The following is a 55,047-nucleotide window of genomic DNA, read 5'->3' on the forward strand; positions in this document are numbered from 1 at the left end:
GCGCGCTTCCGAGATCGCGCGAGACCGAAAGCCCGCACGCGTCGTGAGCCTGCTCGATCCGGGCTCGCGGTTTCCGATCCTCGATGGCTATGGCTTCGACCGCCACCTGCGCCTCGAGATCCACGACATCGAAGCCGAGAGCGAAGGCATGGACGCGCTTTGCGACAAGCGCATGAGCGCGATCCTGGATTTCGTTGGCGGCTGGGAGCGGAGCGATCCGATCCTGATCCATTGCTACGCCGGCATCTCACGCTCGACGGCGACGGCCTACATCACCGCGTGCGCACACAATCCAGATCAGGATGAAGAAGAGATTGCGCTGGCGCTCCGCGCCGCATCTTCAACTGCTAGTCCCAACCGCCGCTTCATCGCGCTTGCGGACGCTGCGCTGGGACGTGGTGGCCGAATGACGCGCGCGATCGAAAGCATCGGGCGCGGGCCGCCGTGGTACGAAGTTGGGGAAGCCAATCCGTTCATGCTCAACGTGCGGAGAACAACGTGACGCGCATCGCGTTACAAACCTCCCCCCTTGCGGGGGAGGTGGCCGCGAAGCGGTCGGAGGGGGGGCGCTCAGTCGCGCCGCTGCCTGCAAGCATTTGCACGACTGAACGCCCCCCACCCCCTGCCCCCGCCCCGCAAGGGGGCGGGGGTTCGCTATGACCAGCGCCGCGCGCATCGTCATCGGGCTTTCGGCCGCCATCGTGGCGGTGACGGAGGACGGTCCGTTCGTCGTTGTGACGCGCGAAGCCGATGGCGACACGCCGGGCTTGCCGTTCGGCCAGTTCGATCCGGCGGGCGACCGCACGCTAGAACTTTCGCTGCGCGGTTGGGTGAAGGAGCAAACCAGCTTCGACATTGGCTATGCCGAACAGCTCTACACGTTCGGTGATCGCGGGCGCGAAACGCCGCTCGCCGACATTGGCGGCAGTCCGGATCGCGTCATCTCGATCTCCTATTTGGCGCTGACGCCATCACGCGCGGTGCTTGAGCGCGTCGGGGCGCGGTGGCGCTCTTGGTACGAGTTTTTTCCCTGGGAAGATTGGCGCGACGGCCGACCGCGCATCATCGACGACGTCATCGCGCCAAAACTCAGAGCCTGGGCGCAGGCGGGTCGCGACGCTGACACCATCGCGCAACGCCGCTCCCGAGTACGGCTTGCGTTTGCGCTCGACGGCGCCGTGTGGAACGAAGAACGCGCGCTCGATCGCTATGAATTGCTCTACGAAGCCAACCTCGCGCCCGAAGCCGCGCGCGATCGCGCACGGTTCGACGGAAAGCCTGCGCCTTCCATCACTGCAGCGCCGGGGTTGGGCGAGCCGATGGCGTCCGACCACCGCCGCATCCTCTCCACGGCGATCGGGCGTTTGCGCGCCAAGATCAAATACCGCCCCGTCGTGTTCGAGCTGGCGCCGGAGCGCTTCACGCTGCTGCACCTGCAGCGGCTGGTGGAATCCATTGCCGGCCTCGAACTGCATAAGCAGAACTTCCGCCGCTTGCTCGATCGCACCGGCCTGGTCGAAGGCACGCGCGAGTTCGACACCAGCGCCGGTGGGCGGCCCGCCGAACTCTTTCGCGCCCGCCGCGAAACTCTGAACGAACGCCCCGTCGGCGGCGTCCACGTACCGGCGCCGCGCGGCGAATAATCACGCGCTTGTGCCTTCGCGCGCGCGACGCCTTGCGCCAATCTCCGCGCTTCACTCGGGGGATTCACATGCGCTTCGCCGCACTCATCGTCATCGCCGCGCTCGCGGCTTGCACGCAGCAGGCGCCCGCACCTGCTGTCACACCATCCGGCGAAATGTCGGAAGCGCTCGCCGCAGCGGCGGCCGCCTACGAGGAAGCCCAGATCGACGGCGACGCCGCGACGTTGGAGCGTCTCATCGCCGACGACTATCAGCTCGTCGGCAGCGACGGCTCGCGCGACACCAAAGCAGGCCTAATCGCCTTTTGGACCGCCGATGGCTTTGACCCTTCACCGATCACCGTCGTCGAGCCAATCGAGCACGTTTGGACCGACGGCGCAGCGCTCGGCGGCACCGTCACGCTCTCGGGCGTCATGGGTGGCGAAAGCTTCAGCACCACGATCCGCTACATCGACATCTGGGCGCTGCGCGACGGCGAATGGCGCGTCATCTACGGCCAAACTACGCGCGTGCCCGACGTTCAGTAGTCTGCGTCTTCTGGCGAAATCTCAGGCAAGGCCGCATCTTCCGGCGCCGGCGCCGACACATAAGTCGGCGGGCGGCCGTAGTGCAGTGGGTCGACCAGCATGCCGCCGATGTATACTTCGTAGTGCAGGTGCACGCCGGTGGCGTTGCCGGTCATCCCCATGCGGCCCATTGGCGTGCCGCTGGCGATGTGATCGCCTGGGCGCAGATTGGTGTCGATCTCGCTCATGTGGGCGTAGAGCGTGCGTACGCCGCGACCGTGATCAATGATCACCGTGTTGCCGAAACCGCCGCGATAATCGGCGTACTCGACGCGGCCGTCGCCAGCTGCGTAGATGAAGCCGCCTTCGGGATTGGCGAGATCGAGCCCGTTATGCGCGCGCCCGCCCTCAAGTGAACCACGCCAGCCGAAGCCGGATGAGAGACAGCCTACTTCAACCGGCACGCGCAAGAGCGCGCCAGCTGGCGTATCGATGTACGGCGTGTAGAGCATCGTTTCGCCGCGATAGCCGATTTCGCCGATGTTCTGGCCGCGGTTGCGGCACGCGAAGAGTTCGCTGTGCACGGCGGCATGCGGCGTGGTGTCGTAAATGTTGGGGCCAGGCGGTGGCGCGGTCGCTGCGCCATATTGCACGGGCGCGCGATAGCCGTATTCGGCCTCAGGCGTGATGCAGCCGGCAAGCGCCGTTGCAGCGAGCAAAACAGATAGATTGCGAACCACCGCCCAAACCTCGTTCGCAGCCCCCACGCCAGTTAGCGTCGCGGGTGATGAATCGTAGCTGAACGACTACGAGATCGGAATGCCGCGTGGCAGTAGCGTCCACCAACGCGCTGGTGCGTTCATGCCTTCAGCGGCGCGGCCTGCTTCCGGTCCCGAACCCCAGAAAACATCGCCGCGCAACGGCCCGCGCCGGATCGCGCCGCCGGTATCCTGCGCCACCAGCAAACGCTGAAACACTTGGCCCTGGTATTCGCCGGCGACAAACACGACGGCGCCGTAGGGGTGATACGCGGGATCGACCGCGATCGAACCCATGGGCGTCAGCGGCACGCCTGCGGCGCCGCGTGGGCCTGCCGCGTAGTCGGTGATCTGCTCTTCTTGGAAGAAGACGTAGGATGGATCGGCGCTGAGCGCTTCTTGTGTCGCGGCGGCGCCGTTTTGATCGCTCCAGGCGCGGAAGTTCTGCCACGTTGCGCCGCCTTGCAGACGGCCGCTGTCGCGCAACGCGCCGAGCGCGGAGCGCCAGCGATAGCCGTTCTGCGATGCGAACGCCGCGCGCGCTTGCGTCCCGTCCGGAAACGACAAGCGCCCCGAACCTTGGATCTGCAGATTGTAGACATCGACCGGGTGCGCATACGCGAAGGCTTGGCCTTGGTATGGCGTCAACTCCCCACGCTTCGGATAAGGACGCACTTGCGTGCCATTGATCTGACCTGTGAGCGCACGCGGCGCGCCGCGTAGCGCTTCGTTGTCGTAGGCTTCAGCAAACGCGGCGATGTCGACTGTGACCATGTCACTCGGCTTCGTCAGCAGCGGCGCGGAGTACACCGGATCGGGAAAGCGGCGCGCTTCGATGATTGGCTCGTAGTAGGCGGTGATGCGCGCCTCGCCTTCGCCGCGCACTTGGTACGGTTGGAAGTTCGCTTCGAAGAAGGCGCGCTCACCGCCGGGCGTTACGCTTTGCGCCGCTGTGCACGCCGGCGCCCAATCGGCGACCGTGCCGCCGTAGCGCCCGCCGCCTGGTAACGCTGCGGTTGGATCGCGTTGGCGGCGGCCATCGCAGGCGCGACGGAATGCGGTGAGCGCTGGTGAGAGATCGGCGCTTGCCCATCCGGGCACGTCGCCAAAGCGCGCGGGCTGCAGCGCGAACTCGACTGCGGGCTGGCTCGGTTCGGTGACGCCGGTCGGCGGGCGCGTCGTTGTTTCGGACGTGCTGGCGCAGCCGGCGATGGCCAGTCCCGTACACACGAGCAGCAAAGCACGGCGCATGCGGCGTCTCCCCTTGTCTGGTCGCCGTTCTTACCGCGCCCCTTGCCGCCCCGCAGCTTGGAACAGCGGCGGCCGTTCGGTCGGGTTTTGCTTGCGTGACGATTCTGTTGGGGGTAACTTTCAGGGGTTATGCTCACTTGAAGCATAAGGGTGGGGTCGGGCTCTTTCCCGGCCATTTTCTACGCCCTATATATGCTCCGAACGAGTATAAGCCGCCTTCCCGGCGCAAGGAGGCCGCCCATGGCCCGGATTATCGACGCCCTTCTCACCGCCTCGGAAAGTGGCTGCGACCCCCGCGCCGTGCACGGGACTTGGGGCGCGCTCGACGCCGCCGCACGCCGGGGCTTGGCGTACACACCCGAAGTTCGGGCTAAGACCGACCACCTCTACGAGAAGGTGAAGCACGTCATTCCCGCCGTGGAGTGGCCGGCGTACGCGCCGCTGATCGCGGCGATCAATGAGATGAAGGCCGCCAAGGGCGCCGTCATCCTCGCGCACAATTACATGACCTCGGAGATCTTCCACTGCGTCGGCGACTTCCGCGGTGACTCGCTCCAGCTCGCACGCGAAGCGGCTGAGACCGACGCGAAGGTGATCGTGCAAGCTGGCGTCCACTTCATGGCCGAGACGTCGAAGATTTTGGCGCCGGAGAAGACGGTGCTGATCCCGGACATGCGCGCGGGTTGCTCGCTCGCGGCGTCAATCACGGGCGCGGATGTGCGCTTGATCAAGGAGCGCTTTCCTGGCGTGCCGGTGGTTACGTACGTGAACACGTCGGCTGACGTGAAGGCCGAGAGCGATGTGTGCTGCACGTCGTCGAACGCCGCCGCCGTTGTGGAATGGGCGGCGCGCGAGTGGAATACCGATCGCGTCATCCTGCTGCCGGATGAGTTCTTGGCTAAGAACGTCGCGACGCAGACCGGCATCAAGATCATCTCGTGGCACGGCCGCTGCGAAGTGCACGAGCGCTTCACGGCCGAAGACATCACCGAACTGCGCGCCGCACATCCGGGCGTTGTCGTACTGGCGCACCCGGAATGCCCGCCGGACGTGATGGCGGCCGCTGACTTTGCGGGCTCGACGGCGGCGTTGCAGCACTACGTCGAAGAGAAGCGCCCGGGCAAAGTGGTGTTGCTGACCGAGTGCTCGATGAGCGACAACGTTGCGGCGACGGCGCCGGACGTCGACTTCATCCGTCCGTGCAATCTCTGCCCGCACATGAAGCGGATCACGCTCGAAGGCATCTACGACGCGCTCGCCAACATGCAGCATGAGGTGGTGATCCCCGAGGACATCCGCGTCCGCGCCAAGCAGGCGATCCAGCGCATGTTGGACCTGCCCAAGGAGAAACCGCGCGCCTTTGCGACGGGCCGCGCGCCTGTTGCGGTGGAATTGGTCTAACCGGCCGCGTTCGCCAAATTGCCGCCCCACTCGCCGCCCACCACCGCCCGCGAAAGTCGCGGACAGAGGACGGATGATGCGTGCATTTATGACGGGTGCGGTGATAGCGGCGGCGATGCTCGCGGCGCCGGCGAACGCACAGGACACGACGGACCTCTCCGGCACGTGGGCGTTTCAGACCAATTCCTATGGCAACGAGCAGTTCGGCGTCATCATGAGCGGCGCCGCGACGTTCACGGCGACCGCGCCCAATCGCTACGACGTGCGACTCATCGCCAACGAGCTGATCGTGCAACGCGAGACCAGCGCGTCGCAGTTGCTGACGGCACGGCAGAACTGCACGGGCGAGAACACGGATGGTCAGCTGACGCTGACGTGTCAGTTGAGCGAAGCAGTCGAGGGCTACGAGCCGGACAATTTCTTGCTGCAGGCCGGAACGAGCGCGGACGAATTAGTTGGCGCGCTGACGTCGGGCTCGAGTCCGCAAGTGACGTTTACGCGGCTGCGGTAGCACAATGGCCCACCCTCTCCCTTGCGGAGAGGGTCGCTGCGCCGTGGCGGGGTGAGGGGTGCTCAACCGCCTCGCCGCCAGATCAATTGCACGCCCCTCATCCCCTAGCCCCTTCTCCGCAAGGGAGAAGGGGAACGTGAGCGAGCGCGCCCTCATTGTTGGCGCTGGCCTCGCCGGGCTGTTCCTCGCGCTTAAGCTCGCGCCACGGCGCGTCACGGTGCTGAGCCAGGCGCCGCTGGGCCAAGCTTCCTCCTCCGCATGGGCGCAGGGGGGGCTCGCGGCGGCGCTGGCGCCTGGTGACAATCCGGCGTTGCATGCGGACGACACGGTGAATGCGGGTGCGGGGCTCGTCGATCCGGCGATCGCTGCGCTGATCGCTAACGAAGGCCCTGCCCGCGTGGTCGATCTGGTGGCACTCGGCGTGCCGTTCGATCGCACGCCGGACGGCGCGCTGGCGCAGAGTCTGGAAGCGGCGCACTCGCGTCCGCGCGTGGTGCGTGTGTCGGGCGACCTTGCCGGCAAAGCGATCATGGATGCGCTGATCGCCGCTACGCGCGCGGCGCCACATATCGAGGTGATTGAAAACGCGCGTGCACGTGCGCTGCTGCAAGACGGCAACGGCCGCGTACGCGGTGTGTTGTGCGATGATGGCGCGACGTTCGTTGCTGATGAGACCATCCTCGCCACCGGCGGCGTGGGCGGGCTTTACGCGGTCACCACCAATCCGATCGAAGCGATGGGCCAGGGCTTTGCCATGGCCGCGCGCTCGGGTGCGTTGATTGCTGATGCGGAGTTCGTGCAATTCCACCCGACCGCGATCGACATCGGCCGCGATCCGGCGCCGCTGGCGACCGAGGCGCTGCGCGGCGAAGGCGCGCATATCGTCAACGGCAAGGGCGAAGCGTTCGTCCCCGATCTCGCCGCGCGCGATGTCGTCGCCCGCGCTATCCACATCGAGCGCCAAGCCGGCCGCGGCGCGTTTCTCGATGCACGCGAAGCGGTCGGCTCGAAATTTCCGACGCACTTCCCGACTGTGTTCGCGGCGTGCATGAGCGCGGGCATCGATCCGCGCTTGCAGCCGATCCCGATCGCGCCGGCGGCGCATTATCACATGGGCGGCATCGCCACTGACGTCTGGGGCAGAAGTTCCCTCGCCGGGCTTTCGGCCGTCGGCGAGTGTGCGTCCACCGGCGCGCACGGTGCTAACAGGCTGGCGTCTAACTCATTATTAGAAGCTGTAGTCTTCGCGCACCGAATCGCAGCCAGATTGCGCGATGACGCACCTCAATCTTACCTCGCGCCGCAACCCGCCGCCGCGCCCCCAACCCTACCTGACTCGCCTCGCGCAGAACTTCGCCAGCTTATGGACGCCAACGCGAGCGTCGTCCGCGAACACGCCGGTCTCGCGCATGCGCTCGACCGCGTTGCTGCGCTCTGCGATGCTCATGGACGCGCCAACGCCCTCGTCGCCGCGCACCTCATACTCACCGCCGCGCTCGCCCGCACTGAAAGCCGCGGCGCTCACTTCAGGAGCGACTACCCCAATGGCCTTCCGCCGCAACGCACCTTCATCGCAGGAACGGCTCTCGCTCCCGCCGCTGCCTGATGTCGTGCTCGAACCGATCGTGAAGCTGGCGCTCGCCGAGGATCTCGGCGCGGCGGGTGACGTGACGACGGACGCCATCATCGATCCGAACGCCGACGGCCGCTGGGCCGTGCGTGCGCGCGAGGATGGCGTGGTCGCCGGCCTGGATGTGGCAACTTATGCCGGCTGGATGATCGACCCGGACATTGAGTACGCCGTCGCCGCGCAAGATGGCGCGTTGGTGAAAGCTGGCGACGTGATCCTGGAGATCGAAGGCGCCGCGCGTTCGGTGCTGATGGCTGAACGCACAATGCTGAACTTCATCGGCCGCCTCTCCGGCATCGCGACGCTGACGCACATGTACGTCGAGGCCGTCAACGGCATGGGTGTGATTATCGCGTCGACGCGGAAGACGACGCCAGGCCTGCGTGCGCTGGAGAAGCGCGCGGTGCGGTTGGGCGGCGGTGGGGCGCATCGTTATGGCTTGAACGACGCGATGCTGATTAAGGACAACCACATTGCGGCCGCTGGCGGCGTGGCGCAGGCAATGGAGAAGGCCCTGAAGCACGCGGCGCATCTCACCGCGATTGAGATTGAGGTGGATACGCTGGATCAGCTGAAGCAAGCGCTGCCGTTTGCGCCAAGTGCGATCCTGCTGGACAATTTTTCGCTGACGGATTTGCGCGCCGCGGTGAAGCTGGCGAAGGGGCAGACGCTGCTGGAGGCGTCCGGTGGGATTACGATCGAGAACGTGTTCGCCGTGGCGGAGACCGGCGTGGACGTGATCAGCGTTGGTGCGCTGACACATTCGGCGCCGAGCTTGGATATTGGGTTGGACGTGCTCTAGCTCCCCGCTTCCCGGCCGAAGGCCCCGCGCAAGCGGGGCGAAGAGCCGGGATCCATCGTTGCGGCACGCGCGATCAGCGGCGCGCCTGAACGATCCTTGGATCCCGGATCACACCCCGGCTTTCGCCGGGGATGCGTCCGGGAAGCGTTAAGCGCACGGCTCCTTCCGCGTCACGCGCTCCGTGCTCGCCGGATACTTCACCAGGTTCGCCGAGGGCCGGATCGGCCGCGGCTGAAAGTTTCCGCCGCAGTTTGGGCAGACGCCCTTCAGCACGCCTTCCGCGCACGATGGGCAGAACGTGCACTCGAAGGTGCAAATGTGCGCGTCGGCGTCCGGCGGTAGATCCTTGTCGCAGCATTCGCAGTTGGGCCTTAGCGCCAGCATCAAGCAGCTCCTTTCAGACCTTCGATCGCTTTGCGGCGTTGCTCGGCGAAGCCCGCGAACACTTGCTTCACGGCGGCGACAGTCTTCTCTTCGGCCACCTCAGGCCTACCGCAATTAAACGGCGGCGCGGGCGCGTATTCGATCGCTAGTTGGATCATCTTGGCGACGTCGTCACCCGCAAGATCGGCAACGATGGTGAGCGCGATATCGATCCCGGCCGTCACACCGCCGCCGGTGATGACATTGCCATCGCGCACCACGCGCGCGTCATCGGGGATCGCGCCGAAGTTTGTCAGCAGTTCACGGTAGGCCCAGTGGCTGCCGGCGCGCTTGCCTTTGATGAGTCCCGCCGCGCCGAGAATGAGGGAGCCGGTGCAGACCGACGTGATGTACTGCGCGCTTTCGCCGAGGCGCTTCACTTGCGCCATGAAATCGGGATCGAGCATGGCGTCGGTTTGGCCGGGTCCGCCGGGGATCATGATCAGGTCGGCCCGGTCGATGTCGCTGAGCTTGGCGAGGTTGGTGAAGGTGAGGCCGAGCTCCGTCGGCAGCGTGCCGCCATCCTTCGACGCGATGATCGTCTCGGCGCCGGGCACGCGCGCGAGCACTTCATACGGGCCGGTGAAGTCGAGCTGCGTAATGCGCGGATAGAGGATGAAGACGATGCGGAAAGGCTTGGGCATGGGGCGCACTCCGGTTTGACAGCGCCAGCTTAGTGGGTGCAGGCTTTGGCGGAAATGTCAAAGACCCCTCGTTTTCCGCCAAGGCCGCGCACGGTGTTGTTCGTGCTGTTTCCGGGCTTCCAAATCCTGGACGTCGCCGGGCCGCTGTCGGCGTTCGAAATTGCCGCGCAGTTTGCGCCGAAGGCGTATCGGCTGAAGCTCGCGGCGGCGAAGGCCGGCATGACGCCGTCCTCCTCCGGCGTCGCAATGCAGACAGAGCCACTGAAGGGGCAAAGCAACATCGATACGCTCGTCATCTCCGGCGGCGGCGGCACGCGCGACGCGCTAAGCGATGCGACGCTCATCGCTTCGCTCAAGCGTATGGCGCCGCGTGTGCGCCGCGTCACCAGCGTCTGTTCCGGCGCTTTCATCCTGGCGCAAGCTGGCTTGCTCGACGGCAAAAGCGCGACAACGCATTGGCGGCGCGCGCCGCAGCTGGCGAGCATGTTTCCCAATGTCAGCGTCGATCCCGATTGTATCTACGTTCGCGACGGCGACGTCTGGACCTCCGCTGGCGTCAGCGCCGGGATCGATCTGGCGCTTGCTTTGATCGCGGACGATCTCGGCGCGGATGTCGCGTCGAACGTTGCACGCGAGATGGTAGTGTACGCCAAGCGCCCTGGCGGCCAAGCGCAGCACTCCGCCCTGCTCGATCTCGATGCGCCACGCTTTGCCAAATTGAACGCTTGGATGCGCGATCATTTGAGCGACGATCTCTCCGTCGAACGCCTGGCGCGCAAAGCAGCGATGAGCGAGCGCAACTTCGCCCGCGCCTATGCGGCTGAAACCGGCGTCACGCCAGCGAAGGCGGTCGAACGCATGCGCGCGGAAGCGGCGCGCACGGCGTTGGCGCGCGGCGGCGGCATTCAGGACATCTCGCGCAAAACTGGGTTCGGCGATCCCGAACGTATGCGCCGCGCGTTCGTGCGCCTCTACGGCGCCCCGCCCGCCGCCATGCGCCGGACGCTGCGCCAAGCTTGACGAAAGCGCTGTTACGGCCGACGAAACGCCATGGCTGAACAGCAGAAAACGATCTTCATCACCGGCGCCGGTTCCGGCATCGGACGCGCAACCGCGAAGCTGTTCTCCGAGCGCGGCTGGTTCGTTGGTCTGTCCGACGTGAACCAACAGTGTCTGGAAGAAACAGCCGCGATGCTGCCGGACGGCCAGCGCATCTCAATGACGTTCGACGTGCGCGATCGCGCGGGATGGGCGCGCGCTGTCGAGACCTTCGGCCAAGCCACCAATCGGCGCATGCATGTGCTGTTCAATAATGCCGGCGTTGGCAAAGGCGGATGGCTTGAGGAGATGTCGCCGGAAGACATCGATCTCGTGCTCGATGTGAATCTGAAAGGCGTGATCAATGGCGCCACTGCTGCGCTGCCGTTGCTGCGCGAAACGCCGGGCGCGCGCATCGTCAACACCGCTTCGGTTGCGGGCGTGTTTGGCGCACCGAAGCTTGCTGTTTATTGCGCGACGAAATTCGGCGTGCGCGGACTCACTGAGGCGCTCGATATTGAATACTCGCGCTACGGCGTGCGCGTGGTGAGTTTGATGCCGTGGTTCGTCGACACCGCGATCCTCGATGGCCACCAATCGGGCCAAGAAGGAACGAACCGGCGCATGCGCGATCAGCTGATTGAGAACAAGACGCCGATCTATCCCGTCAGCATGGCGGCCGAGCGCGCGTGGGACGCAGCGCACGGAAACGAGATCCACTACATGGTCGGCAAGGAAGCGGAGCGCGCGCGGTTTGCGGCGCGGTTCTTCCCGAACGCGATGCGCAAGCAGATCAAAGCAATGATGGGCGACGATTAGGTCGCGACTTCGCCTTCAGCGACCGGCGGTTCAGTCGACACCGGCGTATCCGTCGCAGTGGCGGCTTCGGTCGCTTCCGGATCCGCAACGACTTCTTCCACCGTTTCCAGCGCGGCCGCGTCGGCTTGCGGGATCAGCTCTTCAGTGTGGCGAGCGTGACCGCCTGAGCCACGACGACGCGCCAGCGCTTCTTGGTAGTAGGCGCGCTCAGAGCGGTTCGGGAAGCGATAGAACAGGTGGACGCCGATCTGCGTGGTTTCGACCAGGCCGGAGTTCCAGACCGGGTTCACGCCAGTCGTGTGATAGTGGGTGGCGCCCTGTGTCATCGGCCGGGCGTAGCCCAGCATGACGGCGGTCGCGACGCGCTGAGCGCGGTCCCAGGCGCGGCCACGTGGGCGCTGACCTAGCGAGCCGTCACAGGTGAAGGTGAATTGGCAGCCGGTCGACCGGTGCGAGCCCTGATAGACGACGCCGCAGATCGAGGCCGGGTAGTGGCCTGAGCGGGCGCGGTTCATGATCACTTCGGCGACGGCGGTCTGGCCCTGTTGGGTCTCGCCGCGGGCTTCGTAGTAGATCGCCTGCGCTAGACAGTTTTGCTGGCGGGCATCGATCTGCGTCTCGGCTGGTGCGACTTGGTCCACCGAAGCGCTCGGGCCGCGCAGCACCGCCTGCAGCATCATGGCGCGGGCGTCGGGGTTCTCGAACATCGGCGCCGTGCCGCGGGCGCGTAAACCATCAGAGGTGCGGAACGCGGTCAGCTGAACGTCGGCGGTCGGCTCGGCGATCTGCTGTGCGAGCTCCGCGCGGAAAGCCGTCGACGTGGCGGCCCATTCGGCGCCGTCACGCTGCTCGGCGGCGCGGTGCGAAATCACGGGCATCGCAACCGCAGCGGCTGCAAGACACATGATCGTCGCTGCGCCCTGGCGCACGGCCAGTGGGTTCCGTTCGATCTCAACCATTACTTGGGTCCGAATCTCGCCCGCAAGATAAGTCAGTCGACGCCAGAACAACGTTAAATGCATTAAGCCCCGCTTAAGAGCGTGCAGATTTGGGACAGATGAGCCCCAATTATCTTGCAGCAACCGCAGTCGTTTCGATCCACGAACAACCTGACGTGGACCTTGGGCGGGATACAGGCCCGACGCCTGGGGGGCGATTGACTTTTTGTTCATAGTCTCGATTTCGCCGTGTCCTGGCTGAATTCCATTGCCAGGCGCGGCGCCTCGGCCACAGGCGGAAAGCCCAATCGGGGCAAACCTTTGCGAGGAACGGGCCAGTTCACCTAACAGGCGAGAAAGGGTGCGGCGGGGGGCCGCGCCGGTCGCAGCCTGTTGCCGTAACGGCGCCTCGGCCTGCGGAGAGGCCTGGCAGACGGCGCGGAGCCGGACTTGGCGGTCGATGAGGTGGTTAAGGCGGGCGCGGCGCGCAGCGCTCCGGGCAGCCGCTTGGGACGGCTCTAAGTCTTCAGCGAACGCCACGGCGCATCCCTTGGTCGACCAGCTGGCGCTCCGTTCCCCTACCAGCCGCATGCCTCGCGGGCGTCTGACGCACCCTTCGAGCGAACGGACGAGGCGGTAAGAGCCGACGCTAGGCTTTAGTTCCGGCGGGAACCCGAATTGTGTAATCGGGGAACCGGGCGGTTAGCCGCGCTTGGCGAGCGCCGCTTGGGCTGCGGCGAGACGCGCGATCGGGACGCGGAAGGGCGAGCACGAGACGTAGTCGAGCCCGACGCTTTCGCAGAACGTGACCGAGGCCGGGTCGCCGCCGTGCTCGCCGCAGATGCCGAGCTTGAGATCGCCGCGCGTTTTGCGGCCGCGCTCGCTGGCGATTTTGATCATCTCGCCCACGCCTTCGACGTCGATGGTCACGAACGGGTCGCGCTCCAGCATGCCCTTGTCGACGTACGCGCCGAGGAATTTGCCGGCGTCGTCGCGCGAGAGGCCCATCGTGGTTTGGGTGAGATCGTTGGTGCCGAACGAGAAGAAGTCGGCGCTGCCTGCGATGTCGCCGGCCATCAATGCCGCGCGCGGCAGTTCGATCATGGTGCCGACGAGGTACTCGATTCTGCGCCCACGCTTAGCGAACACTTCGGCGGCGATCGCGTCGACGCGCGCGCGCAGGGTTTCGAGTTCTTTCCGCGTGATCACGAACGGGATCATGATTTCCGGGATCGGCGCGTCACCCGTTTCAGCGACATCGCACGCCGCTTCGAACACGGCGCGCGCCTGCATGTCGTAGATTTCCGGATATACGATCGCGAGCCGGCAGCCGCGGAATCCGAGCATCGGATTGCTCTCAGCCAATTCCTTGGCGCGCGCGAGCAACGCTTTCGCGTCGAGACCAGTCGCCTTGGCCACGTCTTCGCAATCTTCTTCGGTGTGCGGCAAGAACTCATGCAAAGGCGGATCGAGGAAACGGATCGTCACCGGCCGCGCGCCCATAGCTTGGAAGATTTCGAGGAAGTCCTTGCGCTGGTGCGGGAAGAGCTTGTCGAGCGCTGCGACGCGCGCGGCCGGCTTCTCGGCCAAGATCATCTCGCGCACGGCGGCGATGCGCTCGGCGTCGAAGAACATATGCTCGGTGCGGCAGAGGCCGATGCCCTCGGCGCCGAACTTTACGGCGGTGGCGGCGTCCGCCGGCGTTTCGGCGTTGGCGCGCACCTTCATGCGGCGCGCTTTGTCGGCCCATTCCATCAGCGTGCCGAAATCGCCTGTGAGTTCGGGCTGCACCATGTCGGCGGCGCCAAACAACACTTCGCCGGAAGAGCCGTCGACGGTGATGGTCTCGCCTTTCTTGATGACGCGGCCCGCGGCGCGAAATTCGCCGAGCTTCATGTCGATGCGAATATCGCCCGCGCCGGAGACGCACGGCCGGCCCATGCCGCGCGCGACAACGGCAGCGTGGCTGGTCATGCCGCCGCGCGCGGTGACGATGGCTTGCGAGGCGTGCATGCCGTGAATGTCTTCGGGGCTGGTCTCTTCGCGGACCAAGATGACTTTCTGCCGGTCGGCCGCGAGGCGTTCGGCTTCATCTGAATCGAACACAACGATGCCGACGGCGGCGCCTGGTGAAGCCGGCAAGCCTTTGCAGATAATGTCGCGCTTGTAGCCGGCGCCGATGGTCGGGTGCAGCAGCTGATCGAGCGCTGCGGCATCGACGCGCAGCACGGCTTCGTCCTGCGTGATGAGCTTTTCGGCCGCCATGTCGACGGCGATCTTCAGCGCGGCTTTCGCAGTGCGTTTGCCGTTGCGCGTTTGCAGCATGTAGAGCTTGCCGCGTTCGACGGTGAACTCGAGGTCCTGCATGTCGCGATAGTGCGACTCCAGCTTCTGGTAGACGGCGACGAGTTCCGCGAACACGTGCGGCATCGCTTCTTCGAGCGACTCCCCGCCCTCTTTCATCTCGAGGCGTGACGCTTTGGTCAGCGCCTTTGGCGTGCGGATGCCGGCGACGACGTCCTCGCCTTGTGCGTTGATGAGGAATTCGCCGTAGAACTTCTTCGCGCCCGTGCTCGGATCGCGCGTGAAGGCGACGCCGGTGGCGGACGTATCGCCCATATTGCCGAACACCATGGCCTGCACGCTGACGGCGGTGCCCCAGCTTTCAGGGATGTTGTTGTGCTTACGGTAGAAGATCGCGCGATCGTTCATCCAGCTTGCGAACACGGCGCCGACGGCGCCCCAAAGCTGTTCTTTCGGATCGCTCGGGAACGGCTTGCCGAGTTCGCGCTGCACGGCGCGTTTGTATTCGGAGACGACCTGCTTCCAGTCATCCGCCGTGAGTTCGACGTCGGACTTGTAGTCGTTGGTGTCCTTATGCGTGCCGAGGATTTCCTCGAACACGCCGTGCTCCAGTTCGAGCACGACGTCCGAGTACATTTGGATGAAGCGGCGATAGCTATCGTAGGCAAAGCGCGCATCGCCTGAGAGCTTGGCCAGGCCTTCGACGGTGTCGTCGTTCAGCCCGAGGTTCAGCACCGTATCCATCATGCCAGGCATCGACGCGCGCGAACCGGAGCGCACGGAGACCAGTAGCGGATTGGAGGCGTCGCCGAATTTCTTGCCGGCCTTCTTCTCAAGCGCCGCGAGCGCAGCATCGACTTGTCCGCTCAGGTCAGCGGGATAGTTGCGGTTGTTCTCGTAGAACTCGGTGCAGACTTCGGTGGTGATGGTGAAGCCTGGCGGCACCGGCAGATCGAGCTTCGCCATCTCGGCCAAGTTCGCGCCCTTACCGCCGAGCAGCGTCTTCATCGACGCATCGCCCGCGCTCTCGCCGCCGCCGAACCCGTAAACCCATTGCTTGGTCGCCATTCCGCATCCTCTTTGCTCCCCCGTGCACGGGGGAGCTGTCAGCACGCGAAGCGTGATGACTGAGGGGGCGGTGCGCCCGGCTGACGGACTTTCCCCCTCCGCTCGCTTCGCTCGCACCTCCCCCGCAAGCGGGTGAGGATTAGCCCTCGATCTTCGAGAAATCCGCCACGGCGGACAGCGCTTCGCGTAACCGAGAGAGCAGCAAAAGTCTATTGCGGCGCAACATGGCGTCGTCGGCGTTGACGAGGACCTTGTCGAAGAAGGCATCGACCGGCGCGCGAAGCTGGCTGAGCGCCTTCATCGCCGCGGCGAACTCTTCTTTCTCAACCGCCACGCGCGCGGCGGGGAGCGCCTTTTCCAGCGCATCATAAAGCGCCTGCTCTGCCGGTTCTTTGAGCAACTTGGCGTCGAGACCGGCGGCGAGATCGGCGTCGCTGAGGCCTTTGCCCTTCTTCTCTTCCGCCGCGAGAATGTTCGCCGCGCGCTTGTAGCCCGCGAGCAAGTTCGCGCCGTCTTCGGTTTTCAGGAACGCGTCGAGCGCTTCGACGCGCGCGACGATGCGGACGAGATCGTCGTCGACTTCTTTCGTCACGGGATTTGGCGCGAACACCGCGTCGACGAGATCGTGGCGCTTGCCTTGCTCGCGCAGCTGAACTTTGAGGCGATCGGCTAGGAAGGCGACCAACGATCCGAACAGCTCGCTGGCGCGCTCACGATTCTCCTCCACAAACTTCTTCGCGGCTTCGAGCGACAAATCCCGTGCAGCTCTTTCTCGCAACGCGTCGGCGGCCTCGGCGTCCCCTCCCTGCTGCAACTCTTCGGCGAGCTTCCTGCGCTCGCGAGCGGCATGAAACTCTGCGAGCGGCATAACTTTGGCAAACGCAGTTGAGAGAACCTCACCAAACTTGGGCCGCACTCCATTCTCCAGCAGAATGCGAACGACGCCAAGCGCAGCACGTCGAAGGGCGTACGGATCGCTCGATCCCGTAGGCCTTTCATCGATTGCCCAAAAGCCTGACAACGTATCCAGTTTGTCCGCCAATGCGAGCGTCACAGCGACTTTGTCGCGCGGCACGCGGTCATTCGGCCCAAGCGGGCGGTAGTGATCCTCGATCGCGGCGGCGACGCTGTCGTGCGTGCCTTTCGTCAGCACAGAGAGCTGACGCCCCACCTGCCCTTGCAGTTCGGGGAATTCGCCGACGGTCTCCGTCACCAGATCCATTTTGCAGAGATAGGCCGCGTCCTGCACCAGCTTCGGATCGGCGCCGGTGACGGCACAGAGTTCCTGCGCCAACGTTTTCACGCGCTCGACCTTGTCCCACACGCTGCCGAGCTTTTGGTGGAAGACGATCTTCTTCAGCTTGTCGCGGCGCTCATCGGTGAAGAGCGGCGTTGCGGTGTCGACCTTCCAGAAGAATTGCGCATCGCTCAAGCGCGCCGAGAGCACGCGCGCGTTGCCGGCGGCGATGGCCTTGCCGCCGTCCTTGGCTTCGACGTTCGCCACCGTGATGAAGTGCGGCGCTAGACGCCCCGTCTTCGGATCGCGCACGGCGAAATATTTCTGGTGCGTGCGCATCGAGAGCCGGATCACTTCGCCGGGCAGATTGAGGAACGACGGGTCCATGTCGCCGAGCAGCGTCACCGGCCACTCGACCAGCCCCGCCACTTCTTCCAGCAGGCCGATGTCGTCGACCAGTTCGAGTTTTCTGTCGGCGCAGAGCTTCTTCGCCTGCTCCAGGATGATGCGCTTGCGCTCTTCGCGCTCGATCAGCACTTTCGCGCCGCGCAGCTTCGACACGTGGCTCGCCGCGTCGCGCACTTCGATCGGCTCCGGCGCATGGAAGCGGTGGCCCCACGTCACCAGCTCGCTGCCCACGCCTTCGACCGCGATCTTCACGGGCTTACCATCGAACACGCAGAGAATGTTGTGCAGCGGGCGCACCCACTGCAGATCGCTAGATTGCGAGCGCATCGATTTCGGCCATGGAAACGCGCGGATGATCTCCGGGATGATCTCCTGCGCGATGGCGCTGGTCTCGCGCCCAGCGCGTTCGATGCGCGCGACGTAGAAATCGCCTTTCTTGTCGGCGACGATTTGCGCCTGATCGATCGAGCTGAGGCCGGCGCTCTTCAGGAAGCCCTGCACCGCCTCGTCCGGCGCGCCGACGCGCGGGCCTTTCTTTTCTTCGCTCATGTCCGCTGCCTTAGCCGGCAGATCGTCGATCACCGCGCCGATGCGGCGCGGCGACGAGAACGTGTTGATCACCTTCGGCTCGAGGCCGTGGGCTTTGAGCTTTTCGCCCAGCGCGCGCGCCAGATCCTCCTCGGCGCGCTTTTGCATGCGCGCCGGAATTTCTTCGCTGAAGAGTTCGATGAGGAGCTGGGGCATGCGCTACTCGTCCCCCGCCCCCTCGCGGGGCGGGGTTAGGGGTGGGGGGCGATCCGACGCGCCGCTGTTCAATGCCTCGCGCACCTGGTTCACGACCCAGGCGGGGCGGTCCCAGACGTCGTTGTTCTGGAAGCGCAGAACTCTGAAGCCGTTGGCGATCGCGTGAATCGTTTTCGCTTTGTCGTTTTCCTGCACGTCGGCTTGCTCGTGGATCGAGCCGTCAATCTCGATGAGCAAGCGGGCGGAATACCAGCCGAAGTCGAAGACATAGTCATCGACGGCGACCTCCTTGCGGAAGTGCGCGCCTTCGATGCTGCGAAGGAGATCGCGCAGCTCCTTTTCGGAGGGCGTCAGTTCCTTGCGCAAGCGTTGCGCGCGAAGATTCGTGCGCGTCCGATCCTTTTGGCGTGTTACTGCGTCTGGGTCTGGGTCTGGCGACCAGCCATGGCCGAGTTTGCTGTGCTTGGCTTCAGGCAGCTGAGCGTTTGAACGCCCCCCACCCCCTGCCCCCGCCCCGCGAGGGGGCGGGGGTGCGCTTGTTTCGTCTTGCGGCGTCATGTTTGTGACTCCGCCCATTGTTGCGCGCATCCCTTCGCCAGATCGCGCACGCGGGCGATGAAGCTTTGTCGCTCTGTGGGCGACACGACGCCGCGCGCGTCGAGCAAGTTGAACAGGTGGCTGGCCTTCAGTGTGTAGTCGAACGCCGGGAGCACGGCGCCGGCTTCGAGCAGGCGCTTTGCCGTGGATTCGGCGTCGTTGAACCAGCGCAGATTCTGCTCGGGCTCGCTGAGCTCGAAATTGAAGCGCGATTGTTGCTTTTCGTTTTCGAGGAAGACGTCGCGATACTTCACGGGGTACGGCGAGTCTGGATCGTTGAACGGGAGATCGAACACGTTGTCGACGCTGAAGACGTACATCGCCAGGCGCTCAAGCCCGTAGGTGAGTTCGCCGCTGACTGGGCGCACGTCTAGGCCGCCGACTTGTTGGAAGTAGGTGTACTGGCTCACTTCCATACCATCGCACCAGACTTCCCAACCCAAGCCCCAGGCGCCGACGGTCGGGTTTTCCCAATCGTCTTCGACGAAGCGGATGTCGTGCAGCAGCGGATCGATGCCGATGCGCTCGAGCGAGTTGAGATAGAGCTGCTGCAGGTCCGGCGGGTTCGGCTTCAAGATCACTTGGAACTGGTAATAGTGCTGCAGCCGGTTCGGGTTCTCGCCGTAGCGGCCATCCTTCGGACGTCGCGACGGTTGAACGTACGCTGCGCGCCACGGTTTGGGGCCGAGCGCCCGGAGCGTGGTGGCGGGGTGCAGCGTGCCGGCGCCGACTTGCTCGTCGTACGGCTGCAGGATCGCGCAACCCTGCTCGGCCCAGTAGTTCTGGAGCGTCAGGATCACGTCCTGGAAGCAGCGGGGCGCTTTGTTGGCCATGGGCGGACGCGTAACGGCGCCCGCCCCTTTTCTCAATGGCCTAGCGGAGGAATTCCTCGACTGCCGCCGCGAATGCGGTCGGATTGTCCAGCGGCACGAAGTGGAAGCTCTGGTCGATCTTCACCAGGCGATGGTTCGGCAATGGTGCGTAGAGCGCGGTGTAGAACCCAGTGATCGCCGCTTCCGGCGCGATCGCGGGATCGTTTGCATAGACGATGGTGATTGGCGTTTGGATCGACGCGAGATCGCCGCGAAGGTCGGTGGTCATCACGTCGTACATGCCGCGCGCAACGGCGGAGCGGTCTGAGTTCAGTGACCACTGAAACACCGTGAAGCGCAGCGTTTCGGTGCGCACGAGACGGTTCATCATCCCCATTTGGCCGGCGAAGAACTCTTCGGCGCTCTGAGCCATCAAGCGATCGCGCAAAGCGGCGGCTTGCGGCGTGATGCTGGCGACCGTCGCGTTGGGATCGATCAGCAGCGAGAAGAACGGCAGCGCATCGACGACCATGATGCGGCCGACGTTGCTCGGATGATTCTTCGCCAGCATCAGCGCCGAAACGCCGCCAAGCGAATGGCCGATGACGGCGGGGCGCGTCATGTGGTTGTGTTCGATGTAGGTGTTTAGCTCTTCCACGAACGGCGCAACGATGGGGCCATCGCCCGCAGCCGCGCCGACCGGTTCGCCGCCGAAGCCCGCGAGTTGGATCGCGTGGACGCGATGCGTCGCTGAGAGTTGCGCGACGGTCGCGTCCCAAACGTCGCGTGATGAGGCGAGGCCTGGGATTAGGATCACGTCCGGTCCCTGCCCTGTGATTTCGACGCTGAAGCGCGTCGGCGTGAACAGCGTCGCTTCCGGCGTTGGTTCGCGTTGGCTTGTGGCTTGCGGATCGCTTGCGCTGGCGCAGCCGATGAGCGCGGCGATTGCCGCCATGGCGAAGGCTTTGCGTGTCATGCTCAGCATGGTCATTTCCCTTGGATATTGCGCGTCTCTTTGCGCGCTTGGTGTGACAGGCGTTTATTCGGCGGCTTGAGCGGTTTCGTCGGCGCTGAAGATCTGCTCGATCGGCAGACCGAACAGCTGGGCGATTTTGAACGCAAGCGGGAGCGATGGATCGTACTTGCCGGTCTCGATCGCGTTCACGCTCTGGCGTGAGACGTCGAGCTTCTCGGCGAGATCGGCCTGACTCCAGTTGCGCTCGGCGCGCAGCACTTTGAGACGGTTTCTCATTTGTAGCGCAGCCGTATGATGCACGCGGCCAGACCCCACGTACCAATAAGCGCCGGGAACACCCAGATCAGCGGCAGATGCGGGAAGTCGGCCCATTCTTCGAGGAAGCCATATGCGAACGAGCCAAAGCCGACGATTGCGGCGGCGATCAGGATCGCGTCGGTTTGAATGCGGCGCTGGAATTCGTCGATGCCGCGCAGGAATGTCGCGTAGGCGCGCAGCATGAGGAGCGCGGGTAGCAGCGGCGCGAGCGATGCGGCGATGACGGCCCATTGCGGCAGATCGAGATTCCGGACCGCGTAGGCGCCGGCGAACACGAAGACGGAATAGATGCCCGCCGCGGTCAGCATCTCGCGCGTGTAGCGCCGGCCGACGGCCTTGGCGCTGCTGGATTCGTTCGCGCTCATTGCGCTGTCTCCTCGATGGCGACGATCGGTGTGTGCGGTTCATGCTGGTTCGAACTGACGCCTGTTGCGGCGACAATCGCCACGATCACGGCGATCTGGGTTGAGGGTTTCCATCGGCAGAGCATTCCGTCCTCCATCAAGCGAGCTTGTCTCGTTGACAAGGATACTTGACCATTCTGAACTGAATGTCAAGCGACTTTGACAAAATGTCGGCTGTCCTTGCCGTTTGCCCTCGGCTTGGAATCCGCACCATGCTGGGCGATGGCGATTTGTGGGATCGATGAGGCTGGGCGCGGGCCGCTGGCGGGACCGGTGGTGGCCGCGGCGGTGATCTTGCCGAAGAAGGGCCGGCCCAAGGGGCTGGACGATTCCAAGCAATTGAGCGCCGAGGCGCGCGAAGAGTTGGCGGAGAAGATCCGCGCTTGCGCAATTGTTGGCGTGGGCGTCGCTAGCGTCGAGGAGATCGATCGCTTCAACATTCTGCGCGCTTCGCACATGGCGATGGTACGGGCGTTTGAGGCGCTGAGCGAGACGCCGGTGGCGGCTTTGGTCGATGGCAACATGGCGCCGGACCTACCCTGCGCGATTGAATGGGTGATCGACGGCGATGTGATTGTGCCAGTGATTTCGGCGGCGTCGATCATCGCAAAAGTCGAGCGCGACCGGATGATGAGTGCGCTGTGCATTGAGTATCCGGGCTACGCCTTCTCCAAGCACAAGGGCTATGCGACGCCAGAGCATCAGCGCGCGTTGGCGGAGCTTGGGCCCTGCGCCATTCACCGGCGCAGTTTTAAGCCGGTGCAGGACGCGTTGCAGCGCCAGAGCGAACTGAAGTTCGCGTCTTAGGCCTTTACAGGCTTCGGCGCGCGATAGAACACGCGGCCCAGCATCATAATCGGGAACATGATGAAGGCGGCGAACCGCGCTGGCCACACTTGGTCGGTCGCGCAGAAGTAGACACCCGCGAGAAACGCGATCACCGGCGCGAGTGATTGCGTTAAACGGAAGAGCCATTCGCCCATGCTGATCCCACCGATCAGGCGACCACCGTCGCGCGCAGCGACCAAGAACGTCAGCGTCATCGAGGAAGCGGTGGCGGCGCTGACCCACCAGTAGAATTGCAGCGCATCCATATCGGCGAAGTTCTCGCCGAAGACCGCGCTCGCGAACGGCAGCAGCGTTATCGAAGCAAGCAATAGGAGATTGCAGATCGCCGTCGGCCAATCGAAATGGGTGAGCTTGCGCATCACGCGCATGTGGATCAGCCACCAGAGTCCGATTAACGCGAAGCTGAGGCCGAAGGCGAAGAATTGAGCGCCCATCGCCGCAAGCGCCGGCCACAAACCGCTTTCGTGAATCTCGGGCGCGTGCAGCTCGATGGCAAGCAGCGTGAGTACGATAGCGAACACCGCATCGGAGAAGAACAGCATGCGATCCACCATGCGGGCGTCGGGCCCTTGCGCTGCGCTTTCGTGATGTGACATCGCTGCCTCCCCTGCGGCGAAACGTATCGCGCGCTGTTGCATTCGTGAAGCAATTGCAATGGCCAGGCCGGCACAATATCTTCCAGCGATGAGTTCCGGGGACGCGGCCGCTCGGCCCAACGATATTTCCGCTAGCAGTGTCTGGCTGATCTGTGCGGCGCTTTACGCCGTGCTGATGGTGATTGTCTTTCTCTATCCCGCCGCGATCTGGGGACCGGAGACGACCCAAGGGCGCGCCAGCGAACTGGGCGTGCTGGAGTCGGTGCAGAACGCGGTGCTGCTGATTGCGCTTGTGCTGATGATTCGCCTCGCGATCCGGGCGCCGGAGCGCAATTTGCGGCTGTGGGCGATCTTCATTGCGTTCGGCACGTTCTTTCTGCTCGGCGAAGAGATCAGTTGGGGTCAGCATTATTTTGGCTGGGTCACGACGGGCGTGTTCGAGCAGATCAACGATCAGGGCGAGACCAATCTGCACAACACGGAGGGCGGTTGGCTCGATCAGAAGCCGCGCGCGATTTTGCTGTTCGGTATGATCCTCGGCACGATTGTGCATCCGCTGGTGAAGCATTTCCGCAAGGGGCGTGGCCTGTTCGACAATCCGTGGTGGCTGGCGCCGACTTTGGCGTCGCTGGCGCCGGTGGTGTTCTCGCAGCTTGGCTCCATGCCGGAGCGGATCGATGATCTGAACGATGCGCTGCACCTTTGGTCGTTCTCGGCGCAGGACTTCACCAACAATTTCAGGTCGAGCGAGATGGAGGAGGTCTTCCTCTATGTCTTCTTCATCACCTACACGGCCTCGATCCTGAAGCGGCTCCCGGCGAAGGCGCGCTGAATAATCTTTATGGTTAACGGTCGCGGACTCTTGATTCGCGGTTGGCGTCAAGCGAGGATTCCCCCGCTCGGGGGATAGATGGCGCGCCACTTCAAAGACCGGATCATCGAAGGCGACTGCATCGAGGAGATGCGGAAGCTGGCTGACGGCAGCGTCGATCTGGTGTTCGCCGATCCGCCCTATTTCATGCAGCTCGGCGGCGCGCTGACGCGGCCGGATCAATCCAACGTCGATGGCGTCGACGACGAGTGGGACAAGTTCGCGGACTTCGCCGCGTATGACGCATTCACGCGCGCTTGGCTCACGGAAGCGCGGCGGGTGCTGAAACCGAACGGCGCGATCTGGGTGATCGGTTCGTATCACAACGTGTTCCGGCTCGGCGCGGCGATGCAGGACATGGGCTTTTGGATTTTGAACGACATCGTGTGGCGCAAGACCAACCCGATGCCGAACTTCAAAGGCACGCGCTTCACCAATGCGCACGAGACTCTGATCTGGGCGGCGCGGTCGAAGGAGGCGAAGTACACGTTCCACTACGATGCGCTGAAGATGCTCAATGACGAGCTGCAGATGCGTTCGGATTGGACGCTGCCGATCTGCACCGGCGGCGAGCGGCTGAAGGATCGCGAAGGCCGCAAACTGCATTCGACGCAAAAGCCGGAGGCGTTGCTGCATCGCGTCGTGCTGGCGACGACCAAGCCGGGCGAAGTGATCCTCGATCCGTTCTTCGGCACCGGCACCACGGGTGCGGCAGCGAAGCGCCTGGGGCGCCATTACATCGGCATCGAACGCAGCGCGGACTATGTGGCCGGCGCGCAGGCGCGGTTGAAGAAGATTAAACCAGTTTCGATCGAAGATTTGGCGGTGACCAAATCCAAGAAGGAAGAGCCGCGCGTGCCGTTTGGGCAGGTGATCGAAGCGGGCATGATTGCACCTGGGGCCTGGCTCGTCGGGCAAAACGGCAAGCGGGCGCGCGTCCGCGCCGACGGCAGCCTGGCATTCGGCGAAGCGACCGGATCGATCCACCGGATTGGGGCGCTGGTGTGCGATGCGCCCGCCTGCAACGGCTGGACCTTCTGGAGCCTCGAGACCAAGCGCGGGCCCCAGCCGATCGATCTCTTCCGCCGCGAAGTTCGGCGGCAGATGGCGATGGCGCCTGCTGCCTGACAGCGCGTGGCGCCCTTCGACAGGCTCAAGGTGACGCCATTGTTGGTTCAGCGCCCACCCCAGTAGCGTCAGCCCCTGAGCTTGTCGAAGGCGAGAACGGGCAAGAGTTGCAGCATGACGGCCGTCACGCCGGCGGCGCGCATCTGATTGACCCCTCCCTGGCGCAAGGCGTAACTCGCGCGCCATGGCCGAACCCAAGGATCTGCTCCAGAACGTCGAGACTGCGCTGGCTAAGGCCGAGCTGATGGCGGCGCTGTCGGACGCCACGCGGGCGCGGCTGGCCAAGCAAGGCGTTCCCTGCACGGTGGAGACCGGCAAGCTCTTGTTCGCCAAGGGCGACAAGGGTGACGCGCTCTACGTGCTGCTCGAAGGCGAAGTCGAAGTGCGAACCTCGACCGAGGGCGGCAAGGACGTGCGCATTGCTTCGCTGAAGCCGCCGGCGCTGATCGGCGAGATGGCGGTGCTTGATGGCGGTGTGCGCTCGGCAGACATCGCGGCGATCCGCAAATCGCGCTTCCTGCGCATCCATCGCGACCAGGCGATCGCAGCACTCGAGAGTGAGCCGAAGGCGCTGCTGAAGCTGATCTCGGAGATGAGCCGGCGCTTGCGGCATGCGGATGCGGCGCTTGAAGACGCGCACACTCTGGATTTGGGCGGGCGGCTGGCTTTGCGTTTGCTTGAAGAAGCCGGCGATGCGACGGCGGTGACGCTGACGCAGACCGAGATTGCACGGCGGATTGGCGCTTCGCGCGAGAAGGTCAATCGCAAGCTGCACGAATGGGTCGATGAGGGCTGGATCAGCATGGGGCGCTCAGGCATCAAGCTGGTGGCGCGCGATAAGCTGAAGGCGCTGATCAAGGACTCGCGCGCTGGCTGACCTGCGCGGCCGGTTTCGCCGAACAACTCCATACCAAGTCATTCCAGACGCGCGGAGCGCGATCTGGGATCCAGGGCAAACACCGAACTCCACGATCCCTGGATTCCAGATCGGCCTCCGGCCGTCTGGAATGACTCTGGCGCGTGACGCGTGTCACGGCGGCCTGCGCCCGCGCTCGCTACCTTGTTCTCATCGAACACGAACACGGAACGGGGAGACACCAATGACCGCCACCATCAGCAACAAGATCCTAACCCTGGCACTGGCCGCAGCGCTTCTCCTTCCTGGCGCGCTGGCTACGTTGAACCAGGCAGCCCAGATCGTCGCGTAGAGCCAACGCCGGCGATCAACTAAGCAAGGACGCGAGGTGCTCCCCCTCGCGTCCTTCGCTTTTATGGCGTCCACGGCGTGAGGCGCGGCAACCAACGCGGAACGCCTTTGCAATACGCTTCGTAGGCATCGCCGAAGCTGCGGCGGAGCGTGGGTTCTTCGTAGAAGTAGACGAAGGTGTGGAAGATGACCCACATCGTAGCGCCGTAGGCGGCGAGCATGGTGCTTTGAAACAGGAGCGCCTGGCCGAAGATGAGGCCGAGCACGGCGACGTACATTGGGTTGCGCACGAAGCGGTAGAGGCCGGTGACGACGAGGTGTTGCGTTGGCGCGATCGGCGCGGGCGTGCCTAGGCCTTTTAGAGCGAACCGCGCGAAGCACTCGATCAGCATGGCGAATGCGATGAGCGTGAGTGCGGCGCCGGCGAACGTCCATGCGCTGACGGGCGGCAGGCGCCACTGGGTTATGAGATATGGCACGACACCCGCGACTGTGCCGGGCGCGAGGAAGAAGAACAGCGTTGAACCGATCGCGGCTTGGATGCGGTTCATTGCGCCCTAGCCTGCTTTGGACGCAGCTTCGCGGCGGGCGAGGCTTTCGGGCGGCCATTCGGTTTTCATGTCGTAGAACATCTCGAACGCGCGTTGGCCTTCGGGGATTTTCACCCACGGGACTTTGCTGCGGGCGAAGATGTGGGCGTCGGGCTCGATGGCGTGGGGCGTGTCGAGGGTGGAGACGCGAAGGAAGCGGAGATAGCCGCGTTTGCCGTAGTCGCTCCAGAGCGCGACTTCGCACTTGGCGCAGCGATGGATTTCGTGGCCGCGGCCGCTGGGGCTGGGCATATCGACGATCTGGATTTGATCGGCGCCGGACTGGAGGTCGATGCGGCTGGTTTCGATCAAAGCGTTAAGGGCGAAGGCGCCGCCGGTTTGCTTTTGGCAATCGAGGCAATGGCAACAATGCGTGAACATCGGGCGCGAGGCGAGCGTGTAGCGCACCGCGCCGCAGGAGCAGCCGCCTTCAAATTTTTCGGTCAATGATCTCTCCCCTTCAGGGCAGCTTTCTTGAACACCGTAGGTAGAGCGCTCGCATCGGCCCACCAACCATCGTTCGATGGCGCGCAGTCGGCTTCGTAGACATCGAGCGTCAGCGCGAAGTGGGTGAAGACGTGTTCGATTTGGCCGATCTTTTTCCACGCGGCTGAGACAGGTGCAGCGGCAAGCGCTTCGGCGCGGGTGAACTTTTTGGCGCGCCATTCGGTGGTGGGGAGCGCGGCCATGCCGCCGAGCAAGCCTTTGTCCGGGCGGCGGACGAGCCAGAACGTGTCGTCGCGCTGAATGCGGAAGACGGCGCCGTAGCGGCGCGGGCGTTCGGCTTTGGCGGCGCGGCGTGGGTAGGTTTCGGGCTGGCCGGTGGCGTAAGCGGCACAGGCTGATTGCCACGGGCATTGCTCGCACTTCGGAGACTTGGGCGTGCAGACAGTGGCGCCGAGATCCATCAACGCTTGGGCGTAGTCGCCAGGGTGGTTGGCGGTGACGAGTTCGGCGGCGAGCGCGCGTAGTTCGGGCTTCGCATCCGGAAGCGGCGTCTCGACGGCGCGAAGGCGCGCGATTACGCGTTCGACATTGCCGTCGACGACGTTGGCGGGGAGATCGTAGGCGATCGCGGCGATGGCGGCGGCGGTGTAGGCGCCGACGCCGGGGAGCTTCAGCCAGCCCTCTTCCGTCTCGGGCATGCCGTCGGCGGCGAGCTGTTGCGCTGCCGCGTGCAGATTGCGGGCGCGGGAGTAGTATCCGAGGCCGGCCCAGGCGCTGAGGACGTCTTCGCGTGGGGCAGCCGCCAAATCGGCGACGGTGGGCCAGCCTTCGAGGAAGCGCGCGAAGTACGGGGCCACGGCGGCGACGGTGGTCTGCTGCAGCATGATCTCGCTGAGCCAGACCCGGTACGCATCGGCGCTGTTGTTCCCCTTGGCGCGCCACGGCAGGCTCCGTCCGGCCTGGTCGTACCAGGAGAGCAATGATTTCCTGAGGTTTTCCCGAGTCGCAACCGGCTTATCCACAGGCCGGGCAGGTTTCGGGGCAAGAGCGGGCATGGGCCTTCTTTACCCTTCCATAAGCGATTTCCGATTCGCTCTGGGGCTGAAATGTCATTGCGAGACCGATTCCGTCCGGCCGTTGCGGCTGGCCCTGACCCACGTGCGGAAAGCCGCGCGTCTCAGGCATTGTCGGGCAAGCGGGGGCGTGGCGCGATTGCGCCGCCGCCGCGGGCCGGCAAATCAGTGTCGGCGCTGCTAAAGCCTCTGCTCAAGGAATCCGGCATGGGGCTCAATGAGCTGAAGCGCCGCTGGTCGGAAGTGGCCGGCGACAGCTTTGCCCGCGCGACGCCGGAAAAACTGGCCGGCGGCGTGCTGACGCTGAAGGTTCCGGGCGCGCTGGCGCCCTTTCTCCAGCAGCAGACCCCGCTCCTGATCGAGCGGCTCAGAGTGGCTGGGGCCAAGGTAAAATCGGTCCGGATCGAGCAGCGGACGGCGGCTCTCCCCGCCAAGGGGAACGTCCGGCCGCTCAAAAAGCCGCTGACCCCCGCCGAGGAAGCCGCCCTGGCGCAGACGCTTGACCCTGTGGGCGACCCTGGCCTGAGATCGGCGCTGATGCGGCTTGGACGCGCAGTCAAGCAGGGCTGAGGTTTCCTCCGCTTCGAAAAAACTCTATGCCTCCCGGCCTTATCTGGAGGTTGCGCATGTTCGCCATCGGGCGTCGGGAATTGCTGTTGGGCGTTAGCGCGCTCGCGATCGCGGGCTGCAATGGCGGCGGCGGCGCTGGCGCCAACGTCAGCGACGAGGACATGGTGCTGGGCGCGGCGGACGCGCCGGTGACGCTGATCGAGTACGCCTCGGTCACCTGCCCACACTGCGCCGAGTTCCACGAGACGGTATTTGAGCAGCTGAAGACCCAATACATCGACACCGGCAAGGTGCGCTTCGTGTTCCGCGAATATCCGACGCCGCCGGCGCCGGTCGCGGTTGCGGGCTTCCAGCTGGCGCGCTGCGGAGGCGCGGGTGACGAGCAATATTTCACGCGCGTCGGCGAACTCTTCCGTCAGCAACGCGCGATGTTCGCCACCGGCACGATGGAAGGCGTGCGCCAGAAGCTGATCGAGATCGGCGGCGCGGCGGGGCTTACCGAGCAGCAGGTGATGGATTGTGTATCCGATGAAGCGGGCGCGGAGCGCATCCGAAGCACGGTCGAAACCGCCAATACCGAATTCGGCATCACCGGCACGCCGACCTTCATCCTCAACGGCCAAAAGGTCGAAGATGCCTCGATCGTGACCTGGGAAGGCATGCAGCGCATTCTTGACGCTGCGATCGCGGGCTAACGGAGAGGACGCGCAGCCACCGTGCACATCACAGAGCTGCGCCTCCACGGCTTCAAGAGCTTTGTCGATCCGGCGCGCGCGCCGATCGAACAAGGGCTGACGGGCGTCGTCGGGCCGAACGGCTGCGGCAAGTCGAACTTGCTCGAAGGGGTGCGCTGGGTGATGGGCGCGACCAGCGCCAAATCCATGCGCGCGTCCGACATGGAGGACGTGATCTTCTCCGGCACGGCGGGACGCCCTGCCCGTGAACACGCGGAAGTTACGTTGGTGCTAAACGATGCGCTGGGGCAGGCGCCGGCGCCGTTCAACAAAGAAGATGTGCTGGAAGTCTCGCGGCGAATACGGCGCGGGCTGGGTTCGACCTATCGCATCAACGGCAAGGAAGTGCGCGCCAAGGACGTGCAGCTTCTGTTTGCTGACGCGGCGACGGGCGCGAACTCGCCAGCCTTGGTGCGGCAGGGGCAAATTTCGGAGCTGATCGCAGCGAAGCCGCAGAACCGGCGGCGGATTCTGGAAGACGCGGCGGGGATCGCGGGTCTGCATGCGCGTCGGCATGAAGCCGATCTGAAGCTCAAGGCCGCAGAGACCAATCTCACGCGGCTGGATGAAATTCTGGCGGAGATCGAAAACCAGGCGGCGAGCTTGAAGAAGCAAGCGCGGCAGGCGGAGCGCTATCGCGACTTGGCGCAGACGTTGCGCGAGACGGAAGCATTGCTGCTGCATCGGCGCTGGACAGAAGCGCGCGAGCGCGCGGCGGAAGCGCAAGGACATTTGCGCGAGGCGGAACGCGTTGTGGCGCAGGCGGCGAGCGAAGCGAGCGCGGCGGATCGCGCGGCGGAAGAAGCGCGCGATGGGCTGACGCCGCTGCGGGAAGAAGAATTGGTGGCGGCTGCGGTATTGCGGCGGCTGGAAGGCGTGCGCGTTGGGCTTGAGCGCGACTTAGCGGACGCTGAGGCCGCGATCGCGCGCTGCGATGAAGATGCGTCGCGCAACCGGGCTGAGGCTGAGCGGCTTGAGGCGCTGAAGCGCGATGCGAGCGAGGCGCTGGGGCGCTTGATCGCTGAGGCGGATGCGCTGGGCCCGGGCGATGCGGATAAGGCGCAAGCGGCGTTGAAGGCGGCGCAAGGCGCCGAAGTAGGCGCTGCTTCGGTGCGGGCGGACGCTGAGAAGAAGCTGGAGCAGATTGCGTCCGACGCGGCGGCGCGGCGTGCGCGCGCGCAGGCGCTGACGGATGCGGCGAACGCCGCGCGGGCGCGGTTGGCGCGGTTAGAAGAGCGAAAGCGCGCGCTGGATGGGCAAGCGAAGGCGTTGCCAGCGAGCGGCGATCTCGATGCGAAGCGCGCGGCGGCGGTGGCTGCTGCAGAGAAGGCGCGTGCGGACGGCGCGAAGCTGCGCGCAACGCTGACGGAAGCAGAAGCGGCGCTGAGGAAGGCTGAAGCCGCGGATGAAGCGGCTTGGACGCCGTATCGCGCGTCGGAGAGTGCGCTGAACGCGCTCGAAGCTGAGGTAAAGGCGCTGGATAAATTGGCGCCGCCGGATAGCGCGAAGTTTCCGCCGGTGCTGGCGTCGATCGACGTTGAACGCGGATACGAGAAGGCGCTGGCGGCGGCGTTGGGCGAAGACATCGATGCATCGATGCATGCGGATGCGCCGGCGCGGTGGGGTGGCGCAGCGGCCCCTGCTCCGCATTTGCCGGCTGAAGCGCAATCGTTGGCGCGGTTCGTGAAGGCGCCGGAGGCGTTGGCGGCGCGGTTGTCGTTGATCGGCATTGTCGAGGCGAAGGACGGCGCGCGGTTGGCGAAGCAGCTGCCGCCGGGGGCGCGGCTGGTTTCGGTTGAAGGCGATCTTTGGCGTTGGGATGGGTTCGTGCGCCGCGCGGATGCACCACAACCGGCGGCGGCGCGGCTTGAACACAAGAACCGCTTGGCGGCGGCGCGTGCTGAGCTGAAGGCGGCGGAAGCGAAGCTGGCGAAAGCGAAAGTGGCTTGGGAAGCGGCCAAGGCGGAGCGCTCGAAGCTTGAAGCGAAGGCGCGCGATTTGCGGGCTGAGGCGCCGAAGAGTGCTGCGGCTGATGCGGCGGCGGCGCGTGAGGTTGAGCGGCTCGATGCCGAGCTGGCGCGGCTGAGTGAGCGGCGCGGCGATCTGGATGCGCAGGCTAAGGCGCTTGAGGCGGAGTTTGGCGATGCGCGTGCGGCGCTGGCGGATGCTGAAGGCGCGGCGAAGGATGCGCCGGCGACAGGGGATGATCCCGGTGTGACTGCAGCGCGCGCGGCGGTTGATGCGGCGCGGGCGAAGGCGGCGGAGGCAGCAGCCGCGGCGCAGAGCTTGGTGCGCGACAAGACGCAGCGCGATACGCGGCGTGGCGCTGTCGAGATTGAGAGCAAGCAGTGGAAGGCGCGGATCGGCGAGGCCGATACGCGCCTTGGTGCGCTGTCGAAAGAGCTGGATCAGATCGAAAAACGGCGCGACGCGGCGAAAGCCGCGCCGGGCGACGCGCGGGCGCGGCTTGAGGCGCTGATGGATGAGGCCGGCGCTGCGGAGCAGCGGCGGGCTTCAACCAGCGATCGCGTGGCGGAAGCGGAAGCGGCGGCGCGCGCCGCCGGTGAGCGCGCGCGCTCGTTGGAGCAAGCGCACGCTGATGCGCGCGAAAAGCGTGCGAGCACGGATGCGCACGCGCAAGCGAACGCGGCGCGGGTGCAGGACGTGGTGACGCTGGCGAACGAGCAGGCTGGCGTGGCACCGGAGGCGCTCGCCGCGCGTGCGGGCGCGTTGCTGACGTCAGCGATGGGGACCAGCGCGATTGCGGAGATCGAGAAGCGGTTCGAGCGCTTGCGCTCGGAGCGCGATGCGGCGGGGCCGGTGAATTTGCGCGCGGACGAGGAATTCGCCGAGGCGCGAGAGCGCATCGCGACGCTGACGCGCGAGAAGGACGACGTGGCGCAAGCCGTAGCGAAGCTACGGCGCGCGATCACGACGCTGAACAATGAGGGCCGCACGCGGCTGCTGCGCGCGTTCGAGGAAGTCGATGCGCACTTCGCACAGCTGTTCGCGACGTTGTTCGACGGCGGGCAAGCGGCGCTGAAGCTGACGGAGAGCGAAGATCCGCTGGAAGCGGGTTTGGAAATCTTCGCGCAACCGCCGGGTAAGCGTTTGACCAATCTGAACCTGCTCTCCGGCGGCGAGCAGGCCTTAACGGCGACGGCGTTGATCTTCGCGGTGTTCCTGGCGAACCCTGCGCCGCTCTGTGTGCTGGACGAAGTCGATGCGCCGCTGGACGACGCCAACGTCGATCGCTTCTGCCGCATGCTGGAAGAGATGAAGCGTCTGACGACGACGCGCTTCATCGTGATCACGCACAACCCGGTGACGATGTCGCGTATGGATCGGCTCTATGGCGTGACCATGCCGGAGCAGGGTTTGAGCCAGTTGGTCAGCGTGGACTTGGGCCGCGCGCAGGCGATGGCGGCGGAGTAGGACCGCGCCAGCGTCGCCTTCGACGGGCTCAGGGTGACGCCATTCCACCTTACGCTACTCTCTCAATGCGTCATGCTGAACTTGTCGAAGCACGACGCACGCACCGGGCGCAGCCTCACGCTCTCCGCCAATGCATGATCCACGTTTCTTGCCATGTCGCGCCGTTGTCGGCGGAGATGCGTTGGCGCCAGCGGGTCGAGGTGGGGGTGATTTCGTCCCAGATGCCTTGGGAGATCATGGTGACGCCGTCTTGGTCGTAGATTGAACTCCACGTGCCGACGCCGTTGGTGAAGCCGCCGTATTCGCCGGGCGCGGCGACAACGCCGCTATTCTTGTTGACCCAATGGTCCTGCCAAACGTTGCGCTCTTGATCGAGCAAGCGGAGGCCCATGCCGAAGAGGTTGCGCGCGGGGATGCGGAGTTCTTCGACGCTGCAGATGCCGCCGAGGATGCCGACGACGGTGGCTTCGCCGTCGAATTCGAGCCACTCGGCTGATTGAGGGCCGCTGCGCCAGCGGTGATGGATGCGCCATTCGCCGGTGAGGAAGTCGAAGTCACCGGGGTTGCCTTCGGGCGTACCGGGCGGCGGGCCGGCTGGTGTTTCGCTCTCTTGCGCTTTTGCGGGTCCGGCGACGGCGGCGAGTGCTGCGGCGGCGGTGGCGGCCAGGAGGCCGCGGCGATCTTCATTCATGAGGTGCTCCCCTGCTTTGGTTGGGAAGCTACACGGGCAAGCTGACAGGGCGTGTCAGGTATTGGCGAAGCAACTCCCGGCGCAGGCAGGCGTTTGGCTCTATGGAGGCGAGCCATGTTCCGCGCTTGGCGCAGACTGGATCAACCGGGATTGGAAACGCTGCGGCTGACGCGCGCGGGTGAAGGCTGGCGCGCGCAGTCGCTGATCGTGGACGGCGGCGAGACACCGTTTGGCATGAGCTGCGACTGGCGGCTCGACACCCTGTGGCGATCGCTTCGCGTCAGGCTCGACCTGTTCGACGCGAACGGCGAGCATGCGCTTGAGATCGAACGCGCCGGGCCGGATGCGTGGCTTGTGAACGGCGAGGCGCGACCGGATCTGGAGGGGTGCTTGGAAGTCGATGTTTCGGCGACGCCGTTCTGCAATGGGCTGGCGCTGCGACGGCTCGGGCGTGAGCCGGGAGAATTGACGGCGCTTTATGTGCTGGCGCCTGAGCTTTCGGTTCAGCCATCCCGGCAGCGATACGAGCGCGCAGGCGAGAATTGGCGCTACGTCGATCTTGGCGCGGCCAAGGGTTTCACCGCAGTTTTGCGCTTCGACGACGACCTCATTGTCCGTGATTATGAAGGGCTTTTCGAAGCTCTGGACTGAGTTCGCTCGGGCGCATGACAGGCCTTCTGTTTTGGTGGCTTTGTCGCAGGGCGGTTTCCTTGACCCTGCCGCGACCCCTGCTAGTTTCCGCGCGCGCGAACGGGGGGCTTCTTTAGAGTCGCCCTCAGGGCGCGTGGACCGTTCAATGGCTGACAGAAAACCGCCCGAGGACGCCCTCCGAGACTTGCGCCGCCGTGTTGATGCGGCGCGCGGGACGGGCGGCTCGAACTCCGAACCAGCTCCGAGTGCGGCGTCGCTGTCGCTTCGGATTGGCGGGGAGTTTGGCGCGGCGATCATCGTCGGCGCATTGCTCGGCTACGGGGCGGATTACTTTCTCCACACGGCGCCGTGGGGTCTGGGCATCGGCCTCGCGCTGGGCTTTGTGACGGGGGTTGTGAACGTTGTGCGCGCGGTCAGCGCCTACAACAGCGCAAATCCCCCCGACCCGAACGCCCCGCGTATCCCAGACGATGACGATTGAGGATTTGAGTTTTGTCGAACGACCCAATCCACCAGTTCAACACCAACAATGAAGTGGACGTGCCGCTGGCCGATCTGCCAGCCGCGTGGGGCGTTGGCGACCTCGCGCTCAACAACGCCGCGGTGATGATGCTTGCGGGCGTGGGGCTGACGGCTGCGTTCTTCTACTGGGCGATGAAGCCGGCGGCTCTGGTGCCAGGCCGCGCGCAGGTCGTTGCCGAGACGGGCTACAATTTCATCCACGGCATGGTGAAGGATGCGGCTGGCGAAGAAGGCGTGAAGCGCTTCTTCCCGTTCGTGTTCACGCTCTTCCTCTTCATCTTCGCCGCGAACATGCTGGGCATGTTCCCCTACTTCTTCACGCCGACCTCACAGATCATCGTCACGGCGACGATGGCGCTGATGGTGTTCTTCACCGTCATCGTGGTCGGGTTCGCGAAGAACGGCTTCAAGTTCTTCAAGCTGTTCGTGCCGTCGGGCGTGCCTTGGTACATTTTGTGGTTCGTGGTGATCATCGAGATCATCTCGTTCTTCTCGCGGCCGCTCAGCCACGCTGTTCGTCTTTGGGCGAACGTGCTAGCGGGCCACTTGGTGCTGAAGGTGTTCGCGGGCTTCGTGCCGATGATGGCGGCGGCCGGCGGCATCTGGATCCTCGGCTCGGCGCTGCCGCTGGTCATGACAGTCGCGCTCTATGCGCTCGAATTTCTGGTCGCGTTCCTGCAGGCGTACGTGTTCGCACTGCTCACCTGCATCTACCTGAACGACGCCCTTCACCCTGGCCACTAAGGCCGACGTTAAACGAAAACCTGGAGTAGGAAGACTATGGACGCTGAAGCAGCGAAATTCATCGGGGCCGGTATCGCTTGTATCGGCATGGGCGGCGCGGGCATCGGCGTCGGCATCATCTTCGGCAACTTCCTGCAAGGCGCGCTGCGCAATCCGTCGGAAGCGCCGAAGCAGTTCGGCAATCTGATCTTCGGCTTCGCCGTGACCGAAGCGCTCGGCATCTTCTCGCTGCTGATCGCGCTCCTCCTGATGTTCACCTAAGCGGAGCTGAAGCTCATGGCGGCTCATCCGCCCGTTGATCCTCACGCGGTAGAAGCAGCGCACGGCGCGGCGGATACGGCTGCGCATGGCGCGAGCGGTGGTTTCCCGCCGTTCGATGCGCTGACGTTCGGGACGCAACTGTTCTGGTTCGCGGTCACGTTCGTGCTGCTCTACCTCGTGGTGTCGCGGTTTGTGCTGCCGACGGTTGGCGGCGTGCTGGCAAAGCGCGCCGGTACGATCGCCGGCGACCTCGACCAAGCGGCGCAGAAAAGCGCCGCCGCCGAAGAGGCGCGCGTTTCGATGGAACGCGCCATCGCCAAGGCGCGCGCCGACGCGCGTTCGATGATCGAAGCGGCGCGGACGGACGTGATGGCCAAGCTCAACGCCGAACAGGAAGCCGCTGAAAAGCGGCTGACGGATCGGATCGCGACGGCGGAGGCTTCCGTCGATGCGGCGCGCAAGAAGGCGCTCGCTGAAGTGCCGGCAATCGCTGATCAGTTGGCGCGCGACATAGCCGACAAGATTGCGCCGGTCAGCACGCCTGCCCGTCAACGTGTTGCGGGAGAAGCGTGATGACGTTCGACGCTACGTTCTTCGCGTTTGTCGCGTTCGCGATCTTCTTCGCGGTGCTGATCTATCTAAAGATTCCAGCGACGATCATGTCGGCGCTGGACGCGCGGTCGGCGGAAATCGCGAAAGAGCTGCACGAAGCGCGGCGCTTGCGCGAGGAAGCCGAGAAACTGTTGGCCGACTATCAGGCCAAGAAGGCGACGGCGGAAGCTGAAGCCAAGGCGATCGTGGCGTCGGCCAAGGAGCAAGCGGCGGCGGTGGCGGAAGAGACCCGCGTCTCGATGATAGCGGCGATGGCGCGGCGCGAGAAGCAAGCCGACGACCGCATCGCTTCGGCCGGGACCAAAGCGTCGGACGAAGTTCGCGCTGCCGCTGCGGAAGCGGCGATTGCCGCGGCCGAGCGGCTGATCCGTGAACGCATGAATGATACCGCACAAGCCGGCCTAGTGGCCGAAGGCGTGTCGGAAATGACGAAGCGCAAGTTCGGCTAAACGTCGCTCTTTCGAGACAAGTTCAACGGGCCGGGGCTAAGCTCCGGCCCGTTTTCGTTTGGGGGTGGCCATGAGCTTCGTTTCCCGCGCGCTGGTTTGCATCGTGGCGCTGCTGCACGTCGGCTTTCTGGTGCTGGAGATGTTTCTCTGGACCGGGCCAATCGGGGCGCGCGTGTTCGCGTTGACGCCGGAGTTTGCGGCGCAATCGGCGGTGCTGGCGGCGAACCAGGGCTTGTACAACGGCTTCCTGGCGGCGGGTTTGATTTGGGGCGCGATCGCCAACAAGCGTGACGTCATGATCTTTTTCCTGCTGTGTGTGATCGTGGCGGGCGTGTTCGGCGGACTGACCGCGAAGTTCACGATCCTCTACACGCAGGCTGCGCCCGGGCTGGCGGCGCTGATTGTGGTGTTGCTGACCGGGAAAAAACCATGAGCCATGGGAGAGCCGGCTGTTTGGACGACACATTCTCGCCTAGGAACGGATTCAAGCTTAGAGCGGGCGCAGGGGTGCGATGCGATGTCAGGCCTGCACGGCGTCATTCTGACGACCTTCGAGACACACAAGGACGACCGAGGCGCTCTTAGCGAGATCTTCCGGGAATCCTGGCCGACCGGGGTCAAACCGGTCCAGTGGAATTGGGTCAGCAGCAATGCGAACGTGCTGCGCGGCGTCCACGTCCACGTTCAGCACTTGGACTATTTGATGTGCATCAACGGCGAGATGCTGCTTGGGCTCTCCGACGTTCGCCCGGAGTCGTCCACGAAAGGCCGCTCCGAGTTTATAACGCTCAAAGCTGACGAACCGTGCGCCGTGACCATACCGGAAGGGGTTGCGCATGGCTTTTATTTCGCCGCGCCGGCTCAGATCCTCTACGGCGTTTCGCACTATTGGCAGACCGTCGACGAGCTTGGTTGTCGATGGAACGATCCGGGACTTGGGCTTGATTGGCCGACGCGCGCGCCGCACCTCTCGGAGCGCGATGCGACGGCGGGCGACTATCAGCACATGCTCGACGCCTATATCGCTGGACGCGCCAAGCTCGCTCGCGGGGCGCAGTGAACCTGGAGATCGGGCTCGTCGGCGTGGGCCCGTGGGGCGCAAACATTTTGCGCGATCTGCGCTCGTTGGGCGCTGTTGTACATTGTTGCGCGCGCTCGGACGGCTCATCGGATCGCGCCCGCGTCGGCGGCGCGGCAAGCATTGTCGAGCATCCGGACAAACTACCGGAAAGTTGCGCCGGCTTTGTCGTCGCCACGCGCACGACTTCGCATCTCGACGCTATCCGCGCGCTCTTGCCGCGCGGCAGGCCAATCTTTTGCGAGAAGCCGCTCAGCAATGATCTCGGCGCGGCGCGGGCGCTGCCAGCCGAAGCGCATCGGCTTGTCTTCGTCATGCACAAATGGCGTTACCATCCTGGCATTATCGAACTCGCCCGCATCGCGGCGACGCAAAGCGCGGGGCCGGTCGAAGGCTTGCGGCTGCTGCGGTTGGGATGGGGCAACCATCACACCGACGTCAGCTCGCTCTGGGTGCTCGCGCCGCATGACATCTCCATCGCGCACGCCGTCCTTGGCGAAACGCCCCGGCCGGTTGCGGCGATGCGCGATGTGCTTGGCGCGGATGCGGACGGTGCGGTTGCGATGCTGGAAACGCGCGCCGGCGCAGGGGTGACGATCGAGGCGTCCTCGGGTCATCCGAGCAATCTGCGCCGCATCACCTTGCGGTGCCGTGATGCGACGTTCGAACTCGACAGCGCGGACTACGCGACGATCACGAGCCGATCGCACAGCAGCGGTGAGGTCAGCCACATCCGTGTCGGTGACGAGATGCCCCTGCTTACGGAGTTGCGCGCGTTTCTGGCGCACGTGCGGGGCGGGCCGCCGCCGCACACCGCGCTCGCGGAAGAGATCCGCATGATCGAGGCGATCACGGAGATCGAGCGCATGGCCGCGCGGCGGTGAAGTTCACCGTTCTAATTCCCACGCATGATCATGGCGCGGTCATTTCCATGGCGATAGGGAGCGTGCGCGAGCAAACCCATGAAGACTGGGAACTCTTCGTTGTTGCCGATGGCGCGCCGCCGGAGGCGTTTGCCGAGATCGAGCGCGCTGTTCAGAATGATCCGCGCATCCGCGTTTTTCGTTTTCCCAAAGGCGAGCGCCACGGCGAAGCGTGGCGCCATGAAGCATTGCAGCAAGCAACTGGCGAAGCGGTCTGTTACCTGAGCGATGACGATTTCTGGTTTCCCGATCACCTTGAGCACATGCGACCGATGCTGGAACGCGCGGATTTCGCGCACACGAGACAGACGATCGTCTGGCCAAGCTATGAGGTGAGCGGGCCGCTCAACGACATTGCCGACGCGTCCACCCGCGAGCGGATGCTTCACTCCAAGTTCAATTATTTCGGGCCGAGCGTGAGCGGACACCGGCTCGACACTTATCGGCGCCTGCCGCAAGGGTGGACGCCGGCGCCGGCGGACCTTTGGAGCGACCTCCACATGTGGCGGAAATGGATCACCGCTGAGGGCATGCGCTTCCAGTCGAGCTTCGCGGTCACCACGGTGCATCTGCCGCGCAGTCTTCGGCCGGGACTGGATCAACGCGACGCTCTCCTGGAGAATGTGTTCTGGCGCGAGGCTTTTCGCGATACCGACATGCGACAAGCGCTGCGCGACGTGATGATGGGCGGTGACGAAAAATTTTCGCTCTCGCTGGTGTTGGTGCGCGCGCATGCCTTGCGCACGGAGCGAGAGGCCAAAGCGAACGCGGCGCTGGCAACAATGCGCAAGACGCAAGATGGGTTGGGGAACGAGTTGCGCGCAATGCAGAACACCGCGACGTGGCGCTACACCAAACCTTTACGAGAGCTTTGGGCGCGCGTGCGGCGGCGCGGCTAGAGCTGCGCTTCGCCACGCAGCACGCGCACGCAGCGGCCGGCGACGGTGGTGAGGATCGCTGCGCCGTCGCGGCGGGCTGTGACGCTGAGCAGACTGGGTCGGCCCATTTCGACGCCTTGACGGATATCGAAGGCGAGTTCGTTTTTGTTGCTGTGGTGTAGCAGGAGGCCCGCGAGCGGGGTCGCGCCGCTGCCGGTGGCGGAATCTTCCCAAGTGCCGGCGAGCGGCGCGAACATGCGGGCACGGACGTTGGCGCCGTCGCGGGCGTAGACGTAGAGCGCGAAGCGGCCGTTGAGCGATGGATCGCCGTCGCGAATGGCGGCGTGGGCGCGGATGTCGGGGACGCAACGCGCGAGCGCTTCCGGTTTGATCTCGACGCAGGTGAACGGGTTGCCGACGGTGGCGACGATGGGCGCGTGCGTTGTCGTGATGATGTCGGCGACTGTGATGCCGAGGCATGGCGCGATCTGTTCGGGCGTGAAGGTGCGGCCGAAACTGACGGGCTGCGGTGCGGCAACCTTTGCGCCGATGGCTTCGCCGTCGTTGCGCTCAATCTCGATGACGGCGAGACCGGCGGGGACTTCAAAGCGGAGTTGGGCAGCGTCGCGATGGGTGGTGCGCGCGAGCACGACGCCGTGCCGATCATGGGATGGCCGGCGAAGGCCATCTCGGCGGTGCGATTGAAGATCCGCACGCGCGCGGTGTTAGCCGGGTCCGCCGGCGGCAGGACGAACGTTGTCTCGCTCAGGTTGAACTCGAAGGCGAGCGATTGCATTTGCGCCTCGGAAAGGCCGCGGCCGTCGGTGAAGACGGCCAGCGGATTGCCGCCGAAGCGTTGCTCGGTGAAGACGTCGACGGTTTCGAACGCGTGTGACGCCATCCCTACTCCGCCGCCACCTTCGCGCCGCTGTCGTTGGCGCCGCGGCGCCAACGCAGCTTTGGCTGACGTGCCGCCAGGGTGTCATCGAGGCGACGCATTGGCGTGAGCTTCGGCGCTTGCTTGAAGAACTCGACGTCGCCGGCGTTCACGCGTTCGGCGAGCGCGATCATGACGTCGGCGAAGCGATCGAGTTCGCGCTTGGGTTCGGTTTCGGTGGGCTCGATCAGCATGGCGCCGTGGACGACGAGCGGGAAGTAGGTTGTGAACGGGTGATAGCCTTCATCGAGCAGCGCTTTGGCCATGTCGATGGTTTCGACCCCTTTGGGCTTGATGCTTGAATCATCTAACAGCACTTCATGCATGCACGGGCGCTCGCCGAACGGCGCGGTGAAATGCGGCTTGAGGCGTGCGAGCAGATAGTTGGCGTTCAGGACCGCATCTTCGGCGACTTGGCGCAGGCCGTCGCTGCCGTGGCTCATCATGTAGGTGAGCGCGCGGGTGAACATGCCCATCTGGCCGTGGAACGCGCACATGCGCCCGAAGGCTTGGGTGCCTGCCATGTGTTCGCGGAGTTCGCGTGTGCCGCCCTTCAGCACAATGTGTGGGACGGGAGCGAACGGCGCGAGTGCGGCCGACAGCACCGTCGGTCCGGCGCCGGGGCCGCCGCCGCCGTGCGGAGTCGAGAATGTCTTGTGCAAGTTGATGTGCATGGCGTCGACGCCGAGATCGCCGGGGCGCACTTTGCCGACGATGGCGTTGTAGTTGGCGCCGTCGCAATAGAAGTACGCGCCGGCTTCGTGGACGGCATCAGCGATCTTTTTGATGTCGGGCTCGAACAGGCCGCACGTGTTCGGATTGGTGATCATGATGGCTGCGAGGTCGGGGCCGAGCTTGGCGGTGACGTCGTGGAGATCGACGCGGCCGTCTTCGTCGCCTTCGATCTCATCGACGATGAAACCGGCTGCTACGGCAGTGGCGGGATTGGTGCCGTGCGCGCTGTGCGGGACCAGCACGCGCTTGCGGTGGCTCTCGCCGCGCGCTTCGAGCGCGGCTTTGATCGCGAGCATGCCGCAAAACTCGCCATGCGCGCCGGCTTTCGGCGAGAGTGCTACGGCCGGCATGCCGGTGAGCGTGCAGAGCCAATGCGCGAGCTCATCCATCAGTTCGAGCGCGCCTTGGATGGTGGAGGTCGGCTGCAGCGGGTGGAGATCGGCGAAGCCTTCGAAGCGCGCGGCGCGTTCGTTCAAGCGTGGGTTGTGCTTCATCGTGCACGAACCCAGCGGGAACAGGCCGAGATCGATGGCGTAATTCTTTTGGCTGAGGCGCACGTAGTGGCGCATCGTTTCCGGTTCGGAGAAACCGGGGAGATCAAGCGCCGCTTTGCGGCCGAGGCCGCCGAGTTTGTTCGGCGTGCCTTTGGGTTCGGGCAGATCGACGCCGGTGCCAGTGGCGTGGCCGGATTCGAAGATCAGCGGCTCAGCTTGGAGGAGCCCGCGATTGCCGGAGGTGGTTTCGGTGATCATTGTTTCGGCTCTTCTCTCGGCGGCAACGCATTAAACAGATAGTCAAATTCCTGAGGCGTTCGCGCGGTCGTGCCCCAGAGCGAGATTCGCCCCTCTTTGAACGCAGTCGTTGAGGAGATTGCGGAGGGCGCAAAGCGCATAGCAAGTTGGACGGCTTGCCAAGGATCCACACCAAAGATTTCGTAGGAACGATCCCACGATAGCTCGACGCGGGCACCCCAATCGTACCGCGGATGCTTTTCCGCCGCGTGCACGCGCACGACGACAGCTTCGACATCGACGTCGTTCCTAATCTCCAACTCACGTTCAACGATCACGGTCACGCTAACACTCCTTGGAGAGCATCGGCATACGCCGCGATGTCGTCGTCCGTGTTCATTTCAGTGGCGCAGGTGATGAGCACGTTGTCCATTTTGGCGTGGGGGTTGAGGCGGCTCATGGCGACGCCGGCGATGACGCCCTGCTCCGCGAGTTTGTCGACGATGGCTTGCGCGGGCTTGGTGAGTTTCACGGCGATCTCGTTGAAGAAGCGCTTGGTGAGGACTTCGACGCCTTTGACTTTGCCGAGTGCATCGGCGAGCGCGATGGTCTTCTCATGATTGAGCGTGGCGAGTTGGCGGAGGCCCTTCTCGCCGAGCAGCGTCATGTGGATGGTCCAGGCGAGCTGGCAGAGGCCGCTATTGGTGCAGATGTTCGACGTCGCCTTTTCGCGACGGATGTGTTGTTCGCGGGTGGAGAGCGTCAGCACGAAGCCGCGCTTGCCGTCGGCGTCCAGCGTTTCGCCGGCGACGCGGCCGGGCATTTGGCGGATGTATTTTTCCTTGACGGCGAAGAGGCCAACGTACGGTCCGCCAAAGTTCAGCGCGTTGCCGATGGATTGGCCTTCGCCGCACACGATATCAGCGCCGTAAGCGCCGGCGGGTTCGACCAGGCCAAAGGAGATGCACTCAGTGAAGGTTGCCACCATCAGTGCGCCGGCGCCGTGTGCGGCGTCGCCGATCTTGGTGAGATCGGTGATGGTGCCGAACACGTTGGGCGATTGCACGATGACGGCGGCGACATCCGCGCTGAGCTCTTTGGTGACGGCCGCTTCGTCATCGATGGCGGCGGGCATCGTTACGATTTCGAGGCCGAGCGCTTCGCAGGCGGTGCGGGCGGTGTCGATGTAGTGCGGGTGGACGCCGCCGGAGAAGACGATCTTCTTCCGCTTGGTGACGCGCGCAGCCATCATCGCGGCTTCGGCGCAGGCGGTGGAGCCGTCGTACATCGAGGCGTTGGCGACCTCCATGTCGAGCAATGCTGCGACTTGGCTTTGGAATTCGTAGAGCGCTTGCAGCGTGCCTTGTGCGATTTCGGGTTGGTACGGCGTGTAGGCGGTGAGGAATTCGCTGCGCTGGATCAGGTGATCGACGCTCGCGGGCACATGGTGGCGATAGGCGCCGGCGCCGAGGAAGAATGCGGTGCGGCCGGCGGGTGTGTTCTTTTCCGCCAGGCGCTGGAGGTGACGATGCACCTCGATCTCGCCCTGCGCCTTGGGCAGCGGTACGAGATCTTTCAGCAGCGCGCCCTTGGGCACGTCGACGAAGAGGTCGTCGATGCTCTTGGCGCCAATGACGCCGAGCATTTCTTGGCGGTCGACGTCGGTGAGTGGGAGGTATCTCAAGATTCAAACTCCGGCGGAGCAAAGCAAAGCGACTCTCCGCCCCCTTGTGGGGCGGAGTTGGAGGTGGGGGTAACGGCGGTGATGCTTCGAAACGGCTGAGCTGGCGCCCCCATCCGCCGTCCTCCGGACGACACCTTCCCCACGAGGGGGAAGGAGGCGGTGTGGCGCATCACGCTCAAAGGCCCTTCACGTAATCCGCATACGCGGCTTCATCCATGAGGGCGTCGAGTTCGGCTTCGTTCGACACCTTCACTTTGACAAACCAGCCGCCGGCTTCGGGTTCGTCGTTGATGATCTGCCAGTTCTCGCCGGAGATCGCGGAATTGCCTTCGACGATCTCGCCGGAAATTGGCGCGTAAACGTCGGAGGCGGTTTTCGCGCTTTCGACGACGGCCATGTCGTCGCCTTGCTTGAAGGCTTTGCCGGCGGCGGGGAGTTCGGCGTAGACGACGTCGCCCAATTGCTCAGCGGCGTACTTGCTGATGCCGATGGTGGCGATGTCGCCTTCGAGGCGCACCCATTCGTGGTCTTTGGTGTAGCGCGTGGTCATTGGGCCTTAGCTCCCCTTACTTCGGGCGGTGATAATTGTGCGGAACGAACGGCAGCGGCACGATTGTGGCTGGGCGCGCTTGGCCGCGGATCATGAGATCGAGGCCTAAGCCACGCTCGGCGTATTGGGCGTCGACGTAACCCATCGAGATTGGCGCGTTGAGGATCGGCGAGAAGCCGCCGCTGGTGACGATTCCGATCTTCTTGCCGTCCTTGAAAATCTCGACGCCTTCGCGCGCTGGTGCGCGATCATTCGGGCGAATGCCGACGCGTTTGCGCGCGGCGCCGTTGGTGTATTCGCGCAGGATGCGATCGGCGCCGGGGAAGTCAGCGGCTTCGCGGCGGCGCTTTTGGATGGTCCAAGCGAGATCGGCTTCGATCGGCGAGGTGGTGGGATCGAGATCGTGTCCGTAGAGGCAAAGGCCGGCTTCGAGACGCAAGCTATCGCGCGCGCCGAGGCCGATGGGTTTTACTTCCGCGTGCGCGAGCAGTGCTTCAGCGAGATCCTTCGCGTTCTCGGCGCGGACGAGAATTTCGTAACCGTCTTCGCCAGTGTAGCCCGAGCGCGTGATGGTGAGGCGGCCGAAGGCGTCGTAGCGCTTTACATTCATAAAGCTCATGTCGGCGAGTGCTGGATCGATGACGGCGGCGGCGGCGATGTGCGCGCCCGGGCCTTGCAGTGCGAGCAGGCAGCGATCGTCGGCGCGGACGAGATTGGCTTCGCCTTGGGTCGCGGCTTCGATCAGCGCCCAGTCCTGGTGCTTACAGCCGGCGTTGACAACGATGTAGAGATCGCCGGCGGCGCCCGGCTCGGCGGGGCGCGCGATCATGAGATCGTCGAGCACGCCGCCTTCGGCGTTGGTGATCATGGTGTAGCGGACTTGGCCGGGCTTCAGGCCTTGGATGTCCGCGGGCACGAGGCGTTCGATGAGGGACGCCACCTTCCTGTGCGCCTCCTCGCCTTCGAGGCCGTGGCCCTTCGGCAGTGCAAAAAAGCTCGGACCCATGTGGCTGACGTCGAACAGGCCGGCGTGGGTTCGGGTCCAGTTGTGTTCGGGGATCAGGCCTTCGAACTGGAGCGGCATGTCGTAGCCGGCGAAATCGCCGAACTTCGAGGTGCGCGCGCGCCAGATCGCGTCGAGCGGCAGCTTCTTCGGGGCTTCGGCCATTGCTTGTCCCAGGTACGCGTGGCGCGTGCGAAATGGCACGCTGCCCCCGCTGTCCCTGGCGCCTGAGAGATTTACTCCTTCGGCGGCCGCGCGCTCCCTTGAGGCGCGGCTCTATCCAGCGTGTTCATCCCCCCACGGTCCGGTTCCCTGAGAGTTTCCGGGGCGGTTGCTCCTTCGGGGGCGGCTTTTATTGCGCCGCGCTCTCCCACGGGGTTCGTTTGTCTGGCCGGCCGGTGCGCGACTCGCGTCGGGCGCCGCCGTTAGCCGGAAACTGGTCGCGCGCGCGCATGGAGTCAATTGCGCGGCTGCCTGTGGATAAGCACTATTTTCGTGCTTCGTTTCACGCATGTCGCCCGAGGCGATTTTTGCGCGTTGCTCACAGGTCAGCGGTGGCGACTTTTTCGCGTGAGTCAGGGGCGATGTTCTAGGGCCGTTCGAGGTCAGCCAAAATTGATGTGCGCGTCGCCGCGCAGGATCGCTTCGGCTTCGGGCGTGTATTTTTCCTTGGCGTCATCCGAAGGATGCAGATCGAGGCCAGCGAACAGTTTCAGCGGGGCACGCGACCCCTTCCATGCGCGGACGATGACGCGACGCGCCTTCGCATTTGCAGCGGGGCGGATTGGAAACACCTCTATGCCGCCGAGGCGCCCTTCGAAGGCGGCGAGGATTTCACCGAGTCTGTGAGCGCGATGAATGAGCGTCATATTTGAATTTGGGCCCATGCGGTTCGACCAGACCTTGATCCAATCTTCGAACGGTCGATCAGCGATGAAGGCAGCGTGTTTTCCCTCAGCGGGCGGCCTACCTTCTTCGGGATTATCGTATGGCGGGTTCAACAAAACGTAGTCGAACACGCCAAACTCGGCGTTGGGGTCGAGGGCGTCGGCCTCGACTATCGTTACGCGTTGCGACTGCGCATTGAGCGCAACGTTTTGCCGCGCAAGTTCGGCGTATGCGGGATCGCGTTCGATTCCGACAAATGAGACATCACCTTGGCGTCCAGTCGCGACGGCAAGCAACGCTGCGCCCACACCGCAACAGGGTTCGGCAACGCGCGTCCCGCCGCTGCGAATGCGCGCGCCCGGCAACGTTGCCGCCAACAGCAACGTATCGACGTTGACGCGGTAACCGCGTTTGGGTTGGCGGATGCGGATGCGACCGTTGAGCAGCGCGTCTTCCGTGATCTCAGATGCGGCCATAACGCCAGTGCGACCCTTCCGCGCGACCGGGTCTCTCCTGCTTGACCCTCAGAGCGCGCCCCACCATCGTTTTACCGTTACGGGAAGGCAAGCGGAGGCCCCTTGGGAACGGCGGCTGGACAAGCTGAACAAGCGCCTGGCGCCCCGCACGCGGTGGACCGGCTGGCGGCGCTGTTGGCGGAGGACCTCGCCGCTGTCGATGCGCTGATCCATCAGCACATGACAAGCCCTGTCGGCGTTATTCCGAACTTAGCCACGCATCTGATCGATGCCGGCGGCAAGCGTATACGGCCGTTGATCACGTTGGCGGCGGCGCGTTTGCTCGGCGGCGGTGGCGACGGCCCGCGCAAACTGGCGGCGGCGGTTGAGTTCATTCACTCCGCCACGCTGTTGCATGACGACGTCGTCGACGTGTCGTCTATGCGGCGCGGCAAGAAGAGCGCGAACGTCGTGTGGGGCAATTCGGCCAGCGTGCTGGTGGGCGACTTTTTGTTCGCGCGCTCGTTCAATTTGATGGTTGAGACCGGCGATATTCAGGTGCTCGATATTCTAGCGCGCGCGGCGAGCGTAATCGCCGAAGGCGAAGTAATGCAGCTCGCGGCGGCGAACGACGCCGAGACGTCCCGCGAGCGTTACATGGCGATCGTGGCGGCGAAAACGGCAGCGTTGTTTGCGGCGGCGGCGCGATCTGGCGCTGTGGCGGCTGGGCGGCCGGGCGAGGAAGCTGCGGCGCTTGATGTATATGGGCGCGAATTGGGGCTGGCGTTCCAGCTCGTGGATGACGCGCTGGATTATGGCGGGCTGACCGCGACGATGGGCAAGAATGTCGGCGACGATTTCCGCGAAGGCAAAGTGACTTTGCCGGTGGTGTTCGCGCGTGATGCGGGCGACGAGGCCGAGCGCGTGTTCTGGCGGCGCGTGATGGGCGGCGAGCGCACCGACGACGACTTCCATCGCGCGCTATCGCTGATGAAGCGGCATAATGCGATCGGGCTGACGCTCGAAGCAGCGCGTGAGCATGCGGCGCAGGCGAAAGCGGCGCTGAAGAGCTTGCCTGCGAATGCCTATCGCGAGGCGCTCGCGGATCTGCCGGACTTCGTGGTCGATCGCGCTTACTAGACGCCGCCGACGCCGCGACGGTCAGCAAAGCGGCGCACCACGGCGGAAATCACGATCGCCAAAAACGCCATGATTGGCAGCGCGACCCAAGGCGACACGCCGGGATCGCGGGACACTAGAAAACCGATGCCGCCGCACACGGCCATCGCGGCCCAGTAGGTCAGCGCGATTTCGGCGTGGCTCATGCCGCCGCGGATCAGGATTTGGTAGATGTGCTCGGAATGGCCGTCGAGCAACGAGTGCCGGCGATAGACGCGCCAAGCTAGCGTCACCAAGACGTCAGCGAGCAGCGGGAAGAAGATGATTGCCGGCACAAGCGGTGAGAGGTCTGTCCGGCGGATGATCATGATCGAGGCCAGAGCGGCAAGCGCGCCGATGAAGAGCGCGCCGGAATCGCCGGCGAAAAGTTTGCCGCTTGGAAAATTCCAATAGAGAAAGCCAAGCAGCGCGCCGACGGCGCAAAGGCAGATGGCAAGGCTGGCGGGACTATCGCGGGCGAACGCGATGGCGCCGAGCGCGACGAAGCCGATGCCGACAGAGCCCATGGCGAGGCCGTTGGCGCCGTCCATGAAATTGACGGCGTTGACCATCACGAAAATCCAGAGCGCGGTGCCTGCGAGCGCCAAGGCGTATGGCGCGTGGCGTACCTCCGTTCCGAACGGAAAGGCGTCGACCGGACCGATGGCTAGAGTAGCCGCCACTGCGAGTGCTGCGAAGAGCGCGAACTTGATGAGCGCGCCGAGTTGGTGGGTGTCGTCCCAGAACCCGATCAGGAGGAAGGCGTAAGCAAAGCTCGCAGTGATCGAGAGCAGCACCGCGCCGCGGGTGGTCATCTCGACCGGCACGATGGTGGGCAGAACCAGAGCGAGCGCCATGATGCCCGCGGCGAAGCCGAGCGCGATGCCGAGGCCGCCGCTGGTCGGGGTTGGGTTCTTGTGTTCGTGGCGCGCGAGCGTTGGGCGGTCGATCGGGCCGGCGCTGATCAGCACGCGGCACGCAATCAGGCTTGTGAGCGCTGCGATCGCGGCGCCGCCGAACACCTCAAGGATCACGCCCACCTCGCGGCGTCGGGGCTAGTCGCGTGGCGCCGGGGCGTCAAGCGCCGCCGAGGATTGTACCTGCGATCCACCAGCCTGGGCGCTTTTGCTGGAGCGCGTCGGCGATGGCTTCTGTTGCGGCGTTGTCATCACAGAGCGCGAACACGGTGGCGCCACTGCCGGAGAGCGCGGCATAGCGAACCCGGGCGTCGGCGCGGAGCGTTGCGAGGATTTCTCTGATCTCGGGCGCGAGCGCTTCTGCGGCGGGGGTGAGGTCGTTGCCGATGGCGGCGATAGCGCTGATACTGAGATCAGGTTCACGCTCGTCGAGCGCGCGCCCGAGGCCCATGGCGTCGAACTGGCGGTAGACGTCGGGTGTTGGCAGCGGCTTGAGCGGATTGACGAGCACGGCGGCGAAAGATGGCGCGGTGATTGGCGCGGTGATCTCGCCGGTTCCGCTCATCACACACGGCACGCCGACGAGACACGCTGGCACGTCAGCGCCGAGGGTGCGGGCGATGAGTGTGAGTTGCGCGGTGCTCCAGTTCAGCGACCAGAGTTGATTGAGCGCGCGCAAAGTCGCGGCAGCGTCGGAGGAGCCGCCGCCGATGCCGGAGGCGATAGGGAGATTCTTCTCGAGTGTGAGCGCGGCGCCGGTGGTGACGTTCGCGGCGACGGCGAGCGCGCGGGCGGCGCGGAGGACGAGGTTGCCTTCGCCTGCTTCAAGGCCATCCGCAAATTCGCCGGTGATCGTGAGGGAGAGCGCGTCGGCAGGCGTTGCTTCGACGACATCACCGACGTCGGCGAACATCACGATGCTGTGGAGTGGATGCAGGCCGTCGGCGCGCGGGCGGGCCACTTGCAACGTGAGATTGACCTTCGCAGGCGCGAAGACGCGGACGCTCATCGCGTCGCCGCTTGCGATGGTGGTTCGGGCGGCAGGCCGTTTGCGACCTTAGTTTCGATGGCGGCAGCGTTGTCCGGCTCGAGGGCGAGAGCACGCTGCCATTGGAAGCGCGCCTCAATGCGGCGGCCGAGACGCCAGTAGATGTCGCCCAGGTGATCGTTAAGCGTGGGGTCCGCCGGCGAAAGTTCGATAGCACGTTCGAGGTTTTCGAGCGCTAGGGCGTAGTCCCCCATCTTGAAATAGGCCCAACCCAGGCTGTCGATGATGGCGCCGGACATTGGCCGTAGGACGGCGGCGCGTTGAATCATCGCCAGCCCTTCTTGCATGTGTTCGCCGCGATCGACCCAGGTGTAGCCGAGGTAGTTCAAGACATCCGGCTGCTCGGGCGAGAGTTCGAGCGCGTGCTGGAAATCCGCTTCTGCTTCGGGCCAACGGCCCTGCCGCTCACGCGCGGCGCCGCGCGCGAAATAGAGCCGCCATTCGTTCGGGGTTTCGGCGATCAATTCGGAATAGATCGCTTCGGCTTGATCGTACTGCCGCAGATTGCGGTGCATGTCGGCGAGCGCGCGGCGGGCGCGAAGATCGCCGGTGGCGGCGGCAGTGCGGGCGAGCGCCAGCGCTTCGTCTTCGCGGCCGGAATCGACCAGCAGCCACGCTTCAGTGATATCGGCGCCCGCGGCGTAGGGTGAATCATCGGGGATGCGCGCCAGCATGGCGTGCGCGGCGTCGATGTTGCCGAGCCCGCCTTGGATTTGCGCGAACATCATGCGCGAAGCGTCGAGCTTCGAATCGAGCGCGAGTGAGAGAGAAAGCGCGGCGAGCGCACTGGTCTCGTCGTTCTCCTGCTTGTAGATCGCGGCCAGACCGTAGAGCCCGATCGCGGCGCCTTGCGCGGGCGTGAGCCGTTCTGCTGCAGGCGCGCCAGCTTCGACTCGTTGGGCGGCGGCGATGAGCTCTGGATTGACGCGGTTGGCGTCGGACTGGAGCAGCGCAAGCGCCTCGGTTTGGGCGCCGCTGCGCGCCAGGAGCTGTGCGTGGCGTGCGACGGCGGGCGGCAGGAACATGCCGTTGGTTGCGGCCGCCTGATACGCGGCAAGCGCTTCTTCGCTGCGGCCAGCGTAATCGAGCGCGAGCGCCTGTTGATAAGTGAAGAGGCCGCCATACGGGCGGATTGAAGCGAACGGCGCGAGGTCGGTGACGACATTGTCGACGCGGTTCTCAGCGGCGTCGACCCAAGTTTGCAACATACGCGCGGTCAGCTCTTGAGCGGCCGTGCCTTCAACCGCGGAAAGCTCCTGGCCAGCTTGGCGGATGCGGCCAGCGGCCATGGCATCGGAGGCGCGCATGAGGCGCGCATACGCTGGAACATCGTTGCGCGGCGCCATGCGCGCGGCTTCGCGGGCGCGGTCGAGATCGCCGGCGGCGAGCGATGCGGTGACGGCGCCTTCGACCAGTGCAGCGTTGTCAGAATCGCGTGCAAGTGCAGCGAAGTAGCGGTCCGCGGCGGCGGCGTGATCTTGGCGGAGATTGGCGACGCGGCCGACCAGGTGATCGGCGTAGCCGCGCGCCTGCGGCGGCGCGGGCGGCGTGTAAGTGTACTTAAAGCTCGCGCAGGACGCGAGACACAGAACCGAAGCGCCCGTGACGAGACGTTGAAGCAGCGTCACAGATCTTCCCGTTGCGCGGGGCCTTCCGGCAGATCGACGCGCGGCAGCTCACGCTGGCGCGGCGCAGGCGTGGTCAGACCGCGCGAAACTTTTTGCTCGAGCGTGCGGCGGCGTGGGACATCCGGATCGGCGTCGAGCGCCTGGCGCCAAGCGGCGCGCGCGTCTTCGCGGCGGTTGAGCCGCCAATAGACGTCGCCCAGGTGATCGAGGATTTCAGAATTGGGCTCTTGCGCGTTTGAGAGATCGCGCGCGCGTTCGATTAAAGCGCGGGCTTGGTCGAAATGGCCGTAGAGGTAATACGCCCAGCCCAAACTATCGACGACCGCGAAATCTTGCTGGCCGTAATTGAAGCCACGCCACAACAGACGATAGCCCTCTTCCAGACCTTGTGGTTGTTGGATCAGCGCATAGCCGAGTGCATTGAGACGTAGCACCGAGTCCGGCTGCTCAGCGAACAAAGTGCGGGCGACCGTGATGCCGTCGTTCCACGCCTGTGGATCGTCCATTAGGATCGAGACGTAGAGCATGCGGGTGTCGACGCCTTGATCGAGTTCGTAGGCGGCGCGCATGTCGGCGGTGGCGGCCGCGTAATTGCCGACGTAGCGGTGCGCGAAGGCGCGCCAGCCGAGCACATCGGCGCGATCTTTCGGCGCTTGCACCATGCCGAGCGCGCGGTCGAACGCGGAGATCGCCTGCTCGGTGTGATCGGTGCGGCGGTAGATATCGGCGGCGGCGGCGATCAGCGTCCACCGATTGCCGGCGTTGGCGACGACGCGATCGGCTGAGGCGATAGCGGCAGCGTTGTTGTCACGTTCGAGGTGAATGCCGGCGCGGACGATTTCAGCGTCGGGCGCGAACACATCGTCGGCCGGCATTTGTGCGAGGATGCGTTCGGCGCCGGCTGTGCCGCCAGCTTCCAACACTTCTTGCGCCGCGTAGAGGCGCCAGTCGCTGGCGTCGGGCGCGAGCAGCAGGCCTAGCTGAAGCATCGTGGTGCCGGCGGGCGATGCGAGACCCGGCTCCGGGTCGGCGTCCGATAGCATGTGCGAGAGCGCTTCCGTTTGCGTAAGGAACTCGGCCAGGAAAATCATCCAGCGGCCGGCAGCGCTCTTTGGCGTCAGCGCGGGCTCGAACGGCTGTTGACCGGCGTCGAGACGGCGGAGGTTTTCGAGCACGTCGACAGAGCGCGGCGAGAATTCGAGCACCGTGTTGTAGTAGCGGCGCGCGGCTTCGGTGCGGCCGAGGCGGTGGTGAACAAGCGCTGCGCGATAGACCGCGTGCGATACTCGGGTGGCGCCCAAAGCGCGCTCAAACTCTTCCATGTTCTGCGGCTCGGCCTCGCCGGGCGGCGTAAGATCCATGCGCTCGACCATTTGCGCATAGACGGCGGCGGCTTCTTGCAGACGGCCGGCGGACTCAAACACCAACGCGCGTTCGACTTCCGGCAATGGCGCTGGAAGATTGTCGCCGCCCGCGTCGACGCGTTCGACGCCGCGATCGACTTGGCCTTCGGCCGCGAGCAGGAATGGCTCCATCATGTCGGCCATGCCGCCTTGCAGGCCGCCAGGCGAGTTTTGCAGCGTGGCGCGCGCCTCGGCGTAACGGCCGGCAGCGAAATCATCGATGAAGACCGATGCGGTCCAAAGCGCGACGTCGTCATCGACACTGCGATTGAGCGCGCGGCGGCCTTCGCGGACCATGTAATCCACGTCGGCTTCGAGCAAAGCTGCTTCCGGTTTTGCGTAGGTGCGATCGGGCGCGGCGTTCGGCGGCGAGGTGACGCGCAATTCCTGCGCGGGCTCGACGCCCTCTTGCACCACCGCGTCTTGCGCTACCGCTGGGCGTTCATCCTGCTTGCCCGCTTGCGCGTAAGCGACGCCGGCCGCGCTCGCAAACGCCGCTGCTGAAATGGTCGCCGCCAGTGTGGCCCAACGCATGCTTTGTCCTTTCTCCCGCTTCTGGCGGGTGCGGCTTAGAGGTTGGCGTAATTCGGCCCACCGCCGCCTTCGGGTGTCGTCCAAACTATATTCTGGCTTGGGTCTTTGATATCGCAGGTTTTGCAGTGCACGCAGTTTTGAGCGTTAATCTGGAACCGCGGATTTGCCCCTGCCTCATCGTAGAGCACTTCGTACACGCCAGCGGGGCAATATCGTGTCGCTGGTTCGGCGTATTCAGGCAGGTTCACCCGGATCGGGATGCTTGGGTCCTTCAGCTTCAGGTGCGCCGGCTGATCTTCCTCGTGATTGGTGTTTGAGAGATAGACCGACGACAGCTTGTCGAAGGTGAGGACACCGTCCGCCTTCGGATACGAGATCGGCGCGTACTTGGATGCCTTCTCGGTGGCCTCAGCGTCGCTCTTGGTATGCTTCATGGTGCCGAGGAACGAGAAGCCGCCGAGCAAAGTCGTCGTCCACATATCGGCCATGCCGACGACGCCGCCCCAGAATGTGCCGAGCTTCGAGAGCAACGGCTTGGCGTTCCTGACGCGGTAGAGATCCTTGTAGATCGGGCTGTCGCGATAGGCGTGGTCGTAGGTGTCGAGCGTGTCGCGCTGGCGGCCGGCGCTGATGGCCGCGAACGCGGCCTCGGCGGCGAGCATGCCGGATTTCATCGCGTTGTGGCTGCCCTTGATGCGCGGCACGTTGACGAAGCCCGCAGAGCAGCCGATTAGCGCGCCGCCCGGAAATGAGAGACGCGGCACCGATTGCAGACCACCTTCGGTGATGGCGCGCGCGCCGTAGGCGATGCGCTTACCGCCTTCGAGGTATTGGCTGATCTCCGGATGCAGTTTGTGCTGTTGGAAGACGTCGAACGGCGAGATGTATGGGTTCTTGTAGTTCAGGTGCACGACGTAGCCGACGGACACGTAGCGATCGCCCCAGTGATACAGGAACGAGCCGCCGCCGGTGTCGTCGTCGAGCGGCCAGCCGACCGTGTGGAGCACGAGGCCGGGCTTGTGTTTGTCGGGCGCTACCTCCCAAAGCTCTTTGATGCCGATGCCGAACTTTTGCGGATCGCTTTCGGCGCAGAGATCGTATTTTGCCTGCAAAACCTTGGCGAGAGAGCCACGCACGCCTTCGCCGATGAAGACGTATTTGCCGTGCAATTCCATGCCGGGTTGGAAATCTGATTTCTTGCGGTCGTCCTTGGCGATGCCGAAAATTCCGGCGACGACGCCCTTGAGTGCGCCGCTCTCATCGAACACCGGTTCGGACGCGGCGAAGCCCGGATAAACTTCGACACCGAGCGCTTCGGCTTGGCCCGCCAGCCATTTGGTGACGTTCGAGAGCGAGGCGACATAGTTGCCGTGATTGTTGAACAACGGCGGCATCAGAAACATCGGCAACGATGCTGCGCCAGCGGGCCCGAGGATTTTGAATTCGTCGTGCGTGACGGGCGTATCGAGCGGCGCGCCTCGTTCTTTCCAGTCCGGAATAAGCTCGTTCAGCGCGCACGGATCGATCACGGCGCCTGAGAGAATGTGCGCGCCGACTTCGGCGCCCTTCTCCAGCACGGCGACGGTGACTTCGCTTCCGGCCGCGGCGGCGAGTTGCTTTAGGCGGATTGCGGCGGAGAGACCGGCAGGCCCCGCGCCGACGATCACGACGTCGTACTCCATCGCATCACGCGCGAGGTCTTCGTCCGCCATTGCACTCCCTTCACATTCGCTCGCGGCGTTTATCAAAGCTGACGCCTTGGCGCGCAAGCCGCTCAGCGCGGGTTTGGCGATTGCACGATTCCCTGCACAATGGGCGCGATGAACGCCGAACCG

General features: G+C 64.7%; 57 protein-coding genes, 1 pseudogene and 2 riboswitches (2 of these 60 cut by a window edge). Of the genes and pseudogenes, 28 read left to right on the forward strand and 30 right to left on the reverse strand.

Features of this window, described 5'->3' with window-relative positions; genetic code table 11:
• From DSM104635_RS12855 to DSM104635_RS12865, 3 genes are all read left to right on the forward strand, one after another.
• Positions 1 to 502 carry the 3' portion of a tyrosine phosphatase family protein gene (locus tag DSM104635_RS12855; RefSeq protein ID WP_187448151.1) on the forward strand. 26 nt of this gene lie to the left of the window's left edge, so 502 of the gene's 528 nt are visible here — the last part of the coding sequence; its start codon lies off the left edge, out of view; the stop codon is at positions 500 to 502.
• A gap of 154 nt (positions 503 to 656) precedes the next feature.
• Entirely contained in the window at positions 657 to 1,643 is a 987-nt protein-coding gene (locus DSM104635_RS12860; RefSeq protein ID WP_158766585.1) for an NUDIX hydrolase, read from the forward strand.
• 68 nt (positions 1,644 to 1,711) lie between these two features.
• The gene (locus DSM104635_RS12865; RefSeq protein WP_158766586.1) at positions 1,712 to 2,170 is read left to right on the forward strand and encodes a nuclear transport factor 2 family protein; all 459 of its coding nucleotides are present in this window, start codon (positions 1,712 to 1,714) and stop codon (positions 2,168 to 2,170) included.
• Here DSM104635_RS12865 and DSM104635_RS12870 read toward each other — a convergent pair.
• Positions 2,164 to 2,889 (reverse strand): M23 family metallopeptidase, encoded by a 726-nt coding sequence (locus DSM104635_RS12870; RefSeq protein WP_158766587.1) that lies wholly within the window; start codon positions 2,887 to 2,889, stop codon positions 2,164 to 2,166. The two genes, DSM104635_RS12865 and DSM104635_RS12870, sit on opposite strands and share 7 nt — an antisense overlap.
• Before the next feature lie 66 nt (positions 2,890 to 2,955).
• Entirely contained in the window at positions 2,956 to 4,158 is a 1,203-nt protein-coding gene (gene mltA / locus DSM104635_RS12875; RefSeq protein WP_158766588.1) for a murein transglycosylase A, read from the reverse strand.
• A gap of 240 nt (positions 4,159 to 4,398) precedes the next feature.
• Here mltA and nadA point away from each other — a divergent pair, with 240 nt between their 5' ends.
• From nadA to nadC, 4 genes are all read left to right on the forward strand, one after another.
• Positions 4,399 to 5,559: a quinolinate synthase NadA gene (gene nadA, locus DSM104635_RS12880; RefSeq protein ID WP_158766589.1), complete on the forward strand. Its 1,161-nt coding sequence runs from the start codon at positions 4,399 to 4,401 to the stop codon at positions 5,557 to 5,559.
• Positions 5,560 to 5,632: 73 nt separating this feature from the next.
• Entirely contained in the window at positions 5,633 to 6,070 is a 438-nt protein-coding gene (locus DSM104635_RS12885) for a hypothetical protein (RefSeq protein WP_158766590.1), read from the forward strand.
• A gap of 136 nt (positions 6,071 to 6,206) precedes the next feature.
• Positions 6,207 to 7,676, forward strand: coding sequence for an L-aspartate oxidase (locus tag DSM104635_RS12890; protein ID WP_158766591.1), 1,470 nt, complete (start codon positions 6,207 to 6,209; stop codon positions 7,674 to 7,676).
• Positions 7,615 to 8,502 (forward strand): carboxylating nicotinate-nucleotide diphosphorylase, encoded by an 888-nt coding sequence (gene nadC, locus DSM104635_RS12895; RefSeq protein ID WP_158766592.1) that lies wholly within the window; start codon positions 7,615 to 7,617, stop codon positions 8,500 to 8,502. Before DSM104635_RS12890 ends, nadC begins: the two co-directional genes overlap by 62 nt.
• Before the next feature lie 147 nt (positions 8,503 to 8,649).
• Here the strand turns inward: nadC and DSM104635_RS12900 are convergent, their stop codons facing one another.
• Positions 8,650 to 8,886 (reverse strand): DUF1272 domain-containing protein, encoded by a 237-nt coding sequence (locus DSM104635_RS12900; protein ID WP_158766593.1) that lies wholly within the window; start codon positions 8,884 to 8,886, stop codon positions 8,650 to 8,652.
• On the reverse strand, positions 8,886 to 9,569 hold the full coding sequence (locus DSM104635_RS12905; protein ID WP_158766594.1) for a DJ-1/PfpI family protein: 684 nt from the start codon (positions 9,567 to 9,569) through the stop codon (positions 8,886 to 8,888). Before DSM104635_RS12905 ends, DSM104635_RS12900 begins: the two co-directional genes overlap by 1 nt.
• Before the next feature lie 54 nt (positions 9,570 to 9,623).
• Here DSM104635_RS12905 and DSM104635_RS12910 point away from each other — a divergent pair, with 54 nt between their 5' ends.
• Complete coding sequence (locus DSM104635_RS12910) at positions 9,624 to 10,589, forward strand: GlxA family transcriptional regulator (protein WP_158766595.1); 966 nt, start codon at positions 9,624 to 9,626, stop codon at positions 10,587 to 10,589.
• Between the two features lie 30 nt (positions 10,590 to 10,619).
• The gene (locus tag DSM104635_RS12915) at positions 10,620 to 11,426 is read left to right on the forward strand and encodes an SDR family oxidoreductase (protein ID WP_158766596.1); all 807 of its coding nucleotides are present in this window, start codon (positions 10,620 to 10,622) and stop codon (positions 11,424 to 11,426) included.
• On the opposite strand, the gene DSM104635_RS12920 is transcribed toward DSM104635_RS12915, so the two are convergent.
• The 9 genes from DSM104635_RS12920 to DSM104635_RS20035 form a co-directional block, all read right to left on the reverse strand.
• Complete coding sequence (locus DSM104635_RS12920) at positions 11,423 to 12,385, reverse strand: cell wall hydrolase (protein ID WP_228445683.1); 963 nt, start codon at positions 12,383 to 12,385, stop codon at positions 11,423 to 11,425. The genes DSM104635_RS12915 and DSM104635_RS12920 overlap by 4 nt on opposite strands.
• A gap of 681 nt (positions 12,386 to 13,066) precedes the next feature.
• A complete protein-coding gene (ppdK, locus tag DSM104635_RS12925; protein ID WP_228445684.1) occupies positions 13,067 to 15,736 on the reverse strand; it encodes a pyruvate, phosphate dikinase in 2,670 nt (889 codons plus the stop codon).
• Between the two features lie 139 nt (positions 15,737 to 15,875).
• Positions 15,876 to 18,125 carry a glycine--tRNA ligase subunit beta gene (gene glyS / locus DSM104635_RS19930; protein ID WP_158766598.1) on the reverse strand — a complete coding sequence of 750 codons (2,250 nt, stop codon included), beginning with the start codon at positions 18,123 to 18,125 and terminating at the stop codon, positions 15,876 to 15,878.
• Between the two features lie 3 nt (positions 18,126 to 18,128).
• Positions 18,129 to 18,713 carry an endonuclease domain-containing protein gene (locus DSM104635_RS12935; RefSeq protein WP_323368314.1) on the reverse strand — a complete coding sequence of 195 codons (585 nt, stop codon included), beginning with the start codon at positions 18,711 to 18,713 and terminating at the stop codon, positions 18,129 to 18,131.
• Positions 18,680 to 19,555 (reverse strand): glycine--tRNA ligase subunit alpha, encoded by an 876-nt coding sequence (locus DSM104635_RS12940; RefSeq protein WP_158766600.1) that lies wholly within the window; start codon positions 19,553 to 19,555, stop codon positions 18,680 to 18,682. Before DSM104635_RS12940 ends, DSM104635_RS12935 begins: the two co-directional genes overlap by 34 nt.
• Positions 19,556 to 19,595: 40 nt before the next feature.
• Positions 19,596 to 20,519 (reverse strand): alpha/beta fold hydrolase, encoded by a 924-nt coding sequence (locus DSM104635_RS12945; protein WP_158766601.1) that lies wholly within the window; start codon positions 20,517 to 20,519, stop codon positions 19,596 to 19,598.
• A 54-nt stretch (positions 20,520 to 20,573) separates the two neighbouring features.
• On the reverse strand, positions 20,574 to 20,786 hold the full coding sequence (locus tag DSM104635_RS12950) for a helix-turn-helix transcriptional regulator (RefSeq protein ID WP_158766602.1): 213 nt from the start codon (positions 20,784 to 20,786) through the stop codon (positions 20,574 to 20,576).
• Entirely contained in the window at positions 20,783 to 21,193 is a 411-nt protein-coding gene (locus DSM104635_RS12955; RefSeq protein WP_158766603.1) for a hypothetical protein, read from the reverse strand. The genes DSM104635_RS12950 and DSM104635_RS12955 overlap by 4 nt, the downstream gene beginning before the upstream one ends.
• Entirely contained in the window at positions 21,190 to 21,318 is a 129-nt protein-coding gene (locus DSM104635_RS20035) for a hypothetical protein (protein ID WP_267129029.1), read from the reverse strand. Before DSM104635_RS20035 ends, DSM104635_RS12955 begins: the two co-directional genes overlap by 4 nt.
• A gap of 136 nt (positions 21,319 to 21,454) precedes the next feature.
• On the opposite strand from DSM104635_RS20035, the gene rnhB reads away from it, so the two are divergent.
• Complete coding sequence (gene rnhB / locus DSM104635_RS12960) at positions 21,455 to 22,039, forward strand: ribonuclease HII (protein WP_158766604.1); 585 nt, start codon at positions 21,455 to 21,457, stop codon at positions 22,037 to 22,039.
• Here rnhB and DSM104635_RS12965 read toward each other — a convergent pair.
• Positions 22,036 to 22,677, reverse strand: coding sequence for a TMEM175 family protein (locus DSM104635_RS12965; protein ID WP_158766605.1), 642 nt, complete (start codon positions 22,675 to 22,677; stop codon positions 22,036 to 22,038). The two genes, rnhB and DSM104635_RS12965, sit on opposite strands and share 4 nt — an antisense overlap.
• A gap of 88 nt (positions 22,678 to 22,765) precedes the next feature.
• On the opposite strand from DSM104635_RS12965, the gene DSM104635_RS12970 reads away from it, so the two are divergent.
• From DSM104635_RS12970 to DSM104635_RS12980, 3 genes are all read left to right on the forward strand, one after another.
• Positions 22,766 to 23,509 carry a hypothetical protein gene (locus DSM104635_RS12970; protein WP_158766606.1) on the forward strand — a complete coding sequence of 248 codons (744 nt, stop codon included), beginning with the start codon at positions 22,766 to 22,768 and terminating at the stop codon, positions 23,507 to 23,509.
• A gap of 78 nt (positions 23,510 to 23,587) precedes the next feature.
• Positions 23,588 to 24,676 (forward strand): site-specific DNA-methyltransferase, encoded by a 1,089-nt coding sequence (locus tag DSM104635_RS12975; RefSeq protein ID WP_158766607.1) that lies wholly within the window; start codon positions 23,588 to 23,590, stop codon positions 24,674 to 24,676.
• Positions 24,677 to 24,860: 184 nt separating this feature from the next.
• Positions 24,861 to 25,553: a Crp/Fnr family transcriptional regulator gene (locus DSM104635_RS12980; protein ID WP_158766608.1), complete on the forward strand. Its 693-nt coding sequence runs from the start codon at positions 24,861 to 24,863 to the stop codon at positions 25,551 to 25,553.
• 392 nt (positions 25,554 to 25,945) lie between these two features.
• On the opposite strand, the gene DSM104635_RS12985 is transcribed toward DSM104635_RS12980, so the two are convergent.
• From DSM104635_RS12985 to mutY, 3 genes are read right to left on the reverse strand one after another with little or no spacing between them, the layout of a single operon-like run.
• A complete protein-coding gene (locus DSM104635_RS12985) occupies positions 25,946 to 26,434 on the reverse strand; it encodes a methyltransferase family protein (RefSeq protein WP_158766609.1) in 489 nt (162 codons plus the stop codon).
• A 6-nt stretch (positions 26,435 to 26,440) separates the two neighbouring features.
• The gene (locus tag DSM104635_RS12990; protein ID WP_158766610.1) at positions 26,441 to 26,920 is read right to left on the reverse strand and encodes a GFA family protein; all 480 of its coding nucleotides are present in this window, start codon (positions 26,918 to 26,920) and stop codon (positions 26,441 to 26,443) included.
• Positions 26,917 to 27,975 carry an A/G-specific adenine glycosylase gene (mutY, locus tag DSM104635_RS12995; protein ID WP_158766611.1) on the reverse strand — a complete coding sequence of 353 codons (1,059 nt, stop codon included), beginning with the start codon at positions 27,973 to 27,975 and terminating at the stop codon, positions 26,917 to 26,919. Before mutY ends, DSM104635_RS12990 begins: the two co-directional genes overlap by 4 nt.
• 186 nt (positions 27,976 to 28,161) lie before the next feature.
• Between mutY and DSM104635_RS13000 the strand changes: the two genes are divergently transcribed.
• From DSM104635_RS13000 to smc, 3 genes are read left to right on the forward strand one after another with little or no spacing between them, the layout of a single operon-like run.
• Positions 28,162 to 28,563 (forward strand): DUF721 domain-containing protein, encoded by a 402-nt coding sequence (locus DSM104635_RS13000; protein ID WP_158766612.1) that lies wholly within the window; start codon positions 28,162 to 28,164, stop codon positions 28,561 to 28,563.
• A gap of 56 nt (positions 28,564 to 28,619) precedes the next feature.
• Positions 28,620 to 29,258 (forward strand): DsbA family protein, encoded by a 639-nt coding sequence (locus DSM104635_RS13005; protein WP_158766613.1) that lies wholly within the window; start codon positions 28,620 to 28,622, stop codon positions 29,256 to 29,258.
• Between the two features lie 21 nt (positions 29,259 to 29,279).
• A complete protein-coding gene (gene smc / locus DSM104635_RS13010; protein ID WP_158766614.1) occupies positions 29,280 to 32,732 on the forward strand; it encodes a chromosome segregation protein SMC in 3,453 nt (1,150 codons plus the stop codon).
• A gap of 115 nt (positions 32,733 to 32,847) precedes the next feature.
• Here the strand turns inward: smc and DSM104635_RS13015 are convergent, their stop codons facing one another.
• Positions 32,848 to 33,423: a hypothetical protein gene (locus DSM104635_RS13015; protein WP_158766615.1), complete on the reverse strand. Its 576-nt coding sequence runs from the start codon at positions 33,421 to 33,423 to the stop codon at positions 32,848 to 32,850.
• A 114-nt stretch (positions 33,424 to 33,537) separates the two neighbouring features.
• On the opposite strand from DSM104635_RS13015, the gene DSM104635_RS13020 reads away from it, so the two are divergent.
• The 10 genes from DSM104635_RS13020 (at position 33,538) to DSM104635_RS19935 (ending at position 39,562) form a co-directional block, all read left to right on the forward strand.
• Positions 33,538 to 34,074 carry a putative glycolipid-binding domain-containing protein gene (locus tag DSM104635_RS13020; protein ID WP_158766616.1) on the forward strand — a complete coding sequence of 179 codons (537 nt, stop codon included), beginning with the start codon at positions 33,538 to 33,540 and terminating at the stop codon, positions 34,072 to 34,074.
• A 145-nt stretch (positions 34,075 to 34,219) separates the two neighbouring features.
• Positions 34,220 to 34,555, forward strand: a complete 336-nt coding sequence (locus DSM104635_RS13025) for an AtpZ/AtpI family protein (RefSeq protein WP_158766617.1) — start codon at positions 34,220 to 34,222, stop codon at positions 34,553 to 34,555.
• Positions 34,556 to 34,566: 11 nt separating this feature from the next.
• Positions 34,567 to 35,340, forward strand: coding sequence for a F0F1 ATP synthase subunit A (locus tag DSM104635_RS13030; RefSeq protein WP_158766618.1), 774 nt, complete (start codon positions 34,567 to 34,569; stop codon positions 35,338 to 35,340).
• Positions 35,341 to 35,376: 36 nt separating this feature from the next.
• Positions 35,377 to 35,601: a F0F1 ATP synthase subunit C gene (locus DSM104635_RS13035; RefSeq protein ID WP_158766619.1), complete on the forward strand. Its 225-nt coding sequence runs from the start codon at positions 35,377 to 35,379 to the stop codon at positions 35,599 to 35,601.
• Positions 35,602 to 35,616: 15 nt separating this feature from the next.
• Positions 35,617 to 36,174 (forward strand): F0F1 ATP synthase subunit B family protein, encoded by a 558-nt coding sequence (locus DSM104635_RS13040; protein WP_158766620.1) that lies wholly within the window; start codon positions 35,617 to 35,619, stop codon positions 36,172 to 36,174.
• Entirely contained in the window at positions 36,174 to 36,662 is a 489-nt protein-coding gene (locus DSM104635_RS13045) for a F0F1 ATP synthase subunit B family protein (RefSeq protein WP_158766621.1), read from the forward strand. The genes DSM104635_RS13040 and DSM104635_RS13045 overlap by 1 nt, the downstream gene beginning before the upstream one ends.
• Positions 36,663 to 36,732: 70 nt before the next feature.
• Positions 36,733 to 37,095, forward strand: coding sequence for a DUF1304 domain-containing protein (locus tag DSM104635_RS13050; RefSeq protein WP_158766622.1), 363 nt, complete (start codon positions 36,733 to 36,735; stop codon positions 37,093 to 37,095).
• A gap of 84 nt (positions 37,096 to 37,179) precedes the next feature.
• On the forward strand, positions 37,180 to 37,722 hold the full coding sequence (locus DSM104635_RS13055) for a dTDP-4-dehydrorhamnose 3,5-epimerase family protein (RefSeq protein ID WP_158766623.1): 543 nt from the start codon (positions 37,180 to 37,182) through the stop codon (positions 37,720 to 37,722).
• Positions 37,719 to 38,624, forward strand: coding sequence for a Gfo/Idh/MocA family protein (locus DSM104635_RS13060; protein WP_158766624.1), 906 nt, complete (start codon positions 37,719 to 37,721; stop codon positions 38,622 to 38,624). The genes DSM104635_RS13055 and DSM104635_RS13060 overlap by 4 nt, the downstream gene beginning before the upstream one ends.
• On the forward strand, positions 38,621 to 39,562 hold the full coding sequence (locus DSM104635_RS19935) for a glycosyltransferase family 2 protein (protein ID WP_158766625.1): 942 nt from the start codon (positions 38,621 to 38,623) through the stop codon (positions 39,560 to 39,562). The genes DSM104635_RS13060 and DSM104635_RS19935 overlap by 4 nt, the downstream gene beginning before the upstream one ends.
• Here the strand turns inward: DSM104635_RS19935 and DSM104635_RS13070 are convergent.
• The 7 genes and pseudogenes from DSM104635_RS13070 to DSM104635_RS13100 form a co-directional block, all read right to left on the reverse strand.
• Positions 39,559 to 40,370 (reverse strand): annotated as a pseudogene (locus DSM104635_RS13070) (PhzF family protein); the annotation flags it as partial. The gene DSM104635_RS19935 and the pseudogene DSM104635_RS13070 overlap by 4 nt on opposite strands.
• Before the next feature lie 74 nt (positions 40,371 to 40,444).
• Positions 40,445 to 41,965, reverse strand: a complete 1,521-nt coding sequence (gene gcvPB, locus DSM104635_RS13075; protein WP_158766626.1) for an aminomethyl-transferring glycine dehydrogenase subunit GcvPB — start codon at positions 41,963 to 41,965, stop codon at positions 40,445 to 40,447.
• Entirely contained in the window at positions 41,962 to 42,288 is a 327-nt protein-coding gene (locus DSM104635_RS13080; RefSeq protein ID WP_158766627.1) for a DUF6968 family protein, read from the reverse strand. The genes gcvPB and DSM104635_RS13080 overlap by 4 nt, the downstream gene beginning before the upstream one ends.
• The gene (gene gcvPA / locus DSM104635_RS13085) at positions 42,285 to 43,628 is read right to left on the reverse strand and encodes an aminomethyl-transferring glycine dehydrogenase subunit GcvPA (RefSeq protein WP_158766628.1); all 1,344 of its coding nucleotides are present in this window, start codon (positions 43,626 to 43,628) and stop codon (positions 42,285 to 42,287) included. Before gcvPA ends, DSM104635_RS13080 begins: the two co-directional genes overlap by 4 nt.
• 175 nt (positions 43,629 to 43,803) lie before the next feature.
• The gene (gcvH, locus tag DSM104635_RS13090; RefSeq protein WP_158766629.1) at positions 43,804 to 44,178 is read right to left on the reverse strand and encodes a glycine cleavage system protein GcvH; all 375 of its coding nucleotides are present in this window, start codon (positions 44,176 to 44,178) and stop codon (positions 43,804 to 43,806) included.
• Positions 44,179 to 44,194: 16 nt separating this feature from the next.
• Complete coding sequence (gene gcvT / locus DSM104635_RS13095; protein ID WP_158766630.1) at positions 44,195 to 45,346, reverse strand: glycine cleavage system aminomethyltransferase GcvT; 1,152 nt, start codon at positions 45,344 to 45,346, stop codon at positions 44,195 to 44,197.
• A 39-nt stretch (positions 45,347 to 45,385) separates the two neighbouring features.
• A riboswitch (glycine riboswitch) is annotated at positions 45,386 to 45,471 on the reverse strand.
• Positions 45,472 to 45,564, reverse strand: a riboswitch (glycine riboswitch).
• A 222-nt stretch (positions 45,565 to 45,786) separates the two neighbouring features.
• On the reverse strand, positions 45,787 to 46,545 hold the full coding sequence (locus DSM104635_RS13100; RefSeq protein ID WP_158766631.1) for a tRNA1(Val) (adenine(37)-N6)-methyltransferase: 759 nt from the start codon (positions 46,543 to 46,545) through the stop codon (positions 45,787 to 45,789).
• 102 nt (positions 46,546 to 46,647) lie between these two features.
• Between DSM104635_RS13100 and DSM104635_RS13105 the strand changes: the two genes are divergently transcribed.
• Positions 46,648 to 47,664, forward strand: a complete 1,017-nt coding sequence (locus DSM104635_RS13105) for a polyprenyl synthetase family protein (protein WP_228445686.1) — start codon at positions 46,648 to 46,650, stop codon at positions 47,662 to 47,664.
• On the opposite strand, the gene DSM104635_RS13110 is transcribed toward DSM104635_RS13105, so the two are convergent.
• From DSM104635_RS13110 to DSM104635_RS13130, 5 genes are read right to left on the reverse strand one after another with little or no spacing between them, the layout of a single operon-like run.
• The gene (locus tag DSM104635_RS13110; RefSeq protein ID WP_158766632.1) at positions 47,661 to 48,716 is read right to left on the reverse strand and encodes a glycosyltransferase family 4 protein; all 1,056 of its coding nucleotides are present in this window, start codon (positions 48,714 to 48,716) and stop codon (positions 47,661 to 47,663) included. The genes DSM104635_RS13105 and DSM104635_RS13110 overlap by 4 nt on opposite strands.
• Before the next feature lie 43 nt (positions 48,717 to 48,759).
• Positions 48,760 to 49,608 carry a 4-(cytidine 5'-diphospho)-2-C-methyl-D-erythritol kinase gene (locus tag DSM104635_RS13115; RefSeq protein ID WP_158766633.1) on the reverse strand — a complete coding sequence of 283 codons (849 nt, stop codon included), beginning with the start codon at positions 49,606 to 49,608 and terminating at the stop codon, positions 48,760 to 48,762.
• Positions 49,605 to 51,275 carry a tetratricopeptide repeat protein gene (locus tag DSM104635_RS13120; protein WP_158766634.1) on the reverse strand — a complete coding sequence of 557 codons (1,671 nt, stop codon included), beginning with the start codon at positions 51,273 to 51,275 and terminating at the stop codon, positions 49,605 to 49,607. Before DSM104635_RS13120 ends, DSM104635_RS13115 begins: the two co-directional genes overlap by 4 nt.
• A complete protein-coding gene (locus DSM104635_RS13125) occupies positions 51,272 to 53,212 on the reverse strand; it encodes a tetratricopeptide repeat protein (RefSeq protein WP_158766635.1) in 1,941 nt (646 codons plus the stop codon). Before DSM104635_RS13125 ends, DSM104635_RS13120 begins: the two co-directional genes overlap by 4 nt.
• Positions 53,213 to 53,247: 35 nt before the next feature.
• A complete protein-coding gene (locus DSM104635_RS13130; protein WP_158766636.1) occupies positions 53,248 to 54,924 on the reverse strand; it encodes an electron transfer flavoprotein-ubiquinone oxidoreductase in 1,677 nt (558 codons plus the stop codon).
• Positions 54,925 to 55,032: 108 nt separating this feature from the next.
• On the opposite strand from DSM104635_RS13130, the gene DSM104635_RS13135 reads away from it, so the two are divergent.
• Positions 55,033 to 55,047: the beginning of a uracil-DNA glycosylase gene (locus DSM104635_RS13135; protein WP_228445687.1), read on the forward strand. 798 nt of this gene lie beyond the right edge of the window; 15 of the gene's 813 nt are visible here — the first part of the coding sequence; its start codon is at positions 55,033 to 55,035; its stop codon lies beyond the right edge, outside the window.

The organism is Terricaulis silvestris, assembly GCF_009792355.1.
Lineage (GTDB): Bacteria > Pseudomonadota > Alphaproteobacteria > Caulobacterales > Aquidulcibacteraceae > Vitreimonas > Vitreimonas silvestris.

Bases quoted from the DNA above. Each gene is read 5' to 3' on its own strand.
- DSM104635_RS12860 (WP_158766585.1), top strand. From the start codon at position 657: ATGACCAGCGCCGCGCGCATCGTCATCGGGCTTTCGGCCGCCATCGTG.
- DSM104635_RS12865 (WP_158766586.1), top strand. From the start codon at position 1,712: ATGCGCTTCGCCGCACTCATCGTCATCGCCGCGCTCGCGGCTTGCACG.
- mltA (WP_158766588.1), bottom strand. From the start codon at position 4,158: ATGCGCCGTGCTTTGCTGCTCGTGTGTACGGGACTGGCCATCGCCGGC.
- nadA (WP_158766589.1), top strand. From the start codon at position 4,399: ATGGCCCGGATTATCGACGCCCTTCTCACCGCCTCGGAAAGTGGCTGC.
- DSM104635_RS12885 (WP_158766590.1), top strand. From the start codon at position 5,633: ATGATGCGTGCATTTATGACGGGTGCGGTGATAGCGGCGGCGATGCTC.
- nadC (WP_158766592.1), top strand. From the start codon at position 7,615: ATGGCCTTCCGCCGCAACGCACCTTCATCGCAGGAACGGCTCTCGCTC.
- DSM104635_RS12900 (WP_158766593.1), bottom strand. From the start codon at position 8,886: ATGCTGGCGCTAAGGCCCAACTGCGAATGCTGCGACAAGGATCTACCG.
- DSM104635_RS12905 (WP_158766594.1), bottom strand. From the start codon at position 9,569: ATGCCCAAGCCTTTCCGCATCGTCTTCATCCTCTATCCGCGCATTACG.
- DSM104635_RS12910 (WP_158766595.1), top strand. From the start codon at position 9,624: ATGTCAAAGACCCCTCGTTTTCCGCCAAGGCCGCGCACGGTGTTGTTC.
- DSM104635_RS12915 (WP_158766596.1), top strand. From the start codon at position 10,620: ATGGCTGAACAGCAGAAAACGATCTTCATCACCGGCGCCGGTTCCGGC.
- DSM104635_RS12920 (WP_228445683.1), bottom strand. From the start codon at position 12,385: ATGGTTGAGATCGAACGGAACCCACTGGCCGTGCGCCAGGGCGCAGCG.
- ppdK (WP_228445684.1), bottom strand. From the start codon at position 15,736: ATGGCGACCAAGCAATGGGTTTACGGGTTCGGCGGCGGCGAGAGCGCG.
- glyS (WP_158766598.1), bottom strand. From the start codon at position 18,125: ATGCCCCAGCTCCTCATCGAACTCTTCAGCGAAGAAATTCCGGCGCGC.
- DSM104635_RS12935 (WP_323368314.1), bottom strand. From the start codon at position 18,713: ATGCGCGCAACAATGGGCGGAGTCACAAACATGACGCCGCAAGACGAA.
- DSM104635_RS12940 (WP_158766600.1), bottom strand. From the start codon at position 19,555: ATGGCCAACAAAGCGCCCCGCTGCTTCCAGGACGTGATCCTGACGCTC.
- DSM104635_RS12945 (WP_158766601.1), bottom strand. From the start codon at position 20,519: ATGCTGAGCATGACACGCAAAGCCTTCGCCATGGCGGCAATCGCCGCG.
- DSM104635_RS12950 (WP_158766602.1), bottom strand. From the start codon at position 20,786: ATGAGAAACCGTCTCAAAGTGCTGCGCGCCGAGCGCAACTGGAGTCAG.
- DSM104635_RS12955 (WP_158766603.1), bottom strand. From the start codon at position 21,193: ATGAGCGCGAACGAATCCAGCAGCGCCAAGGCCGTCGGCCGGCGCTAC.
- DSM104635_RS20035 (WP_267129029.1), bottom strand. From the start codon at position 21,318: ATGCTCTGCCGATGGAAACCCTCAACCCAGATCGCCGTGATCGTGGCG.
- rnhB (WP_158766604.1), top strand. From the start codon at position 21,455: ATGGCGATTTGTGGGATCGATGAGGCTGGGCGCGGGCCGCTGGCGGGA.
- DSM104635_RS12965 (WP_158766605.1), bottom strand. From the start codon at position 22,677: ATGTCACATCACGAAAGCGCAGCGCAAGGGCCCGACGCCCGCATGGTG.
- DSM104635_RS12970 (WP_158766606.1), top strand. From the start codon at position 22,766: ATGAGTTCCGGGGACGCGGCCGCTCGGCCCAACGATATTTCCGCTAGC.
- DSM104635_RS12975 (WP_158766607.1), top strand. From the start codon at position 23,588: ATGGCGCGCCACTTCAAAGACCGGATCATCGAAGGCGACTGCATCGAG.
- DSM104635_RS12980 (WP_158766608.1), top strand. From the start codon at position 24,861: ATGGCCGAACCCAAGGATCTGCTCCAGAACGTCGAGACTGCGCTGGCT.
- DSM104635_RS12985 (WP_158766609.1), bottom strand. From the start codon at position 26,434: ATGAACCGCATCCAAGCCGCGATCGGTTCAACGCTGTTCTTCTTCCTC.
- mutY (WP_158766611.1), bottom strand. From the start codon at position 27,975: ATGCCCGCTCTTGCCCCGAAACCTGCCCGGCCTGTGGATAAGCCGGTT.
- DSM104635_RS13005 (WP_158766613.1), top strand. From the start codon at position 28,620: ATGTTCGCCATCGGGCGTCGGGAATTGCTGTTGGGCGTTAGCGCGCTC.
- DSM104635_RS13015 (WP_158766615.1), bottom strand. From the start codon at position 33,423: ATGAATGAAGATCGCCGCGGCCTCCTGGCCGCCACCGCCGCCGCAGCA.
- DSM104635_RS13020 (WP_158766616.1), top strand. From the start codon at position 33,538: ATGTTCCGCGCTTGGCGCAGACTGGATCAACCGGGATTGGAAACGCTG.
- DSM104635_RS13025 (WP_158766617.1), top strand. From the start codon at position 34,220: ATGGCTGACAGAAAACCGCCCGAGGACGCCCTCCGAGACTTGCGCCGC.
- DSM104635_RS13035 (WP_158766619.1), top strand. From the start codon at position 35,377: ATGGACGCTGAAGCAGCGAAATTCATCGGGGCCGGTATCGCTTGTATC.
- DSM104635_RS13040 (WP_158766620.1), top strand. From the start codon at position 35,617: ATGGCGGCTCATCCGCCCGTTGATCCTCACGCGGTAGAAGCAGCGCAC.
- DSM104635_RS13045 (WP_158766621.1), top strand. From the start codon at position 36,174: ATGACGTTCGACGCTACGTTCTTCGCGTTTGTCGCGTTCGCGATCTTC.
- DSM104635_RS13050 (WP_158766622.1), top strand. From the start codon at position 36,733: ATGAGCTTCGTTTCCCGCGCGCTGGTTTGCATCGTGGCGCTGCTGCAC.
- DSM104635_RS13055 (WP_158766623.1), top strand. From the start codon at position 37,180: ATGTCAGGCCTGCACGGCGTCATTCTGACGACCTTCGAGACACACAAG.
- gcvPB (WP_158766626.1), bottom strand. From the start codon at position 41,965: ATGATCACCGAAACCACCTCCGGCAATCGCGGGCTCCTCCAAGCTGAG.
- gcvH (WP_158766629.1), bottom strand. From the start codon at position 44,178: ATGACCACGCGCTACACCAAAGACCACGAATGGGTGCGCCTCGAAGGC.
- gcvT (WP_158766630.1), bottom strand. From the start codon at position 45,346: ATGGCCGAAGCCCCGAAGAAGCTGCCGCTCGACGCGATCTGGCGCGCG.
- DSM104635_RS13100 (WP_158766631.1), bottom strand. From the start codon at position 46,545: ATGGCCGCATCTGAGATCACGGAAGACGCGCTGCTCAACGGTCGCATC.
- DSM104635_RS13115 (WP_158766633.1), bottom strand. From the start codon at position 49,608: ATGAGCGTCCGCGTCTTCGCGCCTGCGAAGGTCAATCTCACGTTGCAA.
- DSM104635_RS13125 (WP_158766635.1), bottom strand. From the start codon at position 53,212: ATGCGTTGGGCCACACTGGCGGCGACCATTTCAGCAGCGGCGTTTGCG.
- DSM104635_RS13130 (WP_158766636.1), bottom strand. From the start codon at position 54,924: ATGGCGGACGAAGACCTCGCGCGTGATGCGATGGAGTACGACGTCGTG.